General features: G+C 54.0%; 46 protein-coding genes, 1 tRNA gene and 2 pseudogenes. 20 read left to right on the forward strand and 29 right to left on the reverse strand.

The genetic code is table 11. The features are described from left to right. Positions 1–447 precede the first annotated feature (447 nt). Positions 448–2,001 (forward strand): tannase/feruloyl esterase family alpha/beta hydrolase, encoded by a 1,554-nt coding sequence (locus tag GS632_RS20050; RefSeq protein ID WP_171722374.1) that lies wholly within the window; start codon positions 448–450, stop codon positions 1,999–2,001. Here GS632_RS20050 and GS632_RS20055 read toward each other — a convergent pair. The 7 genes and pseudogenes from GS632_RS20055 to GS632_RS20080 all read right to left on the reverse strand — a co-directional run bounded on the left by GS632_RS20055 (position 1,941) and on the right by GS632_RS20080 (position 8,073). Beyond that, positions 1,941–2,624 (reverse strand): hemerythrin domain-containing protein, encoded by a 684-nt coding sequence (locus GS632_RS20055; protein ID WP_256368736.1) that lies wholly within the window; start codon positions 2,622–2,624, stop codon positions 1,941–1,943. The genes GS632_RS20050 and GS632_RS20055 overlap by 61 nt on opposite strands. Positions 2,625–2,764: 140 nt before the next feature. Further along, positions 2,765–2,911 (reverse strand): annotated as a pseudogene (locus GS632_RS22225) (IS6 family transposase); the annotation flags it as partial. Between the two features lie 3 nt (positions 2,912–2,914). Further along, positions 2,915–4,243 carry a type III glutamate--ammonia ligase gene (glnT, locus tag GS632_RS20060; RefSeq protein ID WP_171238762.1) on the reverse strand — a complete coding sequence of 443 codons (1,329 nt, stop codon included), beginning with the start codon at positions 4,241–4,243 and terminating at the stop codon, positions 2,915–2,917. A gap of 78 nt (positions 4,244–4,321) precedes the next feature. Then, entirely contained in the window at positions 4,322–5,650 is a 1,329-nt protein-coding gene (locus GS632_RS20065; RefSeq protein WP_171722387.1) for an FMN-binding glutamate synthase family protein, read from the reverse strand. Between the two features lie 20 nt (positions 5,651–5,670). Then, a complete protein-coding gene (locus GS632_RS20070) occupies positions 5,671–6,354 on the reverse strand; it encodes a protein GlxC (protein ID WP_171238763.1) in 684 nt (227 codons plus the stop codon). Position 6,355: 1 nt separating this feature from the next. Beyond that, entirely contained in the window at positions 6,356–7,252 is an 897-nt protein-coding gene (locus GS632_RS20075) for a glutamine amidotransferase family protein (RefSeq protein WP_171238764.1), read from the reverse strand. A 170-nt stretch (positions 7,253–7,422) separates the two neighbouring features. Next, positions 7,423–8,073 (reverse strand): helix-turn-helix domain-containing protein, encoded by a 651-nt coding sequence (locus tag GS632_RS20080; RefSeq protein WP_171238765.1) that lies wholly within the window; start codon positions 8,071–8,073, stop codon positions 7,423–7,425. Between the two features lie 345 nt (positions 8,074–8,418). On the opposite strand from GS632_RS20080, the gene GS632_RS20085 reads away from it, so the two are divergent. Together GS632_RS20085 and GS632_RS20090 are read left to right on the forward strand one after the other, a co-directional pair. Continuing rightward, positions 8,419–9,120 carry a DUF1194 domain-containing protein gene (locus GS632_RS20085; RefSeq protein ID WP_171238766.1) on the forward strand — a complete coding sequence of 234 codons (702 nt, stop codon included), beginning with the start codon at positions 8,419–8,421 and terminating at the stop codon, positions 9,118–9,120. A 431-nt stretch (positions 9,121–9,551) separates the two neighbouring features. Then, positions 9,552–11,225 carry an alkaline phosphatase family protein gene (locus GS632_RS20090; protein WP_171237171.1) on the forward strand — a complete coding sequence of 558 codons (1,674 nt, stop codon included), beginning with the start codon at positions 9,552–9,554 and terminating at the stop codon, positions 11,223–11,225. 261 nt (positions 11,226–11,486) lie between these two features. Here the strand turns inward: GS632_RS20090 and GS632_RS20095 are convergent, their stop codons facing one another. Then, the gene (locus tag GS632_RS20095) at positions 11,487–11,984 is read right to left on the reverse strand and encodes a lactoylglutathione lyase family protein (RefSeq protein ID WP_170412909.1); all 498 of its coding nucleotides are present in this window, start codon (positions 11,982–11,984) and stop codon (positions 11,487–11,489) included. A 576-nt stretch (positions 11,985–12,560) separates the two neighbouring features. Between GS632_RS20095 and GS632_RS20100 the strand changes: the two genes are divergently transcribed. Then, the gene (locus GS632_RS20100) at positions 12,561–13,082 is read left to right on the forward strand and encodes a glutathione peroxidase (protein ID WP_171181866.1); all 522 of its coding nucleotides are present in this window, start codon (positions 12,561–12,563) and stop codon (positions 13,080–13,082) included. A gap of 138 nt (positions 13,083–13,220) precedes the next feature. After that, positions 13,221–14,120 (forward strand): hypothetical protein, encoded by a 900-nt coding sequence (locus tag GS632_RS20105; RefSeq protein ID WP_253282851.1) that lies wholly within the window; start codon positions 13,221–13,223, stop codon positions 14,118–14,120. A gap of 160 nt (positions 14,121–14,280) precedes the next feature. On the opposite strand, the gene GS632_RS20110 is transcribed toward GS632_RS20105, so the two are convergent. Beyond that, positions 14,281–15,180, reverse strand: coding sequence for a LysR family transcriptional regulator (locus GS632_RS20110; RefSeq protein ID WP_170412903.1), 900 nt, complete (start codon positions 15,178–15,180; stop codon positions 14,281–14,283). 96 nt (positions 15,181–15,276) lie between these two features. Here GS632_RS20110 and GS632_RS20115 point away from each other — a divergent pair, with 96 nt between their 5' ends. Beyond that, positions 15,277–15,924: a class I SAM-dependent methyltransferase gene (locus GS632_RS20115; RefSeq protein WP_253282732.1), complete on the forward strand. Its 648-nt coding sequence runs from the start codon at positions 15,277–15,279 to the stop codon at positions 15,922–15,924. Positions 15,925–15,978: 54 nt separating this feature from the next. Further along, on the forward strand, positions 15,979–16,464 hold the full coding sequence (locus GS632_RS20120; RefSeq protein WP_216598975.1) for a GNAT family N-acetyltransferase: 486 nt from the start codon (positions 15,979–15,981) through the stop codon (positions 16,462–16,464). Here the strand turns inward: GS632_RS20120 and GS632_RS20125 are convergent. Beyond that, positions 16,431–17,438, reverse strand: coding sequence for an AraC family transcriptional regulator (locus GS632_RS20125; protein ID WP_170620607.1), 1,008 nt, complete (start codon positions 17,436–17,438; stop codon positions 16,431–16,433). The two genes, GS632_RS20120 and GS632_RS20125, sit on opposite strands and share 34 nt — an antisense overlap. Positions 17,439–17,575: 137 nt before the next feature. Between GS632_RS20125 and GS632_RS20130 the strand changes: the two genes are divergently transcribed. The 3 genes from GS632_RS20130 (at position 17,576) to GS632_RS22050 (ending at position 21,053) form a co-directional block, all read left to right on the forward strand. Continuing rightward, positions 17,576–18,403, forward strand: a complete 828-nt coding sequence (locus GS632_RS20130; protein WP_171127093.1) for an NmrA family NAD(P)-binding protein — start codon at positions 17,576–17,578, stop codon at positions 18,401–18,403. A gap of 28 nt (positions 18,404–18,431) precedes the next feature. Continuing rightward, the gene (locus GS632_RS20135; protein ID WP_170412893.1) at positions 18,432–18,836 is read left to right on the forward strand and encodes a DUF4345 domain-containing protein; all 405 of its coding nucleotides are present in this window, start codon (positions 18,432–18,434) and stop codon (positions 18,834–18,836) included. Positions 18,837–19,097: 261 nt separating this feature from the next. Then, positions 19,098–21,053: a hypothetical protein gene (locus GS632_RS22050; RefSeq protein ID WP_216601877.1), complete on the forward strand. Its 1,956-nt coding sequence runs from the start codon at positions 19,098–19,100 to the stop codon at positions 21,051–21,053. A gap of 197 nt (positions 21,054–21,250) precedes the next feature. Here the strand turns inward: GS632_RS22050 and GS632_RS20145 are convergent, their stop codons facing one another. Genes GS632_RS20145 through GS632_RS20165 form a run of 5 tightly spaced genes read right to left on the reverse strand, consistent with a single transcriptional unit; the run spans position 21,251 to position 26,044 of the window. Beyond that, a complete protein-coding gene (locus GS632_RS20145) occupies positions 21,251–22,009 on the reverse strand; it encodes an SDR family NAD(P)-dependent oxidoreductase (protein WP_171236888.1) in 759 nt (252 codons plus the stop codon). Between the two features lie 18 nt (positions 22,010–22,027). Next, positions 22,028–22,849 (reverse strand): ABC transporter permease, encoded by an 822-nt coding sequence (locus tag GS632_RS20150; RefSeq protein WP_171236887.1) that lies wholly within the window; start codon positions 22,847–22,849, stop codon positions 22,028–22,030. Between the two features lie 7 nt (positions 22,850–22,856). Then, complete coding sequence (locus GS632_RS20155) at positions 22,857–23,708, reverse strand: ABC transporter permease (RefSeq protein WP_171236886.1); 852 nt, start codon at positions 23,706–23,708, stop codon at positions 22,857–22,859. A gap of 37 nt (positions 23,709–23,745) precedes the next feature. Next, positions 23,746–24,909 carry a PotD/PotF family extracellular solute-binding protein gene (locus GS632_RS20160; RefSeq protein ID WP_171722376.1) on the reverse strand — a complete coding sequence of 388 codons (1,164 nt, stop codon included), beginning with the start codon at positions 24,907–24,909 and terminating at the stop codon, positions 23,746–23,748. Positions 24,910–24,943: 34 nt separating this feature from the next. Further along, positions 24,944–26,044 (reverse strand): ABC transporter ATP-binding protein, encoded by a 1,101-nt coding sequence (locus GS632_RS20165; protein ID WP_253284522.1) that lies wholly within the window; start codon positions 26,042–26,044, stop codon positions 24,944–24,946. A 153-nt stretch (positions 26,045–26,197) separates the two neighbouring features. Between GS632_RS20165 and GS632_RS20170 the strand changes: the two genes are divergently transcribed. Further along, positions 26,198–26,965, forward strand: a complete 768-nt coding sequence (locus tag GS632_RS20170; protein ID WP_348540160.1) for a helix-turn-helix transcriptional regulator — start codon at positions 26,198–26,200, stop codon at positions 26,963–26,965. Between the two features lie 593 nt (positions 26,966–27,558). On the opposite strand, the gene GS632_RS20175 is transcribed toward GS632_RS20170, so the two are convergent. Further along, the gene (locus GS632_RS20175) at positions 27,559–29,358 is read right to left on the reverse strand and encodes an NAD(P)/FAD-dependent oxidoreductase (protein WP_171722377.1); all 1,800 of its coding nucleotides are present in this window, start codon (positions 29,356–29,358) and stop codon (positions 27,559–27,561) included. Positions 29,359–29,614: 256 nt separating this feature from the next. Here GS632_RS20175 and GS632_RS20180 point away from each other — a divergent pair, with 256 nt between their 5' ends. Beyond that, a complete protein-coding gene (locus GS632_RS20180) occupies positions 29,615–29,782 on the forward strand; it encodes a hypothetical protein (protein ID WP_171239150.1) in 168 nt (55 codons plus the stop codon). 110 nt (positions 29,783–29,892) lie between these two features. Here GS632_RS20180 and GS632_RS20185 read toward each other — a convergent pair whose 3' ends face one another. From GS632_RS20185 to GS632_RS20210, 6 genes are all read right to left on the reverse strand, one after another. Continuing rightward, the gene (locus tag GS632_RS20185) at positions 29,893–31,422 is read right to left on the reverse strand and encodes a tyrosine-type recombinase/integrase (RefSeq protein WP_171722378.1); all 1,530 of its coding nucleotides are present in this window, start codon (positions 31,420–31,422) and stop codon (positions 29,893–29,895) included. Beyond that, positions 31,419–31,835: an AlpA family transcriptional regulator gene (locus GS632_RS20190; RefSeq protein ID WP_171722379.1), complete on the reverse strand. Its 417-nt coding sequence runs from the start codon at positions 31,833–31,835 to the stop codon at positions 31,419–31,421. The genes GS632_RS20185 and GS632_RS20190 overlap by 4 nt, the downstream gene beginning before the upstream one ends. A gap of 60 nt (positions 31,836–31,895) precedes the next feature. After that, positions 31,896–32,096 carry an AlpA family transcriptional regulator gene (locus GS632_RS22305; RefSeq protein WP_171722380.1) on the reverse strand — a complete coding sequence of 67 codons (201 nt, stop codon included), beginning with the start codon at positions 32,094–32,096 and terminating at the stop codon, positions 31,896–31,898. A 117-nt stretch (positions 32,097–32,213) separates the two neighbouring features. Continuing rightward, positions 32,214–33,137, reverse strand: coding sequence for a hypothetical protein (locus GS632_RS20200; RefSeq protein WP_171235722.1), 924 nt, complete (start codon positions 33,135–33,137; stop codon positions 32,214–32,216). An 88-nt stretch (positions 33,138–33,225) separates the two neighbouring features. After that, positions 33,226–34,431 (reverse strand): integrase arm-type DNA-binding domain-containing protein, encoded by a 1,206-nt coding sequence (locus tag GS632_RS20205; RefSeq protein ID WP_171722381.1) that lies wholly within the window; start codon positions 34,429–34,431, stop codon positions 33,226–33,228. 164 nt (positions 34,432–34,595) lie between these two features. Further along, a tRNA-Thr gene (locus GS632_RS20210) sits at positions 34,596–34,671 on the reverse strand. Positions 34,672–34,852: 181 nt separating this feature from the next. Between GS632_RS20210 and GS632_RS20215 the strand changes: the two genes are divergently transcribed. From GS632_RS20215 to GS632_RS20225, 3 genes are all read left to right on the forward strand, one after another. Then, the gene (locus GS632_RS20215; protein ID WP_171175767.1) at positions 34,853–35,722 is read left to right on the forward strand and encodes a hypothetical protein; all 870 of its coding nucleotides are present in this window, start codon (positions 34,853–34,855) and stop codon (positions 35,720–35,722) included. A gap of 174 nt (positions 35,723–35,896) precedes the next feature. Next, on the forward strand, positions 35,897–37,003 hold the full coding sequence (locus tag GS632_RS20220) for a saccharopine dehydrogenase family protein (protein WP_171238650.1): 1,107 nt from the start codon (positions 35,897–35,899) through the stop codon (positions 37,001–37,003). An 18-nt stretch (positions 37,004–37,021) separates the two neighbouring features. Beyond that, positions 37,022–38,518, forward strand: a complete 1,497-nt coding sequence (locus GS632_RS20225) for an aldehyde dehydrogenase family protein (RefSeq protein WP_371732354.1) — start codon at positions 37,022–37,024, stop codon at positions 38,516–38,518. 96 nt (positions 38,519–38,614) lie between these two features. Here GS632_RS20225 and GS632_RS20230 read toward each other — a convergent pair whose 3' ends face one another. Then, on the reverse strand, positions 38,615–39,520 hold the full coding sequence (locus GS632_RS20230) for a LysR substrate-binding domain-containing protein (protein ID WP_216601879.1): 906 nt from the start codon (positions 39,518–39,520) through the stop codon (positions 38,615–38,617). Between the two features lie 98 nt (positions 39,521–39,618). Between GS632_RS20230 and GS632_RS20235 the strand changes: the two genes are divergently transcribed. The 4 genes from GS632_RS20235 to GS632_RS20250 are packed head-to-tail and all read left to right on the forward strand — an operon-like array spanning position 39,619 to position 45,228. Beyond that, complete coding sequence (locus tag GS632_RS20235) at positions 39,619–40,791, forward strand: pyridoxal phosphate-dependent aminotransferase (RefSeq protein WP_253284523.1); 1,173 nt, start codon at positions 39,619–39,621, stop codon at positions 40,789–40,791. Beyond that, positions 40,791–41,993 carry an acyl-CoA dehydrogenase gene (locus tag GS632_RS20240; RefSeq protein ID WP_171238648.1) on the forward strand — a complete coding sequence of 401 codons (1,203 nt, stop codon included), beginning with the start codon at positions 40,791–40,793 and terminating at the stop codon, positions 41,991–41,993. The genes GS632_RS20235 and GS632_RS20240 overlap by 1 nt, the downstream gene beginning before the upstream one ends. A gap of 11 nt (positions 41,994–42,004) precedes the next feature. Then, entirely contained in the window at positions 42,005–44,194 is a 2,190-nt protein-coding gene (locus GS632_RS20245; protein ID WP_171722384.1) for an alpha-ketoacid dehydrogenase subunit alpha/beta, read from the forward strand. Next, entirely contained in the window at positions 44,191–45,228 is a 1,038-nt protein-coding gene (locus tag GS632_RS20250; protein ID WP_171238646.1) for an ACP S-malonyltransferase, read from the forward strand. Before GS632_RS20245 ends, GS632_RS20250 begins: the two co-directional genes overlap by 4 nt. A 47-nt stretch (positions 45,229–45,275) precedes the next feature. On the opposite strand, the gene GS632_RS20255 is transcribed toward GS632_RS20250, so the two are convergent. Both GS632_RS20255 and GS632_RS20260 read right to left on the reverse strand, forming a co-directional pair. Continuing rightward, positions 45,276–46,019, reverse strand: a complete 744-nt coding sequence (locus GS632_RS20255) for a nucleoside 2-deoxyribosyltransferase (RefSeq protein ID WP_171238645.1) — start codon at positions 46,017–46,019, stop codon at positions 45,276–45,278. A 24-nt stretch (positions 46,020–46,043) separates the two neighbouring features. Then, the gene (locus GS632_RS20260) at positions 46,044–49,133 is read right to left on the reverse strand and encodes an AAA family ATPase (protein WP_171722385.1); all 3,090 of its coding nucleotides are present in this window, start codon (positions 49,131–49,133) and stop codon (positions 46,044–46,046) included. A gap of 181 nt (positions 49,134–49,314) precedes the next feature. Here GS632_RS20260 and GS632_RS20265 point away from each other — a divergent pair, with 181 nt between their 5' ends. After that, positions 49,315–50,742, forward strand: a complete 1,428-nt coding sequence (locus GS632_RS20265) for a metallophosphoesterase (protein WP_171238643.1) — start codon at positions 49,315–49,317, stop codon at positions 50,740–50,742. Positions 50,743–51,455: 713 nt separating this feature from the next. Here GS632_RS20265 and GS632_RS20270 read toward each other — a convergent pair. The 4 genes and pseudogenes from GS632_RS20270 to GS632_RS20285 all read right to left on the reverse strand — a co-directional run bounded on the left by GS632_RS20270 (position 51,456) and on the right by GS632_RS20285 (position 57,387). Further along, entirely contained in the window at positions 51,456–52,391 is a 936-nt protein-coding gene (locus tag GS632_RS20270; protein WP_171175790.1) for a hypothetical protein, read from the reverse strand. Between the two features lie 108 nt (positions 52,392–52,499). Further along, a complete protein-coding gene (locus tag GS632_RS20275) occupies positions 52,500–55,646 on the reverse strand; it encodes an adenylate/guanylate cyclase domain-containing protein (protein WP_171722386.1) in 3,147 nt (1,048 codons plus the stop codon). 273 nt (positions 55,647–55,919) lie between these two features. After that, a pseudogene (locus GS632_RS22230) lies at positions 55,920–56,263 on the reverse strand (transposase); the annotation flags it as partial. 299 nt (positions 56,264–56,562) lie between these two features. Beyond that, positions 56,563–57,387: an endonuclease/exonuclease/phosphatase family protein gene (locus GS632_RS20285; RefSeq protein WP_171238640.1), complete on the reverse strand. Its 825-nt coding sequence runs from the start codon at positions 57,385–57,387 to the stop codon at positions 56,563–56,565. Positions 57,388–57,671: the final 284 nt, after the last annotated feature.

Raw genomic sequence — 57,671 nt, forward strand, 5'->3', positions numbered from 1 at the left:
GACCCAAGTGCCTGTCGTTGTTCCATGTTCTGATGAGCTGGCTGGGGTGGTAGGAAACCTTGCCGCCCGATGAAACCTAAGAGCTTTTCCGACCGGTGACCGGAACTGGGGCGGTTTCGGGGGCGGAACGAGGACGAAGGACGAGTGAGCACGGGGCATTTTACCGCTAGATCGACCGTCCACTGCCGCTGAGACGACCGCTGACGATCGGTTCCGGGGGGGCTGACGGGGGGGCTGGTGCTGGCGGTTGGCTTGGCTTTGATGGCGGGGCAAAGCAGATGTTCATGTCTAGTGCTGCGACGGACTGGGTAGAGCCCGTTGTAAACTTTCAGACTACGCACCGCAGACGGCGACACGAGCCCAGTAAAGCTTATGTCAGAGCCCCATTTTTACGATTGCCGTTTGAGGTTAGTATCCCAATGGCAAATCCAAGAGGAAGGGGAAGGCATGTTAAAAGTTTTGGCAAAAATCGTCGTGGCAGGTTTTGCGTTGCATGCCCCTGTAGCCGCTTGGAGCCAACCGGCGTGTAACTTGGACGCGCTTCTCCCGCTTCCGGATGTCGACTATCTTGTCGTGCAGGCCTCGGAGGACCCGGCCGCGCATTGCTCGGTCAACGGTGTGATCGGCGGCAGGATACATTTTGAGCTTCTTCTACCAGACGGCTGGAATGGCAAATTCGTCATGGGTGGCGGGGGCGGTTTTGTCGGATCAGTGATGAATACTGCGCTTCTGTACGGTGCGCTCCAATCTGGGTACGCGACGGTCGGCACCGATACGGGGCATCAAGGCCACCCAGCGGACTCCAGTTGGGCCCTCAATGATTTGGAAGCGCTGGTTAATTTCGGGCATCTGGCAGTACACCGAACAGCGGTTACCGCCAAAACCCTAATAAACTCCTACTACGAGACGCCAATCTCCCGCAGCTACTTTACGGGCTGCTCGCGGGGTGGAGGTCAGGCAATCATGTCCGCTCTACGTTATCCCGAAGATTTTGACGCGGTCGCTGCAGGGGCCTATGCCATTGATTGGACGGGGATAGCTATGCAGGCGACCAGTATCAATCGAGTCATGTACCCGGACCCCAGGGACTTGGAACAAGCGGTTGTCGGTCCAGAAGCTCAGGAACTGGTCGAGAGTTCTTATCTGGCTGCTTGCGACGCGCTAGAAGGGCTCGAGGACGGTATTCTCAGTGACCCGCGTCAGTGCCAATTCAACGTGACCAGCCTGCAATGCGCGGCTGAAAAAAACGGAGACTGTTTGAGCGCGGAGGAAGTAGCAGCATTTAGAGTTGTCTACGAAGGACTAAAGGACGCTGACGGAAATCAACTTTATTACGGATTTCCGTTTGGCGGTGAGACTGCCGAAGGCGGCTGGAGTCGTTGGCTGACCGGTGGGCTAAAATATCTGGAAGCTGAAGGAGAATTTCAGGAAGGTGTCGGTTCTGGCGGTTTCGAGGCTCCGGTCTCGCCGAACGCATTCTTCAGCTTCGGCAATGGGATCATGCAGAATTTCGTTTATCACGACCCGAACTGGACATACGAGAATTTCGATTTCAGAACCTTCGCGAAGGATTCGTCAGCAGCGGCGGAAACCTTAAATGCGACGAACCCCGATCTGTCTGAGTTTCGTAGGCGCGGTGGCAAGATGCTGTTGTATTCCGGCTGGTCCGACAACGCACAATCCGGGCTGGCTATGGTTGGCTACTATGACGCCGTTCTTGCACATGATCCCAGTGCCGCCGAGGATATCCGACTGTTCATGATGCCCGGAGTGGAGCACTGTTTTGGTGGCCCTGGTCCTTCTTGGGTGAATTTCCTATCCGAGATCGATAATTGGGCGGAGACGGGTGAGGCACCGGACGATATCATAGCCTATTGGCTAGACGATAAGGGTCAGCCTGCCGGTGCCAGACCTGTTTGCGCCTATCCACAAGTCGCAGTTTATGTCGGCAAAGGTGACCCCCGGGACCCTTCAAGCTTTTCGTGTCGTACCAGAGATTGACGCTGCGTGGGCGAATTTTGAATGACGGCATTGTCCGCGTAGGGGTCACTCGAACAGAGCCCAGCAAACGGCTGCTCTGAGCCCTTTGCGGGCGTTAATCCTAGCTGACCAAAAGCAGCGTTGTTTGCGGCCATAAGTTTCCAATATACAGTTGCTGGATGCTCAATCAGAAGTTGGTGGTGAGCGTTGGCATAACCGCCCGCGCCATGCTTAAGGATCACCGGAACTACAAGTTCTTCCTCGTCAATCAAATGGAGAGACAACATACTCTCAAGTCTATTCGTCTCTTCGAGAAACTTGCGGATCTCTCGAGAAGATTGGAGTTTTGCATTTATCGCGGCGTTCGCCGCTTTAACGTACCGATGCAAGACATCATCCAAAGCGTGGTTATCACGGTCAAGGATTTCGAAGCCGCGCTTAATCCGGAAGTCTTTCTTCGCCAATATAGGGAAGTAGTGTGCGTCCTCTATATTGTGATGACCGTTCAGTTCTCCAACCAACATCGAGCCAAGCTTTGCTACGTGCGCCTTGAAGACCATCCGGTCCGTTTTTTGGTCCAAATGTTTCTTGGTTTCAGTCGTCAGCATTTCCAAAAGCCGACGGAACATCATGTGGCGGTCCAGCCAAAAGCGGACGAGTCCTTCAAAGCCTGGATGTTCTTCCCAGCCTTTGCGGGGATACTCTCTCTATTCTACAGTCAGTCAGTTTAGAGGGTATTGCCAAGTTGTTGGCGGCAGATTGTGCTTCTTTGGCGGAGGCTGGTTCACGCCACCATTTCATCGGTGTAGCCGGCCAATAGGCTGAATGCATCGGAACAGGCGTGGCGGTATGAAGTTGCTGTGAGTTGACAATGGCGGGGGCGGAAGATCTTGTTGATCTAGTCATGCGTAGACAAAATCCTCTGAGCCTGCCCCTAGACATCCAACGTGTGCTCTTTTTCCCAGCGTGAGAAATGACTGACGAAAGAGTTCCACTCCTGATGTTTCATTTTCAGGTAGGCTGCGGAGAATTCCAGGCCCATCGCCTCTTTCAATGCGCCATCCTTGTCATATTCACGCAGCGCATCCAGCATGTTCAGCGGCAGTTTCGGTGCATCGTCCACGGTGTGGCCTTCGGCATACATGTCGATGTCATAGCGACGGCCCGGATCGGCCTTTGACCGAATGCCCGACAGACCTGCCGCAATGACCACCGCCTGCAGCAGATACGGGTTAGTCGCGCCATCGGCCAGGCGCAGCTCGAACCGGCCCGGCCCGGGAACGCGAACCATATGGGTGCGGTTGTTGCCCGTCCATGTTACGGTATTCGGAGCCCACGTGGCACCTGACATCGTGCGCGGCGCGTTGATGCGTTTGTAGGAGTTCACGGTCGGGTTGGTGATCGCCGCCAGCGCACTGGCGTGCTTCATGATCCCGCCGAGGAAATGCTTGCCCTTCTCGCTCAGGCCAACCTCGCCCGTTGGACCGTCACCTTTACCGGCAAACACATTGGTTGTGGCATCCGCACCGGGCGCATCCCAAACCGAGATATGGGCATGGCAGCCATTGCCCGTCAGACCTTCGACCGGCTTAGGCATAAAAGTAGCGCGGAAGCCGTGCTTCTCGGCCACCGATTTGGTCATGAACTTGAAGAAGGAGTGTTTGTCGGCGGTCTTCAGAACATCATCAAACTCCCAGTTCATCTCGAACTGACCGTTGGCGTCCTCGTGGTCGTTCTGATACGGACCCCAGCCCAGTTCCAACATATAGTCGCAAATCTCGCGCACCACGTCATAGCGGCGCATCACCGCCTGCTGGTCGTAACAGGGCTTTTCGGCGGTATCGAACGGGTCGCTGATCTGTTCACCATCCGGGGTCAGTAGGAAGAATTCGGCCTCGATACCGGTTTTCACATGCATACCCTCGGCGGCGGCCTCGTAGATCAGGCGGCGCAAGACGTTGCGGGGTGCTTGGGCGACATCCTCGCCCTCCATAACGCAATTTCCCGCAACCCAGGCGACCTCGGGTTTCCACGGCAGTTGGATGACCGAAGACGGGTCAGGCACAGCCAGCATGTCGGGATGCGCCGGGGTCATGTCGAGATAGGTGGCGAAGCCCGCGAAACCCGCCCCTTCCTGTTGCATGTCGGCAATCGCTTGCGCAGGAACCAATTTGGCCCGCTGCCCACCGAACAGATCGGTGAACGAAATCATGAAATACTTGACGCCTTTTTCCTTAGCGAAAGCTGCCAGATCTGTTGTCATGGTCACCTTCCCTTTCCCAGTTGGTTCAAAGAAGAAAGGCGCCGCCCTTTTGGGCCGCGCCTTCGTATTGTTTGCAGTTCAGAACACAGCTTTGCCCGGATACCAGTCGGTGCCCGCCAACGGCACTTTGGCCATCGCAGCCGCCTCCATCGTCAAGGCGCAGAGGTCCTCGGGCTCCAGATTGTGCAGGTGATTGTGACCGCAGGCGCGTGCGATGGTCTGCGCCTCCAAGGTCATCACCTTCAGATAGTTGCGCAGGCGACGACCGGCCTCGACCGGATCCAGACGCGCAGCCAGTTCCGGATCCTGCGTGGTGATGCCCGCAGGGTCCTTCCCTTCGTGCCAATCGTCATAGGCCCCGGTTGTGGTGCCCAGCTTCTGATACTCGGCCTCCCATTTCGGGTCATTGTCGCCCAAAGCGATCAGGGCTGCAGTACCGATGGCCACCGCGTCCGCGCCCAATGCCATCGCCTTGGCCACATCGGCCCCGGTGCGGATACCGCCCGAGATCACCAGTTGCACCTCACGGTGCACACCCAGGTCCTGCAACGCCTGAACAGCAGGGCGGATACAGGCCAGCGTCGGAATGCCGACATGTTCGATGAACACGTCCTGCGTGGCTGCGGTGCCGCCCTGCATCCCGTCCATCACCACGACATCGGCCCCGGCTTTCACCGCCAGCGCAGTGTCATAATAGGGCCGCGTCGCGCCGACCTTCACATAGATCGGCACCTGCCAGCCGGTGATCTCACGCAGTTCGAGGATCTTGATCTCCAGATCATCCGGCCCGGTCCAGTCCGGGTGACGACAGGCCGAACGCTGGTCAATCCCTTTGGGCAAGGTACGCATTTCAGCCACGCGGTCGCTGATCTTCTGACCCAGCAGCACGCCGCCGCCGCCGGGTTTGGCCCCCTGCCCTACGACGATCTCAATCGCATCCGCCTTGCGCAGATCATTGGGGTTCATGCCATAGCGCGACGGCAAATACTGATAGACCAGCTTCGAAGAATGCCCGCGCTCTTCGGGTGTCATGCCACCGTCACCGGTGGTCGTTGACGTCCCAGCCATCGAAGCGCCCCGGCCCAGAGCCTCTTTTGCCGGACCGGACAATGCACCAAAGCTCATACCCGCGATCGTGATAGGGATATCCAGCTCAATCGGCTTTTTGGCAAAACGTGTACCGAGCGTCACCGAGGTATCGCACCGCTCACGGTACCCTTCCAGCGGATAACGCGAGACGGACGCCCCCAGAAACAGCAGATCGTCGAAATGCGGCACCTTGCGTTTCGCACCGCCACCACGAATGTCGTAGATACCTGTGGCCGCCGCCCGTCGGATTTCCGCGTTGATCGGATTTGTAAAGGTCGCCGACTGAATCGGCATGGTGCGGGGGATGGTCTGATCCATGTCTTTCATACCCTTCATCCTCAGTAAGCGGCAGCGTTGTCGACGTCGAAGTTATAGAGCTGACGCGCCGAGCCATAGCGCTTGAACTCTTCGGGCTTGGCGTCCGATCCGGCACGCATCAGTAGGTCAGTCAAAATTTCGATATGCTCAGGCCGCATCTCTTTCTCGATGCAATCCGCGCCCAGGCTCTTGACCGAGCCACGCACAAACAGCCGTGCTTCGTACAGCGAGTCTCCAAGCGCATCGCCTGCATCGCCGCACACAACCAAATTGCCTGCTTGTGCCATGAACGCGGACATATGGCCGATATTGCCATGCACAACGATGTCGATGCCTTTCATCGAAATCCCGCAGCGCGAGCTGGCATTGCCTTTGATCACCAGAAGCCCACCATGCCCGGTCGCGCCCGCACATTGGCTGGCGTCGCCTTCCACGACAACGGTGCCAGACATCATGTTTTCGGCCACTCCCGGCCCGACCGAGCCCTCAACCCGGATGGTCGCCTGTTGGTTCATCCCTGCGCAATAGTACCCGGTCGAGCCTTTGACGGTCACTTCGATCGGTGCGTCCAAACCCACGGCAATCGCGTGGCTGCCTTTTGGATTCTGCACTTCCCAACTGGTTTGGTTCGTTTCGTCGCTTTGCGCCTGAAGGGCCGCATTCAAACCCCGCAGGCCGTTTTCTGCAACATCATAGGTCTGCATCTCAGTGGCTCCAGAAATAGACAGTGGCGGGCTCGGGCTCCCAGACGCGGGCGTCTTCGATACCGGGCAGATTGACCAACGCGCGGTATTCGCTACCAAAAGCCACGTATTTATCGGTTTCGGCCATCACTGCGGGCTTGCAGGCAATGGGATCACGCACCACCCCGAACCCATCTTTGGTGCCCACAACAAAAGTGAAGAAGCCATCGAGGTCCTTAAGACTGCTCTCCAGCGCCTCACCCAGCGTTGAACCGTTCTGCATTTTCCACGTCAGATAAGCTGCACCAACCTCGGTGTCATTCATGGATTCAACCCGAACACCCTCGCGTTTCAGCTTCCGGCGCAGCGCATTATGGTTAGACAAAGAGCCATTGTGGACCAAGCACTGATCCGACCCGGTGTTAAACGGGTGTGCGCCTTCGGTGGTCACGGCGGATTCGGTGGCCATGCGGGTGTGACCTATTCCGTGGCTGCCGCTCATGGCGGACAGGCTGAACCGGTCGGCCACATCGCGGGGCAAGCCAACCTCTTTGTAAATCTCGATGGCCGCGCCATCCGACATCACCCGCAAACCCGGACGTAACTCTCGCACCGTTTGGCGGGCTTGGTCAGCCTTGTCACCGGCCAACTCCAGAACCGCATGCGTGGAATTTGCGCGCAGGGTCACTTCGGCACCAATGGCGGCCCCAAGATCCACGGCAAGGGTCGCAAAATCCGCCTCTGGCGTGTCGGATTGCACGGTCAGCTTGACTGCGCCGTCCGCCTCGGCCCCATATATCGCGATACCTGCACTGTCCGGGCCACGGTCCGTCATCGTGACCAGCATGTCCGTCAGCATTGAACCCAACTCAGGCTCTAATGCCCTGTCTTTCAAAAAAAGGCCAACAATTCCGCACATGGCTTTTGCCCTCTGAAATTTCGCCGTGAGGAACGCTAGCAGGCCAAAAATCAAAAAACAACTTCAAGAAATATTTTTTCCTGGAGGGAAATATTTGTGCCTAAACCACAAGCACGACACAGCGGGTCCGAAAGACGCACCTCGGGCTTGTCGGGACGATGCAAGACGCATCAACTCGTTTGCGGATAAGAGATGATGGAAAGGTATTTGGCAGGAAGTTTCACCAAAACCTCGGGCCCGTGCGCCGCGTCTGCGTCGAAAAACAGCGTGTCTCCCGGTTTCAGCGAATAGATATCGTCACCATGACGGTAATCCACCTCACCTTCGAGCATGTACAACATTTCGATTCCGTCGTGCTGAAAGGTTGGGAACCTGTCCGATTCTTCTGTCAGCGTGATCAGGTAAGGTTCGACAACCACGCCACTGGCATTGGCCCCCAAATGGCCTAGCAGATTGTATTGATGCCCGGCTCGTGTACCGGCCCTGTCGGTTTCGACCCCTTTACCAGCCTTGGTATGCACGGCATTGCGCGTTTCCTCATACCGACGAAAGAATGAAGTGATCGGAGTGCTAAGCGCGTTTGCCAGCAACTGCAGCGTCGTCAGCGACGCGGATGTCGCGCCGTTTTCAATCTTGGACAACATGCTGATGGACAGACCGGTCAGTGCCGCCAATTCAGCAATCGTTGTGCCCTGTTGCACACGCAGGGCCTTGATCTCGCGCCCAATCGCAGTTTCCAGGTTCTTTTCGCCGCTGTCCCGAAGCTTGTGCGGGTCCTGCGACAGGGCAACGGGCTGCTCGGGATCGTGTGACTGCGCCATCTGGCCTCCTGATCTCTCATGCGGGTTCATTAAGATGGATCGGCATTTCTCAAGTGATCTGCAAACGACCACAAACCTACTCGCAGATTGTTCAGATATTTAAAACATGCAAGCGCACTCCTCAAATCTCAGTGAAATTGGGCTAATCAGAACACCTCGTAAATACAGTTTCCAAGTGGTTCCGTTGCAAAGTTTTCGGTTGTTCGGAAAACTGCCTTTCATGCAAAAACAGGGCGTTTCGCTCATTACTTCAGATGAGTCCAAAAACCTCTATCACACTCGATAAGTATCCCTTATCAAGCGTTAAGTGGTTTCAAAGCTGTAGAGATACGCTACCCTTTCTGTATGCGCATCCTGTCCGTACTATTCATCCTGTTTGGTTTGCCTGTTCTCTCCGAAGAGGTGGAACTGGAACTCGTTTTGTTGGCAGATGCGTCTGGTTCAATAACCGAGGCGGAAATCGAGTTTCAGCGCCAAGGATACGCTAACGCAATCACCGATCCTCGCGTGCTTGCTGCAATACAGGAGACAGCTTATGGCGCCATAGCGGTGACCTATGTTGAGTGGGCTGCGAATACCGCAATTGTTGTCGATTGGACCAAAATCGATGGAGCAAAAAGCGCACAGGTATTTGCAGAAGCATTGATAGGCCCGCCTCGGCAAGCCTATGGGCGAAATGCAATCGGGGCAGCCTTGCTCGACGCCAAGAGGCTCATAGAGCAGAACGAATTTGAAGGTTGGCGAAAAGTTATAGATTTCTCGGGTGACAGCCCGAACAGTTTTTCAGGACCCGCGATATCAACCGCACGAGAAGAAGTGGTTGCGTCTGGCATAACGATCAACGGGCTTCCAATCCTTTGCCGGTTCTGCGACACGCCGGGCCGTTATCCGGATCTCGCCGAAATCTACCAACAGCAGATAATCGGTGGTATCGGCGCCTTTGTCGTAACTGCGGCGAATGAAGACGATCTTGCAGAAGCAATCCGTCGAAAATTGATCCTCGAAATCTCAGGTTTGGAATCGCCGGCAAACGTAGCGTCCAATTGAGTTCTGCCATCGGAGCAGACCTTTAAGCGCGTAAAAACGTCGACTGATAATCTCCCGAGCATCTTTTGCCAAATTGACCGGAACAATAGGGATCTGTTGGACGTTATTGATGCCGTTACTGTTTAAATATCGGCCTCCAAAGCACCCATCGCCGGCATTTCGTTGAGCCGGTGAATTTATGCTCCTATGGTATTTGGCGTGAGTGAAAGCGCGCGATTTTTCATCTTGTCTGGCCGCGTGGGATCCCCATACCCGCGCGGTCAATTCGTTAAACGTCAGTTTAGTCCGCACAGCGGTCATTCATGCATTACGCGGCGAAAGACTGCTTTGAGCCCAAAGCGGAAGTTCAAAAGAGCTTCTTAATGACCCTCAGTAGTCGGTGGACGCAGATGCTGGTATTTAGAGAATTGGATAGTTCTATGAGGTCATAGATGCAGCGATCATTTGCCTTAGTCTCAACACTTCTTTTTTCAATTTCCACGACGGCAGCTAGTGCAACGGAAGACATCCGCCTCGTTGTGCAAATCACAATTGATGGACTGCGCGGAGACTTGATTTCTCGTTATGAGGCCGCCTTCGGCGAAGCCGGCTTCAAAAGGCTTATGGAAAGCGGCGTCTGGTACACTGACGCTCATCATCGTCACGCCAACACCGAAACCATCGTTGGTCACGCGACCCTCGCTACTGGCGCCCATCCTTCCGAACATGGAATGATTGGTAATGCCTGGTTCAACAGGGCTGAAGAGCGATTGGGTTACAATATTGAAGATCCGGACTACCCGATGTTGCCAGTCCCTGGCTTCGGTGGAAACGTTGAACAAGTCGACCCGACGCAAGCCGCCGCTGCGACGTCGGGACGTTCTCCCGTTAACTTGTTGGCGACGACTTTCGGAGATGAACTGGTAAAAGCCAATGTTGGGCGATCAAAAGTTTTTTCCGTATCTGGTAAAGACCGTTCAGCGGTTGCAATGGCGGGACACTCTGGAAAGGCTTTTTGGTTGTCGACGGCCACAGGAGCGTTTGAAACAAGTGAATTTTACTACGACGCGTATCCTGATTGGGTTCTCGATTGGAACTCTAAGCGCCCCGCAGATGCGAAGATCGAAAGTGAGTGGTGGCCGGAGTGTTCAGACGCACCTTACATAATGGAAAGAATTGAACGCTCCTTCGTAACGAACCTTGGCACGTTCGGTCGCACTTTCCCGCATTTCTATGGGAAGCCGGACGACGGTCTCTACTACACACAGGTCTTGTTGTCGCCACATGGGGACCGGATCACGGCCAATTTCGCGAAAACTGTGGTCAAAGAGGAAGGGCTCGGTAATGACGAATGGCCCGACTACCTAAGCGTCAGTTTTTCAGGTGTAGACGCAACCAACCATTTCTTCGGACCATCCAGCCTAGAAAATGAAGAAATGGTGCGTTGTTTGGATGAGACACTGGCAGATTTCTTTGAGTTCATGGATCAAGAGGTTGGGCGTGCGAATGTGCTGTACGTGCTTTCCGCCGACCATGGCATGCCGGAAGCGCCAGAGGAGATGGCCGAGGCCGGGCTTTCGACATTCCGAAACTCCACCGAAGCATTGATGATAGATTTGAATTCGGTCATCGCCGATGAGTTCGGAGTGGAATCCGCAATACAGTTCTTTTTTCGTCCTTACGTATATCTGGACAATGCCGCGATTGAAGCGTCAGGCGCCGACAGGCGTGTTATCGAGCGACGCATCGTCGAAAACTTGATGGCTGCACCGGGCATTGAGCTTGCGATGCCAACTGAACCGTTTGCTGAACAACGAGGGCATACCCTTGAGGAGCACATTCGGCGAAACTATCACCCAACACGTTCTGGCGACATTTATGTTGTTCAGACACCTTATTCATTTCTCTTCGAGGAAGGTCCAATTGCCGTAATGCACGGTTCGCCTTGGCGCTACGACACGCATGTTCCAATCATTTTCGCGGGTCCAGGTATCAAACCAACTCGCGTCAGCCGTCCCGTTTCCACGGTGGACGTGGCCGTCACTCTGAGCACTATTTTAGGTATCAGCCAGCCAAGCAGTGCTGCGGGTGAAGCATTGAGCGAGATTGGCGTTACAGATCCATAAGCGGTCTTGTCTATTAGTCGAGCGACCAACGTTGATGCATCTTCGTGGAGAAAACAGTGATCTTTGGCCCAATCTCCCGAGTTTGGCTAAATCTTGAGAGTGACCTCAACGAACGGCAGGTTTGTCCGCAAAGCGGTCGTTGAAGCGAATTGAAACTAGCGATCGCTCAGACCTCAAAGCAGTCGCTCAAAAACTTGAGAGGCGCTGCAACGCAGAGAACGGTTATTTGGAGCCAAAGCAGCCTTCAAATTGAATTGTTTCTCAATTGTAAGCGCCGGACGAATACGTCAATTCATAGGAATGGCTGTATAGTTCGAACACAATACCGAATGGATCTTCAACATAGACCATCCGGTAAGGTTTATCGCCCGGATAATAGTAACGAATGGGCATCCGCTGCTTTCCCCCTGCCGCTACGATTTTTTCCACCAGACCTTCCACGTCGGGATCTTGGATGCAAAAGTGAAATGTCCCATTGCGCCGGTAGTCCATGTTGTTTTCAGGCGCATAATTCCCGTCGAACTCGAAAATCTCAATCCCAACACGATCCGCAGTCGCCATGTGAGCTATGCGCAGTTTTTTCCATTCTGGTCCAAAGACATCCGTGCACATTACACCAATATCGCTATCATCCTCGAGAACGTCTGTCGGCGGCATGATGACGTAGAAGCCAAATACCTCAGAATAAAATTTTACGGCTTCATCAACGTCTGGCACAGAAAGCCCTATGTGAGAAAAGGATCGAGGTGTGTGCGACATTGTAGTTTCTTTCAACTGTTTTGGACCAAGGTTCAGTTTCAATAAAATGATCTGCAAGTAGAAGTCTGCCTAACAAAGGAAAAGTCAAATTGTGATTGCCGAATTCACAGCTGCTGCCAGCAAATTGATTGACCCTTCAGCGTTGATCCACGGGTAGATATCTGCCCGGTATTGAAAGCGACCACGTCAGCAATGCAGGCGTTGTTTAGCCTGCAGAAAACGTCTTCTTCTTTATTGCGTCTAAAGCCCGTCGTAGCGCGGAAGTTCAAAGTACAGAGGTTCAAATTACAGTATTGCGCTTCTCAAAGTGCTGAGTGCATTACTAGTTCTGGTATGATTTTCTGCGTCCCAGCGACGATCGATTTCAAATATATTCGGGTAAAGCCATTTTGACGTTGCCACTGAGGAACAAGATAATTTTTGAAAATGGGCCTGAATTGAGCTTTCGAACTTCCCCAATTTTCTATCTCTGAGTTGCGACCGCCGGCAGTTGCACGCGGCCCGCGCGCTATGTCCACAAAATGAAATCCGTCCGCATTGTTCTTCCGTATCCAACTATGAAAATGGAGGTGTGGAATGTTACGGATAATTGTGCTTTGCGGCTTGCTATTGCTAGGCGAACAAGTGCGCGCCCTTGAACTTGACGCGAAGTTTGACTCGATTGACGGGGGAACCTTGTCTTTGTCAGATTGGAACGGTCAACCGGTTCTAGTTGTCAATACGGCATCCCAATGCGCGTTCACCCGTCAATACCGGGGGCTTCAAGACCTTTATGATCGGTATCGCAACCGCGGATTGGTTGTTGTCGCGGTCCCTTCGGATGACTTCAAGCAAGAACTGGCCACCAACGACGAAGTGCGCGATTTCTGCGAACTGCAATACGGAATCGATTTGCCGATGGGCGTGATAACACACGTGACCGGCCCTGACGCTCACCCTTTCTTCCGGTCCTTGAAAGAGGAGGAAGGATTCGTGCCAAGGTGGAATTTCAACAAGGTCTTGATCGGTCCCGATGGCACAGTCGCAGAAACCTACAGGTCGACCGTTGATCCGCTTTCGGCGTCCATTACGAACAAGATCGAGGAACTCCTGCCATGAAAAACCGCTCCAGCCGGATCACTCTACCCATTCATCACAAAACGCAAGCACTCAGATGATTGTGCGGGTATAGGACTTGAACCGCTCGTCCAGCAATGGCATCCCAAAAGGAAACCAATCTCACGTGGAAAATGTCAGATGAAAAATCTTCTTCTAACGTGCTGCTTTGGATTTGTTTTTCTTGGGTTCACTGCGTTTCCGTCGGCTGCCCAGCCTCGGTTAGGATGGGCGTATCAGGTTGATGGGCTTGCCGCGTTTCAAGGGGATGCGGATTTGAGTGGCGGTGGGAAGTTCTCTGCAAGTCGAGCGTTTCTACGTGCTACCGCACTTTACAATCTAGAAGGCGGAAGCAGCGTTGGGCTTTCCACCAGCTTTGGCAAGCTGGATTATAATTTCAGCCAATCTAACAACCAGCCTTGGGAAAACATCCGGGACCTTCGCGTAGCTGTTCCTGTCCGGTTTCGTGTGGGGGATACAACAACGGTTTTTGTTTCGCCACAGATTAGGTGGGACTACCAAAGCGGGGCCTCCTCATCTGACGGTAGAACCTACGGTGTTTTTGCAGGTATTGCATGGCAACTGAACGAGCGCCTAACGATAGGTCCGGCCTTTGGCGCGTTTTCTGAATTTGACGAAAGCGGTACTGATTTTTTTCCGGCTCTGCTTATCGACTGGGACATAAATGACCGCTGGAATTTGAACACTGGCTCTGGTGTCGGAGCAACGCAAGGCCCCGGGTTGTCGCTGAGCTACGCTCTAAATGAGGCTATCGACCTTTCGTTGACCGCACGCTCAGAGAGAATTCGTTTCAGGTTAGATGGGGATGGCCTCGCCCCGGATGGGGTGGGTGAAGATAAGAGTATCCCTGTAGTTCTTTCTCTTGGGTACAATCCGAATCCTGGGGTTTCAATGAGCGTGTTTGCGGGCGCAGAATTTGATGGCCGCCTGACTTTAGATGATGCGAACGGAGTAGAAATCAGTCGGCAAAGGTATGACACTGCACCATTGGTTGGGCTGGCGTTTAGGGTCAGGTTCTGATCACGGCATCGAGCCAGTTTGCCATATGTGTGGGGAGGTTTTCTCGCGTCTGAGTTGAACCACTGCTTTGTCCGCAAAGAGGTCAGTTAGACGGAACATAGCGAATGGCTGCTCTGAGCCCGAAGCAGACTCCGGTTCACGACACCAGACCAACGCACGTTCAATAATTTGTCCGCGAGCCGAGATGGTCTGCAAGCTGATCAAAAACCAACCTGATCCTTCGCGCTGTTTGTAACTCAGAGTGTGTGGCCAACCAGATAGGAAATTTGAATGGTTCGCGTTCGGGCAGAACACGCTCCACACCGGGTGTAAGGGCCGCCACATCGTCTGACATAACACTAATGCCGAAGCCTTGGCGCACAAGCTCCCATGACACTATCCCGCTCTGCGATCCAATCCGAAAATTCTTGCGGGTTACTTCGATGTCAGCCGGATTGAGAAATCCAATCATCGTGTCAACATCGCCAAAGCCGACGAAATCCAACTTAGCAAGTTCGTCTTCATTTCGTGGTCGCCCAACCTGTTCGAGGTATGAAGGGGCAGCGTAAAAATGTGCCGTCGCTTCTGCCACGAGCTTTGCAATCAGATCCGGCTGTGTCGGGCGCACATGCCGAATTGCGATATCTGCCTCGCGCCGCTGTATGTCTCGTATGTCATTTGCTGCGACAACGTCGATCTCAAGCCGCGGTGCCGCGAGCCTGATCTGTTTGAGAATAGGCGGTAGCTGATAGGCTGACATCACGTCGGACGCAGTGATCCTGACTTGCCCTTCAACTGCTTGTGACTGGCTTGTTGCGGTCAGAGAAATTCTGTTAGCGACATTTGCCATTTCACTGACATGCACCAAAAGCTCAGCACCGGCTGTTGTCAGATTAAGCGACTTGCCAACCCTTTCAAACAAGGTGACGCCAAGCGCCTGTTCCAGCGCGGCGACCTGACGACCGACGGTTGGCTGGGTCTGCTCAAGCACGCGCGCCGCGGCGGAAAACGAGCCTTCTTCTGCCGTTGCAAGAAAGGACCGAGCCTGGTTCCAATCGAAATTGATAGCCTTCCAATTCATGCATTAATGCATAACAGTTCTGCAATATCTGGCAATTTAATAAATCGGCGTTTTAAGATATTGGCTGCGGTGACAACAAAGGAAAAGAGAAACGATATGGCTGCATTGTCCAAAGATACCGCATTTTGGAGCAAGATTTCGCGCAAATATGCGGCTGATCCTATCCGAAATATGGAAGGGTATCTGAACACGCTCGAACGTACAAAGTCCTACCTGAAAGCCGAAGACAGCGTGCTGGAAATCGGGTGTGGGACGGGGTCAACCGCGTTGCTACTGGCACCACATGTGGCTCAAGTCACTGCCACCGATCTCGCACCGGGGATGATCGAAATCGCCAACGAAAAACTCGCTGAAGAAGAGCTGGAGAATGTAACGTTCAAAGTGGCCGAGGTTCTGCAGCACGATCCTAACGACGGTTCTTACGACGCTGTCCTCGCACATAATCTACTGCACCTTGTGCCCGATATGGGCCATGCACTCGAACACATTGCGACCCTTACAAAACCCGGTGGGGTATTCATTTCCAAGACCGTTTGCGCTCCAGAGAGTGGAGGGTTCAAATATGGCATAATCAGCCGAATAGCGATCCCGATTATGCAGGTGCTCGGGAAAGCTCCGTTCGTAAATTTTGTATCCGTAGCTGAACTCCAGCTCGCCATTGAACTTGCGGGCTTCGATATCGTCGAGACAGCGGATCAAGCCGGGTTATTGCCGAGCCGGTACATTGTCGCGAGAAAGCTGTGAAACAGTATTCGCGCCATAATTACTTTGCATGCAAGGGACAGCTCGGGCCATCAAATGAGTATAATGATAAAAGATGGGATTTCATTTGCACGCCTTTCGGAAATCGATCCGAATGACATTGCGGTTCATATGTCCGACCCCCGGGTAGCAGAGCATATGCCGCTTTTGACGTTCAAATGGAATGTTGACGTCGCAAGAGAGTTTATCGCCAAGAAGGAAGGCTACTGGGCACGGGACGGTCTTGGACATTGGGCATTTTTGTCAGGCGGTCGGTATGTTGGTTGGGGGGGCTTTCAAAAAGAAGATGACGAATGGGATTTTGGGTTGGTTTTGCGGCCCGACGCCTTTGGCCTTGGGAAACGGATTTCCAAAATGGCAATCGACTTTGCGATTGCTGACAAACGTATCCCCTTTGTCACGTTTCTGCTGCCACCAAGTAGAAAAAATCTGGGTGCGCTCCGGAAACTCGGTGCCAAACACATCGGCGAGATCGAATACGAAGATGCTCAGTTTCTCAAGTTTCGCCTGGATACGGAATGAACTCCGTTCTTTCTGATTTTTCCCGGTGGTGCGCCAAATACCCGTTTAAAGGCTTTGTTGAACGCAGGCTCTGACAAGTATCCGATGTCAGCGGCAATCTGCGAGATTGGTTGATCGGTGGACACCAACCTTTCGCTGGCAAGGTGCATACGCCACGTTGCAAGATACTGGATTGCTGGAACGCCTACCAACTCAGTAAACCGTGCCGCGAAAGCGGATCTGGACATACCAGCAACCTCCGCGAGAGACTCGACTGTCCAACCCGCAGCAGGCGCACGGTGAATCGCGACTATCGTGCGCCCGATCTGCGGGTCTCGCGCAGCTTTTAACCAGCCTCGATCTGCATCGGGTGCGCTGTTCAGCCAACGACGAATGGCCTCAATGACAACCACATCGGCCAGTCGCGTGATCACGGTTTCGCCGCCCGGTCTCAATTCCCGCGCCTCTTTTGCGATGAATTGCAAAGTTGCCTGTAACCAGCTTCCGGCGTCCTCCTCCCACGGGTCGATTTTGAGTACATCCGGAAGCAAACGCATCAACATATCACTGGCGGCGTGATCTATTCGGACCAAGCCGTACATGATGCCCGTCTCCGCGCCGCCGCCGCCGTATTCCAGTGTTTCATAAAGCTCGGTTACCTTGCGAATGGGCAACTCCTCCAGCGTCAAAAGCGGCGTGTCATCTGAGCTAAAGAAACCGACCGGAGCTCCGTTGGTCATCAAGACCAGATCGCCTTTTTCGACCTCGAACGGGTCATCGTCACCGACCTTCATCAAGCACCGCCCGTGTGTGATGACCGCAAAACTCAGTACGCCGGGAAATCCCGGTATCGATACGCCCCATGGTGCAGTCATGCGGGACTGGCAATAGAATGTACCTGTCAATTTCAGCAAATGGAGGATTTCCCCCAGCGGATCGCCGATCGGCTGTGCCAGTGCATCTGGGTCAGGGACATGCGGTTCAACCTTGTTCATGTGGGGACCTTGGCTGAAATTTAGCTCTTCGTCTATCGAATTTGGACGATCGAATAAGAATATCGGATTCTGAAGAATAGAACATCTCTATTGATTGCCTAATTTCGGGCCATCAAGTGAACTCATGGAGATGACCAATGATACAGCAAACCATTCTTGTACTTGGCGCAACAGGCAAAACCGGATCGCGGATCGCGACACGTCTGGAAGAAAAAGGGCAGACAGTCCGGCGCGCATCGCGGAACAGTGAAACGCCATTTGACTGGGAACAACCGCAGACCTGGCCCGCAATCCTGGAAGGCGTCTCGTCTGCCTATATTTCTTACTTTCCTGACATCGCTTTTCCAGGCGCGGTTGAGCAAGTCGAAGCCTTCACAGCATTGGCTCGTGAAAAGGGATTACGGCGTTTTGTGCTGCTAACCGGGCGTGGCGAGTTTCATGCGGAACGAGCGGAAGCAGTCGTACGCAATTCCGGAGTTCCGTTCACTATCGTTCGTGCAGCATGGTTTGCACAAAACTTCTCTGAAGGGGCATTGCTTGGTCCGGTCATGGCAGGTGTCTTGCCGATGCCCGCCGGTGATGTACGCGAACCAATCATCGACGTGGACGACATCGCCGATGTTGCCGTAGCTGCTTTGACAGAAGAAGGACACGACGGCGAACTGTACGAGGTCACGGGACCACGCCTCATGACGTTTGCTGACATTGCCGCAGAGCTTTCGCGTGCCATGGGACGGACTGTGCAATACCTGCCAATTTCATTCGAAGACTTCCACGCGGAAATTGCCCATGCGAATGGCGAGATGATTGCTGATGTGATTACGGACATCGCGCGTGAAACGCTGGACGGGCGCAATGCGAACCTCGCGGACGGGGTCCAGCGTGCGCTTGGACGCGCGCCACGCGACTTCGCCGACTTCGCAAACAAAGCTGAAATGTCTGGCGCGTGGACCAAAGCCGCTTAAGCCAGGCCAAAGGACATTGGAGACAAACATGAAACCTGAACTTAGAGGCAGACTTATCTTGGGCATGTCCGGATTAACTGCATTCGCTATAGGTCTGGCCATCACTCTGGACCCACAGTCTTTCTACGCCAACTACGGCATCGTACTCTCGCCGCAGCCAAACCTGATGAGTGAGTTGCGTGCACCTGCTGCCAATCTCGCGGTACTTGGCCTGATCATTTTGTGCGGAGCATTTTACAAAAAGTTGGTCCAGGCCTCAGCCTTGCTTGGGGCTACGGTTTTCTCAGCTTTCGCCGTGGGCAGGACGATCAGTTTCGTCCTCGATGGTTGGCCATCCGAAAACATTCTTGCCGCATTTGCGATAGAGGTTTTGCTTGCGGTGTTGTGTTTGTGGGTTGTCGGTGGAAATGCGAAATCTGCAGCGCCGGCCTGAGACGGCTTTGTCCGCGTAGCAGACTTTCACTGAATTCTGCCGAACGTCTGCTCTGAGCCCAAAGCGGCCACTCATTTAGCGTTAATACTTGGTCAAAATCTGGCTTAAAAACTCTATAATTGTTGACAAAAACACGACAAATTGCTTCTCTTGAGCCCATTGCGCCCCCCTAGCAAACAGACGATGCGCCAAATTCGGTTAACGCTCCGCTTCTCTAGGACACAATTTAGCTGCTTGGCCCAAAAGTTAGTGAGCTAAGTTGTGACTGAACATGAAAATATCGCGGAACAACACCACGCTGAGCACGGTAATCTTCCCTATGACCCTGAAGAATGGGCAAAACGATTAGCCGAAGCGCGAAAACAGCGAGAAAAAGTACTGCTGAACCGGTCTCCTGACCAAAATCAGAAAAAGGGCGTTTCCGACAAAAAAAATCGTCAGAACAATATGCTCACGCGAATGGCGATTACCCGCGCACAGCGTGAAGAAGTACTGCAAAAAATAACCAAGCAAAAAGTTCCAAATAGCCAAAAGGGCACCGAAACTCTAAAAGTTCTGGGTGTCCGGAAAAAGCTTGATACGACTTATAATGAAGCCAAGCTTGTTATTGGCACGGACGGTCAAACAAAGCTGAATGTCATGTCCTGGGCTTCGGATATTGATGAAGTCGAGGTCAAAAAGCCTATCCAAGAACCACCTGCCGAAGAGTTGACCCAATTTACACTGACCAATGCCGAAAAACCAAGGAAACACGCCTCTTCTCGTCCTACTTCCAAGAGAAAAATAGATGTCGAACAGTCAGGTAAAGCAAAATCTCTCAGGTCACGCGAAGCAATAATTGTTCCCGTTAAAACGCCCACTGAAACTTCTAGCTTTTCCAAGAAATCAGGAACGTGGATGAACCCACAACTTGGAGTTCTTTTGGCCTTTCTCATTGCCCCCGTTGGATTGCTGTACGCGAACTCCAGCCATTTCCAAGCGCAAATTGTAAGTTTTAGCAAAAACATTTCAAACTATCGATCTTCATTCCAAAGCAACGGATACAACATTCGTATCTCACCTGCTCCTTCACAACCAAAGCTTTCCGTTCCCAAAATGACGAATACCACGCTGAGAAGCATGACTTTGCCGCACATCGAAGAGCGACCGGAAGCCTTCTCTAAATTCTCAAAACCAATTGAAATGGTGTCGGGTGAAGAAACCATACATGTTATCCAGACAGGCCATGCAGGAAAACGACCCGCAATTGCACAATATAGCCCAGTCTTGGAACTCCCCGACTACATAACAGTGTCCAATACTGAAAACTGGCCCAGCCCTCCGGCGCCAATCTCAATTAAGTCAGCGTCACTTCTCAAGGAGGTGGACCCGGCATCCTTTGCCTTATCAGATTTTTGGGCCTCACCACTTTCTTTGGAAAGCGAAACTTTCATTGTCGTGCATTTACCGAAGAACCTTCCACAGGAGCGTCGCCGAAGTGTCCTAGAACGATTTGAGGCAGAGGGAATTTCGGTGGAATCCGTTGCGTCATCACCCTTCACAATAAAAAATACGCAAGTACGCTTCTACCATCTAGAAGACCAGCGTATGGGGGAGGACTTGGCGAACTTTTTCGACGGCGTCGCACGAGATTTTACCAGTTTCGTACCGTCACCAAAACGGGGGCTTTTAGAGCTCTGGGTGTCCGGAGATGGAGCTAAATCGGCGCCCTCTTTTCAGAAGCCGCCAACAGTGGCCAAGCCCCAGGTTGTTGCGCGAGCTGTATTGGCAAAGCCTCCCATGCAACACGGCAATCTGTTCGGTAAGTTGTCGGGTATCTTCAATTCGGGAATAGAACGTGGTGAGAGTACCAAAGCTGGCTCTGACAGAAACAGTGTGGGCAGCGGCGTCACTACTGAAGTTGCAAGCAATTCGACAAGCGCTGGCGGCGGCAAAAACAATGCCAGTAGTGGTGGCAGCAAAAGCAGTACAGGCGGAAACGTTGGCGGTAGCAAAGGCGTAGACAATGAAGGTAGCCAGCCCGGTAAAGGTGGAAACCGTGGAGGTGGAAAGGCCGGAAGCAAGCCTGGCGGCAAAGGCGGAAACAGTGGCGGCGGCAAAGGCGGCAAGGGCGGAAACAGTGGCGGTGGCAAAGGCGGCAAGGGCGGAAACAGTGGCGGCGGCAAAGGCGGCAAGGGCGGAAACAGTGGCGGCGGCAAAGGCGTTCACAGGAACTGAAATTCTGAATGTAACCGCTTTATCATAGTTTTGTGCAGAAGCTGACTGCTGCAAAGCAGCGAACAACAGCTTCGTCCGCATTGCAGACATTGGGCGCTATTAACTGAATGTCCGCATCGAGCCCAAAGCGGACTGAAATGTGCTCGCCAAAAATGAAGTGCGGCGATAGACATTCTCTTGAGCGGTCTAACCCATCACTAAATGCATTCACCGCCATCGATAACCAAGGCTTGCCCCGTCATAAAAGCGGATTCATCTGAAGCTAAATAGACGATCCCATGGCCAATCTCTTCAACTGTCGCCCACCGACTCATAGGGATCGCCTGCTCGATGTAGCTTTCCAGTTTGGCACGGCCACCCATCTGCTTTTCGAAGCCTGCATTGAAGGGGGTGTCTACAAATCCTGGACAAAGGGCATTGAAACGGATTGCATGGACAGCGTAGTCGGCTGCCATCTGCCGAACCATCGCAACAGCTGCGTGCTTTGTAGTCGCATAGGCGATCATCCCCCGGTCGTATTGAACCCCAGAATTGGAGGCCGTGACGATCACGCTGCCTCCACCTTGTGATTTCATATGGGGGACGGCTGCGCGCGCGGCAATGAAGTGAGCGCGGACATTCAATGCCCAAGATGCATCCATTCCATCTGGTTCCACTTCTTCCAGCGTTCCTTCGATCTGCAACCCAGCATGAGAGTGCAACACGTCAAGCCGACCGAAGTTTTTTACTGCTTCGTCTATGGCTTTGGTAAGGGCATCGTCATCAGTCACGTCAAGCTGTAGGGCAGATGCTTGATTCCCCTGCGCAACGATCGCGGCCACAGTGTCTTCAGCAAGAGTTGCATCGCGATCCGTTACCACAACATGCGCACCCTCTTGTGCCATTGCCATTGAACCCGCCCGACCAATTCCTGATCCCGCGCCCGTCACGAGCGCGACTTTACCTGCAAGCCGCATTTCACTTGGCTCCTTTATTTAACTATTCGATTTTGAGGCGCCTCGGCGCAAAAGCAGTTGCGCTGCAACGAGCAACAAGAGCGACGCGCCCATAACCATAGTGCCGATGGCATTGATCTCGGGCGTTACGCCGCGTCGGATGGATGAGAATATGTAGATAGGCAGGGTTGTTTCTGAGCCAGCTACGAAGAACGCTATGATGAAATCATCAAATGAGAAAGTGAAGCTGAGCAGGAAGCCCGCCAAAATTGCCGGTGCTATCAACGGCAGGGTCACCTGCCGAAAGGTGCCCCAGGGCGTCGCAAAGAGGTCAGCTGAGGCTTCCATGAGGGCACGGTCCATACCCGAAAGCCTTGCACGTACGATGATTATGACCAGCGCCATTGTGAACATGGTGTGTGCGGCGACAAGAGTGGGCATCCCCATGGAAAGTTGTGGGGGATTTGCTCCATCGGGCCATAGGCTCACAAGAAGCGGGTTTAGCCAGCCGAATACGGTGACCAGGGCAATGAGTGTCGCGATACCGATGACGATACCTGGTATCATTATCGCAATATAAATCATCGCATCGAACAAAGTTCGGAGCCATCCCTTAACCCCTTGTAAAGCGATGGCGGCCATGGTTCCGAGTGTGGATGCGAGGCAAGCAGTTATGAATGCCGCAAGCAGACTGGTCTCGAGCGCGTCCATAACAAATGGGTTGTTGAGCGCTTTGCCATACCATTGGGTCGAGAACCCCATGAACTGGCTTGCGTGTCGTCCGGCATTGAAGCTGAAAAGCGCGATGATGCCGATTGGAATATAGAGAAAAAGGTAGACGCAAGTCGCGTAAAAACGCATCGGACCCTCACATCAGCGAGACATCTTCGCGCTGGCCACCCAGGCGCGAGATGAATTTCATGTAAATTGAGACAGTGACAAGCATTACGACAACCAGCGTCATTGCGACCGCCGAACCGTACGCCCAGTTTCGAGACTGCAAGAACAGGTCCACCAGCGCATTTCCGACGAAAAACACTTTTCCGCCACCTAAGATCGCTGGGATCAGAAATTCGCCCATGAGTAGGATGAAGACCAGCATGCAGCCAGTTGCGATACCTGGTACCGACAGAGGAAGTGTTACCTGACGGAACGTACGCCACGGAGTGGAGCCGAGATCCGCTGAGGCTTCCAGAAGGCGTTTATCCAGTTTGTCCAAGCTTACAAAAATTGGGAAAACCATCAAAGGTAGATACCCATAGACAATCCCCACAAGCACAGCGAACGGCGTATTTATCAGGCGGACATCATCGATGCCGATCGACTCCAGTAAAGCGGGCAAGCCACGCCCCCCAAGGATGAAAATCCATGCGTATGACCGGATCAGGATCGATGTCCAGAACGGCACGATCACCAGGATCAACAGCGAAGTTTTCCACTTTGGTGAACAACGCACCGCAAGAAAGTAGGCGAGCGGGTAGGCAATTACCAACGCAGCGATAGTCCCCAGAGGTGCAAGGATCAAGGTGTTCTTAAACGCCGTCCATCGCGCAGGAAGGTTGGCATATTGTTCCAAAGTGAACGCTGGAACATAGCCTCCGGCGGCACCCCGTTCGCCAAAGGAAAAGACGAAGACGACCAGTAGTGGAAGGGCAAGCATTACCAAAAGCCATATTCCTGCCGGTGCCAGCAACAGTGCTTTTCTGCCTCGTTTGGTCATATTGTCCTCGTCTTTTCCGATATTGCGGCCTTGCCGCTTAGGCCGACTTGAAGCGGGCGAGCAACTCGGCACGGTTTGGATCGGTTAGCGTAGCCGCCGCGCCAAACTCGAGCGCATTCAAAAGGTCAGCTGCCGGATAAAGGATCGGATCTTCCAGCAATTCCTTTGGCAGCAACGCATTGGTGCGAGCATCAGCCGATGGATAGCCATGAGCGAGGACTTCTTTCGCATTAACTTCCGGGTTCAGCAGGAAGTCGATCAAGGCATAAGCGGCATCCATATGGGGTGCGCCCTTAGGAATAGCGTAGTAGTCGGACCAGAGTTCACCGCCCTCGGCTCCCAGAACGTAGGCGATCTCAGGCATGTCCACATTCATCTGCTTGCCGTCACCTGTCCAGCACATCGTCATCCACGCGTCACCGTTACGCATCGGTGGCTGATAATCCGACGAGATTGCAAACAGATGCGGTTTAGCATCCAGCAACAATTTCTCGGCATCCGCCAGTTCCTTCTCATCGACCGAGTTGAAGGAGTAGCCGAAGTATTTCAGGGCATTACCGATGGTGGTGAGTTGGTAATCATGCACCATTGTCCGACCTGAGTAACCTTCCATAGTAAGGTCCCAGAACTCTTTCCATGTGGTTGGAGTCGGAGCGCCGTCAAGCTTACTAGTATTCACTGCAAAGCCGGTCGTGCCCCAGTTTTTCGGCACCGCGTAAAGCTGGCCATCGACAGAGCCGGCATCTGAAAAGCGCTGTTCGAATGAACCTGCGTCGTAGTTTGGCAGTTTGGACGTATCGAGCGGGATGATCAGATCTTCGCCCACATACGTAGTGATCGTGTAATTGGTTGGAACGAACACGTCCCAGCCAGACCCTCCGGCTTGCAGTTTTGCCAACATCTCTTCGTTCGAGCCAAAAACATTGACCTGAACGTGAGCGCCAGTGGCTTCCGTGAAGGCTTCGAAGTTCATCTCGTCATGGTAGTTCGGCCACGTGGCGAGGATCACTCGGTCGCCAATGTCTCCGGCAGCAAATGCCGGGCGTGGACGCAACCCAGGCATAACCGTGCCCAGAACGGCCGTTGCCATCCCAAGACCTGTCACGCCCAAAAAATGTCGCCGTGTGACCGAACCCTTTTGGTACCGGCGAAGCTCTTCCATGAACTTTTGCTTGGAAATAGTCCCATTATCCTTGGTCATTGTGAACCTCTCTGTTGTTGGACTGCGGGATTTGTTAATTTTCCAGGATCAGCAGTGCGCCTTCGCCCCATGAAACAAAGGCCTGTTCTCCTGCATTGAACGTCCCCTCGTTCAATTCCGCTTGCCTTGGCACAAGTACGTGGAAATCACCCAGTGCTTCGTTGCGCGCAAGGTATTCTGTGTGCTCCCCAAGGAAGATCCGATTTTGAATGGTAACTGGCAGAGCAATTTCAGCTGCGGGCAGCGCGCGGGTCAGCGCTATCTGTTCAGGACGGATGCTGACGCACACTTCCTGCCCTGCATCTATTGGAATCTCCGGAGTTCCGTGCACCTTTTGGCCACTCGCTAAACGCACAGTGATTTGGTCGGCTACTGCGTCAGTCACAGTTGCATCAAAGAAATTCGAGGTGCCAACAAATCCAGCCACGTAACGGCTGCGGGGCATGTCATAGAGTTCGCGTGGGCTGCCTACTTGCACAATACTGCCGCCTTCCATCACACAAATTCGGTCGGACATTGAAAGCGCTTCTTCTTGGTCGTGCGTGACGAGGACAAAAGTTATTCCCAGTTGTCGTTGCAGGTTCTGCAGTTCAAACTGCATTTCTTTTCGAAGCTTTCGATCCAGAGCAGCCATTGGTTCATCGAGCAGCAAAAGCTTGGGCTCGTTTACGATCGCACGCGCCAAAGCGACGCGTTGCTGCTGACCACCAGACATCTCCCAGATTCGACGTGGGCCAAACCCACCCAGACGGACAGTTTCCAGCGCCTGCTTAACCTTTGTCGCGATTGTTTGTTTGTCTACGCGTGGTCGTTGTTGGCGCAGGCCGTACGCGATGTTGTCGAACACGCTCAGGTGAGGAAAAAGAGCGTAGTGCTGAAACACCATGTTGACTGGGCGATGGTGCGCATCCAAGTCGTTGACGACTTCGCCATCGAGCAACACCTGACCTTCGGTTGGTTTCTCGAAACCCGCCAGCATCCTAAGTGCAGTGGTTTTGCCGCAACCAGATGGGCCTAAGAACGACAGGAACTCTCCTTTCCCAATGGAAAGATTCAGGTCTTTGGCAGCGACCACATTCCCGAAGGTCTTAGTCACTCCGCGGAGTTCCGCAATCGTCTGCATGGTGACGCTCATGTCAAAGCTCATATACTGCCTTTTTCCTTTTGCTTGATTTTTTGGCATTTATTGGCATACCACTCAAACAGGGAAAAAGTAACAATAACTCCGATTAGCTGTATATACCACAATTGGGGTATAGAGCTGCTTTTCGAAAATCTGGAGCAGCGTGTGTACGATTGGATGGAAGAGGCCGGCAGGGTCGTGGAGAAGATCGGAACCCCAGAATTTCCATGTGCTTTGGCAGATGGCTTGCGGCAGGTCGCACCATTCGATTTTACAGTGGTGTTTGGCCATGTCGGAACCGAAGCACCTATAGACCTTCACGACGATTTTCCCAAAAGCAAACGGCGTATTTTTGTTGAGGATTACCAAGCAGGGCCCTACGTACTCGATCCATTTTTTTTGGCCGCGACAAAACCGATAACACCGGGTCTGTACCGCATGCGCGATATCGCACCGGACAGGTTCTATCAGGGCGAATACTATCGCAGCTATTACAAAAGGACTGGGTTAGCAGAGGAGATTGGCTACTTTATCGATATCCCAAGCACTGGGATGGTTGTGGTCTCGCTCATGCGATCAGTGAAGCCTTTTTCAGCCAAGGAAATTCGTCATTTGCACGCTCTATGGCCGCTCGTTCGGGCAGCCTGTTGCAAACATTGGAGTGACTTTCCAACGATGACCCGCGGCGCCGCAGCGAATGGCGTTAGTCGTCGCGTCGATCTTGCTTTCCAGGCATTTGGCGATGGCGTTCTGACGCCACGAGAAAGAGAAGTCGTTGAGTTCACGTTGAAGGGCCATTCGGCAGAAGCTGTCGGCACAATTCTCGGCATCTCTCCAGGCACAGTCCGCATCCACAGACGCAACATTTACGCGAAACTTAGGATCAATTCGCAGGGTGAGCTTTTTTCAAAGTTCATTGAAAAGGCACTTTAAAAGGTTCCTTGAACACCCACTTTGTCCGTATTGCCGACCTTGCTACCGTGTGATCCGGAACGCCCCAACCATTGGGACGACACCGTCTGATAGCCAAGGAAGCCAACGGGAGAGGGTCGGGACGCCCGGGACCCATGTCGGGACTCTATTAATACCCGAAAACGCTTTCGGAAGTGAAGACAAGTATCCTTCCCACTCTACACAACTGTGTACTGTAAACCCAAGGATGGCCGATTTGTTTGGAGAACCATAGACCGCTTTGTCCGCAAAGTAGAAGTTCAAGCAAGTTGCAGCGAAAGACCGCTGCCGTTCAATGCAGACCTTCGGGCGAAATTTCTCGGAATGACCACCATCAATGACCGCTTTCCGTTCCTAAGCCGTCATCTGACTGAAAGACTCATATGACTGCCTTGAGCCCAAAGCCGTCACTCATCTGGTGGAACATTAGAAATAAATATAGTCCTGAGTTTCGACTACAAGCCGCGCAGTCTATCTTGCGAACGCTTCTGATTTTGATTTGCTGAAGGGATAGTTCTTTTTAGGGTGTAATCTTTTGGGAAAGTGGGGCCGGAAAAGCTCCGGCCCGACGACGTTTAAGACAAATGGTGTACGTCTTGAAGACCATAAACAGGCGTTTCGATACCTTCCATTCGAGCTTTTATCTGCAGCGATAGAAACTGCGAATAGTGGCGCGACTGATGCAGATTCCCGCCGTGAAACCATAGAGCTTCTTGCTGTGTAGGTTTCCACATGTTGCGCTGTTCCCCCTCCCAAGGGCCAGGGTCCTTCGTCGTATCCGATCCCAAACCCCATACTTTCCCGACTCTGTCAGCCATTTCTTGACCAGCCAGATCTGCAATCCAACCATTCATCGAATTGTAGCCAGTTGCATAGACAATGACATCTGCGTCGAGATGTGTTCCATCATCCAAGATTACGCCGGTTTCGTCGACCTCAACAACCTGACCACGCTTTATCTTGATCTCTCCATCAATGATGAGCTGGCTGGCGCCGATGTCGATATAGTAGCCTGATCCACGGCGCAGATATTTCATGAACAAACCGGAATCGTCGTCGCCCCAATCAAGCCAAAACCCTGCTTTCTCAAGCCCGTCATAGAACTCCTTGTCTTGTTCCTTCATCGCGGCGTAGGCTGGAATCTGGAACTCATGTAGGATCGCATAAGGCAGCGAAGCGAAGATAAGGTCTGCCTTTTCGGTCGTCATGCCGGCTTCGACGGCCCGTTCGGAATATAGATCCCCGAGCCCGATTTCCATCAAAGTATCGGACCGCACAATATGCGTCGAGGAGCGCTGAACCATGGTGACGTCGACGTCATTCTCCCAAAGGGCTGCGGCGATATCATGCGCGGAATTGTTTGATCCAACGACAACTGCCTTTTTACCTTTGTACTTGTCTGGGCCTGGATGCTGCGATGAGTGGTGCTGATCGCCTTTGAACTTATTCATTCCGGGAAAGCTCGGCATGTTGGCCTTGCCTGACATACCCGTTGCCATGACAAGCTGTTTGGGTTTCAGCGTTACTTCCTCGCCGTCGCGGTCTACAACGACCGTCCATTCCTTGGTTGTCTCGTCATAGCTGGCGGACTTGGCGGTCGTGTGTGTCCAGTAGTTGAGCTCCATCACCTTGGTGTACATTTCGAGCCAATCACCGATTTTATCCTTGGGTGAGAAGACCGGCCAATTCTCTGGGAATTTGATGTAAGGCAGATGGTCGTACCAGACCGGGTCATGTAGGCAGAGGGATTTGTAGCGTTTGCGCCAGCTGTCTCCGGGGCGTTCGTTGCGCTCCACAATGATAGTAGGCACGCCGAGCTGGCGAAGACGTGCACCCAAAGCAATACCGCCCTGTCCGCCGCCAATGATCAGGCAGTAAGGTTGCGTCTTGTATCCGAGTTCCGCCTCTTCTTGTTCCCGCTCTTCTTTCCAGGTCGTGCGGTGTTTCCCGGCTCCATGTTTAGCTCCTAGAGGACGCTGAAAGCCCTTAGGTTCTTCGTATCCTTTGAGTTCGACCATCGTGGTCAGCAGCGTCCAGATCAACCCATCCTTCAGACGGATTAAACCGTAACCGCGCGCAACCTCAGTTTCAAATTCGATCCATGCTGTCGTGATGCCACCGTCTTCAGTCGGAACCTCGCCGTCCGCGACCTTCCATCCTTTTGGCTTGATCGTCGCCAATTGGTGCCGCAACATATCGGCTACCTGACCTTTTCCTTCGACTGTTTTGATGTTCCAAGTGAAGGTCACTAGATCGCGCCAGTAGCAGTCATCCTGAAACATCTCGGTGGCAGCTTCAACATCTCCTTTATCGAGTGCCTCGCCGAACGCGTCGAGAAACGCCTGTGTCTGATCCGTCAGTGTCGTATCGAGCATTTCATCCTCCCATCGCTCATCCATTTTGGTTAGCAGCCTATGGGAAGGGCGCTTTCAAAATCCAGACATTTAACGAGTCCCGAACACTGGCACCAAACCGACCGCAAGGACGACGCTGTTGTTTAAAAAGACTTCAAGCCAATGACCGCTACGTCCGCAAACCCGCCATCCGCGCAGCAACCCTGAACGTCCGTCCCCCCAGAAACCGAGAGAACCCCTGCATCTAAATAAAGAAGCAACTGCAGGAGTTTGATCCATGAAGTACCTGTCTGCCCTCGGCGTTCTCGTCGGGGGTTTTCTTTTGCGCCCACCGCCCAAGGCCGTCCTGACGACGATGCTCTGGGTGGTCGCGCGGTCTCATCCCGCTGTCTCGGCGCTGGTTCTGCTGTCGGTTCTCTGGACGTGGAGGCCCGACGATGACTGAGCTGGAGCTGACCCCCGGTGACGTCGTGGTCGTCCGCGCCTTCGATGACGTTCCTGAACATCTGTTCCGCGTGGAAGAGGTGTTTGAAGACTGCGTGACCGGCCATGCCGTCACCGGTCCTTTGGCTGGTTCCTACGGCGAACCGGCCCTCGAGATGATCGTTCGACTCGTCTCAGACACCTGATCCCATCCCACATTCCAAATCTGAAAGGAGGAGGCCATGTCTGCTCACATTCGCTATGCCTATCTGAAGGGCCATACGTGGCTCTATCGGCGCAACTATCCAGTTGACGTTGCTCTCGCGCTGGGCGCTCAAGCGCCTTGAGCGTATCACGAACAGAGTGCGGTGTGCATTTGCGTCCGATCTGGGAGGTGGCGAGATTAAAGGCACAGCACACGGCTGAGGGCGATTTCATAGGGGGTACGGGGCTGATCTCTGAACCGTGTTGTTTCAGATGTGCAAGCTCAGGGAAGACAGCGTCGTCTTGGGTAAAACCCAGTACAACCAACTCCGAAAGCCAGTTTACAAGGACCTCTTGGAAGGCTTCAGTGCGCGGGAAGAAAACAATGCGAAAGCTCTTCCCATTTTTCGCGCGCATTTCTAAGGCGTTCTGAACTAGTTCCCTTTTATAGAGGTCAATGTGTTTCAGTCTAAGTGTAGTGAGCGCTGCGGCACGTAACCCACTGGTGTAAGCACAAGCCACCATGGCACGATCACGACGCTCTGCAATTGTGCGATCTGGCATCTTCTCCAACATCTTTTCCGCCTGCTCGATTGTCAAATAGTCGCGATCATCACGCGGCAGGGTTTTGGCGTGTACCGCCTTTGGAAGCTCCAGATAGAGCGGGATGTTTTGACTCAAACGCTTGTAGCCGTCCTGAAGCCGGAGCCATTCGAAGAACTGGCGGACCTGCGACGCGTGGTGCCGGATTGTAGAATTACCCAAACCGCCATGCTCTTTGAGCGTTTGGCCAAGATTGACCAAATGATCACGAAAGTCTGCGGCGTCCTTTGGCGTGACCTTATCGAAGGCTTTGCCTCCTAGGAAAACCTCCAGCATGCGGATGCTTCGCAGATGGGCGCGTTTGGTCGAAGTCTCAAAGCGCCCAGCATAGATTTGCCACTCATGCACGATCCGATCGTTTGTAGGGTACCAAACCGTCTCGCGAAGGTCGGGTTTATTCCCGGTATCAGCTGGGATCTCACAAATACTTTCGTCTATCAGAGTCAGGCTGGTACCCAACATTAGGCATTTTTCTATGCTGTCGTATTCTGACGCTTTCAGTAACTTTGTTACCTGGGCATCGCAGGTAGCGCAGACACCCACCGCCATGAACCTATAACTGGAGGTTGTCATCAGCGAGATCGACTGAGGAGCGGGATAACCTGCGCTGCCGCAGCTCAAACAATTGAACTCACCCTGTTTTAGTTTAGCGAGCGGTTTGCGCTTCTGGCCATTGTGGTAGCGTTGCAGCTCAGCCCCACGAAAAACAAAAGGGCGCAGTTCGTCTGATTTCCGCAGGCCGGATTTCATCCAGTCGGTGATGGCATTACGGCGAACATTGTAGGTTTTGCATAGTTCATCTACCGAATAGACTTGGTCCTGGCAGACCTTCACCTTGTAGTGGGCCCGTGTCATGCTTCGTGCCCTGCCTTGCGACTTTTCTTTTTGGTTTGGCGTGATGCTCCAGCCAGTTTTTTCTCAAACGCGAGCAGGCTGGATAGGCGCCAGCGACTGCTGTTTGGGGGCAGTTTGATCGGTGCAGGTAGAACACCAAGCTCCACGCGTTTCCAGACTGTTTGGCGAGCGATGCCAAAGCGTTTGGCCACTTCAACGTCTTTGAGATATCGTTCGTCTTTGCCGAGGTTTTCAGCTTCAATTGCCTCCAACGCAGCGACTTGCGCCGAAGTCAGAGAAGGCGGAGTGGACTGAAGCTGAACTTTAGCCTGAACCCCACCTTGATTGGTGTCAGACACAGGCGGTTGCGAAACGGGAGTAGAGGGATCTGCGAACAGATCCCCCACTGCGGCGGTGTGGTTGAATTTAGCCATCGGCACCCCCATTCAGAGATGCCCGGTTATGGGAAAGAGAAAAGCTCTGGGGCTGGTACATCAAGCGCCCTCCCGCAGGAGTTCGCGGATGTCACCAACACGCCAAGCTGTTGTGCGAGGTCCGAGGCGCACAGGCTGAGGGAAGCGCCCTGCGCGGACGCCTGCCCACCACGTCGAACGGGATACAGGTACGGGACCGTGAGGGTGCAGGATCTGCTTTTCGCGCAGCAGCGCATCGTCGGGAAGATCGTCAAATAGCATCGTAGTCCATCTATGTTTGTTACAGATGGTCCAAGGCTGACGAGGTCCGGTCTTGTGCAGCGAGTATCCACGAAGTCCTATCGTGGATCCACGATATGAATTATACTTTTAAGGGGTTCAGTCGCTCCAATAGTTGCTGTTGACGTGCAACTCACTGGCCTCCTTTAGAAGCCTACGAACCGTTTGCTGGTCCACCCCGCAGCCAAGTTCAGCAGCTTTGTCCGCAATCTGCTTCGGCACTTCAGAGCGTTTTTGAATGGGCGTATAACTGTGGCCGTCCACTGCGCAAGCAATGAGGGCTTTTTGAAGCGTTGCGATCCGTGTAGTGCTAGCAGACTTTTGAGCCCGGCTGTTTTCGGCAGAGGAAGAGGCCTCTAGTTTTGCGTCCAATTCAGACAGGCGCTCATCTTTCGCTCGCAGCATATCTCGAAGTTTCTCGTTCTCTGCGACGGTTTCTGTATTCTCGACCACCTTATCCGGGTGCCGGTTGTTGTGACCCGGCATCCCCACAGCACGCCGCCATGCAGGGGACACATAATACCCCCGTTTCGCCAGCCAGTGCAGATAGTCCTTGGCAGGCGCCTTCTCACTGATCTCCCCTATCTCCAACGCCCTTTCCAAAATCAGGAACCTGTCGTCACGCTCACGAATCGTCTCCCCGGTTTCCGGGCCGCTCCCACGCCAACCATCTGTAGTGAATGGTTTGAAATTCAGGGACAAATCGATTGCCTCGCGGGCTGTCCAATAGGGTTTTCGAGCCCACTCCCCGATCAGACGTCGTTCCTGTCTGGCGTACTTGGGGGAGAGCACTTCCTGTCTGCGATGAGCAAAATGCTGGCCATCAAAAGCGATCGGGCCTTCCGGCGTGACGGCAAGCCACCAATCCGTATGGAACGGCAGGTTGTTACGTTCCGCCCACCAAAGCCAGAACTCGGGTGCGCCAAATCGTTCACCTGACCGCTTCGCTCTGGTCAATAGCGCGCTATGGTCTTCCAGCACCTGTGCGGTTCCGGCATCTTCTGGCGAGATGCCCAGCGCCAACAGGACGGCTTCTTCAAGAGACCAACTGTTCTGATAGATCCAAGCCTGCATCAAGTGTTCAGCAGGTTTTACCGGGGCCTGTTCACATTCAATCATGTCCCAGTTTTTCCTTCTTCATCGTATCAAGCTGATCTGCCCACCACTGTGCCAACTCAACTCGCTCATTCCAGTGTGCGCTGCGTGCGTATGCCCGGCGGATTTCATTCTTTTCCACATGGGCGAGTGCTCGCTCAATGGCGTCCGGATGCCAACAGCCTGATTCATTGGCCAATGTGGAAAACATTGCCCGAAAGCCATGCGCCGTCATCTCGTCCTTCTCATACCCCATGCGGCGCAGCGCGGCATTCAAAGTATTGTCGCTCATGCAGCGCTTGGATGAACGTACCGATGGAAAGAGTAACTTGCCCCAGCCCGTCAGGTCGCGCAGTTCCTTCAAGTGATCGAAGGTTTGGCGGGACAGCGGTATTGTGTGAGGCCGCCGCATCTTGGCGCGATGTGCCGGAACGGTCCACGCCATTCTGGCTTCATCGATCTCATCCCACTCCGCCATTCGCAACTCTCCGGGGCGCAGGGCAGTCAACGCCAGCAGTTGCAATGCGAGGCGCGTCGTTCTTTGACCGGAAAACCCGTCGATAGCCCGTAGCAATGCACCGGCCTGCGCCGGATCAGTGATTGCCGCGCGGTGCTGTACCTGGGGCCTGATCAGGGCATCCTTCAAACCATAGGTCGGATCGTTATCGGCGAGTCCCAGGGCGATGGCATAGCGAAAGACGGCCCCGGCAGCAGACCGCATCCGTACGGCGCTTTCGTGATTGCCCTTTTTTTCCATCTTCTGCAGCGGAACCAGAATATCCCGTGCTGTTATTTGTGTGATCGGCATTTTCCCGATGTCTGCGGAAAGTAGCCGGTGAAACCAGGCGGTCTTAGTCAGCGTTGCTTCGGCACGGCCTTCGCTGCGCTTCTTTTCCAGCAGTTCTATCGCCAACTTGGAGAAAGTGGCTTTGTTCTCTGCCTCTTCTCTGGCTTTTTTGTCTTTGCGCACGCTGGAAGGATCTTCGCCATTTGCGATCAGGCTGCGGGCTTCGTCCCGTTTCCGTCGCGCATCGGCCAGTGTCACTCCAGGATACTTGCCCAGCGCCAGCAGCTTTTCCTTTTGGAGCCAACGATACTTAAAGCGCCAGAGTTTCGAACCGTTCGGCTTCACCAGCAAATAAAGCCCGTCAAAATCGGCCTGCTTGTAGGGCTTCTCCTTAGGTTTCAGAGCCCGAATCCGTGCGTCGCTCAAGACAGGCATTGGGGGTACCTTCCAGTCACCAGGTGGCATGTACCCCAATTTGGTACCCCATTTGGGGGTAGATTACAGCGCACGTGGCAGGACAACATCGGACAATCCGACGGTAGAAACCCTGCAACTACAAGCTACTATCAGTCAAAATCGGACGCAACTGGATGTTAAAGTGGTGCCCCCACACGGACTCGAACCGCGGACCTACTGATTACAAATCAGTTGCTCTACCAGCTGAGCTATAGGGGCACTGGCAGTCGATTACTTCCTCTGGCGGGGGACTGCAAGCCTCATTTTCAGCTTGAACTAAGGTATTGTCGGTTTTCCTGAGAAAGTGCAAAAACCACTCAGGCAGAAACCCCACATACGTCTGGTACAGCGAAGGACATGTGCGAGGTTGGGTATTGTATGTGAGGGTACGGAAGTCGACATGCAGGTAATCATTCATGCCGGTGCAGCCTTTACCGATGAAGGCCACATTTTGTCGTCGCTTGTTGCAAACAGACAGATGCTGGCAGAGATGAAGACTGCTCCGATGGGCCCGCGGATGTCCCGACAATTCGTCAAGATCATGTCGGACGCGCTGACCCAGGGCACATCGATCGACGAAACGCGGGACAGTCTGGCCCCTCTTTTTCCACAAGACGTCAACCTGGAGCGTGTAGTTCTGTCGAGCGACAAGTTCTTTGGGCCTCGACGGACTGCGCTGCAACATGGTCAGATTTATCCTTTTGCGGGAAGGCGGACGGCATTTACTGAAACCCTCTTGGAAGGTGCGCAGCTAGAGCTGTTTGTCGGGCTGGTGAACCCTGGAATTTTCATTCCCAAAACACTGATGTCCATTCACGAAGACCATCGGCGGGATATTCTGGCCAGCACTGACCTCAGTTGTCTCAGTTGGCTCAGCATGATTGAAGACCTGCGCGAACTTGCGCCTCAGTTTAAACTGACCGTATGGGAAAACGAAAATCTACCTCTGATCTGGGGTGATATTGTCCGGGCTATGACAGGGCTGCCCAGCGAGACACCCCTTCCCGATGAGTACTCCTTTTTGACGTCGCTCTTGACCGACGCAGGACAAGGACAAGTGCAGGAGATCCTTGGGCGGCGCACACCCTTGGATATACAAGGCCAACGCGAAGAATTGGCGCAAGTCCTCGAGGATCAAGCGCGCCCCGAGCTGGTTGAAGAAGAGTTGGATTTGCCTGGGTGGAACACGGACATATTTGACGCGTTTACAGAGCTTTACGCGCAGGACATGGCCGCCATCCGCACCATGTCAGATATTCGCGTGTTTTAGCCTTCGATCTCCGTTTCAGGCAGCACCCCAGATGCCCGTCTCTGATCCGTCATAACTCCGAATTATCCGTCATAACGACAGAATACCTGTACGTTTCGTCACATTTCACCCTGCCACCCGAACAGCCTTCGAACCATCGTTAAGTGAGGCATAAATTGGGAGGCTAAGACAGTAATGTCCTGGAATGTGTGTATCGTAGGCGCAGGCAAAATCGGGCAGATGATCGCGACCCTACTGAAAGCATCGCCAAATTACACCGTGTCTGTTGCGGATCACGACCTCAAATCACTGGCAGAAGTTGCAAAGCTTGGTGTGCCCACCAAGCAAGTCGACGCCAGCGACACACATAGTCTGGCCGCAAGTCTTAAGGGCTTTGATGCCGTAATCTCGGCGGCTCCCTTCTTTTTGACACCAAAGATTGCTGAGGCGGCTCAAAAGGCAGGCGCGCATTACTTTGATCTGACCGAGGATGTGGCCGCCACGAACGCTGTGCGCGCCTTGGCCGAGGGCAGCCAGACAGCATTCATGCCGCAATGCGGGTTGGCGCCGGGCTTTGTTGGTATCGCGGGCGCTTCTCTGGCCGCCGAATTTGACGAAATCGACAGCCTGCATATGCGGGTCGGTGCGCTGCCGCTCTATCCAACCAACGCGTTAAAATACAATCTGACCTGGTCAACTGACGGGCTGATCAACGAGTATTGCAACCCCTGCGATGCCATCGTGAACGGCCAACGGGTCAAAACCGCGCCGCTGGAAGACTACGAGGTTCTGGGGCATGACGGCGTGGAATACGAATGTTTCAACACTTCGGGCGGGCTGGGTACATTGCCCGAAACGCTTGAAGGCAAGGCGCGGTCAGTCTCGTATCGGTCGATCCGTTACCCGGGCCATTGTGACATTCTGAAACTGCTGCTGCATGATCTGGGCCTGGAACGTCGCCGCGATTTGCTGAAAGAGATTTTCGAATCCGCCCTGCCCCGTACAGATCAGGACGTTGTTCTGGTCTACTGCACAGCCAAGGGCATGATCGACGGCGCGCTGCGTGAAAAATCACTGATCAACAAAAGCTTTGCCCGTGACATCAGCGGCCAGACCTGGAGCGCTATTCAGGTCACGACAGCCGCAGGCGTTCTGGGCGTTGTCGACCTGATGCGCACGGGTGCGCTGCCTTCGAAAGGCTTTGTCCGGCAAGAGCAGGTGAAGCTGCCCGACTTCCTGAAGACTGAATTTGGCGCGCTCTATCGCGCTGGTGATGCAACCCCTCAAAACAAAGCGGCCTGAGACATGAAAGACGTTGTAATGACTGCAGAAACCACACTTTCGAAACTGGACCTGACTGTGGCTGAATTGACCGGCGGCACCTTGCAGGTGACGTCTCCGATAGATGGTCGTGTATTGGCCGACGTGCATGAAACGCCCGCCGCTGAGATGAAATCGATCATCGCCCGGTCGCAAGCTGCGTTCAAAGCCTGGCGCGTGGTGCCCGCACCGCAGCGGGGCGAGTTGATCCGGCTGCTGGGTGAAGAACTGCGCGCTGCCAAAGACGATCTTGGCGCGCTTGTGAGCTGGGAGGCTGGTAAGATCACCTCCGAAGGTTTGGGCGAAGTGCAAGAGATGATCGACATCTGCGATTTTGCCGTTGGCCTGTCGCGGCAGCTTTACGGACTGACCATCGCATCCGAGCGTCCGGGGCACAGGATGATGGAAACCTGGCATCCTGCCGGGCCGGTAGGTGTGATCTCGGCCTTCAACTTTCCGGTTGCGGTCTGGTCGTGGAACGCGGCGCTGGCGATTGTCTGTGGCGATCCGGTGATCTGGAAACCGTCCGAGAAGACACCGCTGACTGCAATGGCGTGCCAGAAGATCTTTGAACGTGCTCTGGCCCGTTTTGGCGATGCCCCTGACGGTCTGTTGCAGACCGTGATCGGTGGCGCGGCTTTGGGCGAGGCTCTGGTTTCAAGCGAAGATGTACCCGTAATCTCGGCAACCGGTTCGACGCGTATGGGTCGTGCGGTGGCGCCCATCGTCGCGGCGCGCTTTGGCAAGTGCATTCTGGAACTGGGTGGTAACAACGCGATGATCGTTGGCCCCTCGGCAGATCTGGAAATGGCCGTGCGCGCCATTGTGTTTTCGGCAGTTGGCACCGCAGGTCAGCGCTGCACAACCTTACGCCGCCTGATCGTTCACAACTCGATCAAGGACGAATTGGTGGCCCGCCTAAAGAAAGCTTATTCTGGTTTGCCCATCGGCGACCCGATGGCCGAAGGCACGCTGGTTGGGCCTTTGGTGGATGAAGCCTCGGGCGCAGCCATGACAGCTGCGCTGAAGGCGGCAGAGGCCGAAGGTGGTAAGGTGTTCGGCGGCAACTGTGTGACCGAAGGTGTCCCCGGCGGTGTCTATATGGAACCTGCGATCGTCGAGATGCCCGGGCAGTCCGATACTGTGAAGACCGAAACATTTGCGCCTATTCTTTATGTCTTGGGCTATGAGGATTTCAACGAGGCCATCGAACTGCAAAACGATGTGCCGCAGGGGCTGTCTTCTTGCGTGTTCACCCTGAATATGCGCGAGGCCGAGCAGTTCCTGACCGCGGCCGGATCCGATTGCGGCATCGCCAACGTCAATATCGGGCCATCAGGGGCCGAAATCGGCGGGGCATTTGGCGGTGAAAAGGAAACCGGGGGCGGACGTGAAAGCGGTTCGGACGCGTGGAAAGCGTATATGCGCCGTCAAACGAATACCGTGAACTACTCAGCGGAACTGCCGCTTGCGCAGGGTGTAAAGTTCGACATCTAAGGCCCGCGCTGTTCGTAAAAGAGTAGCCTCTCAAGCAAACAAGAACTGGCCGCATCGGGTAGGAAGACCCCGGCGCGGCCATTTTGATCCATTCAGCTAGCCAGCTGATCGCCGGTGCTTTGACTGCTTTATCAACCAATCCGAAAAGACCTGAACAGCTTCGTTTTTTTGCCCGGTTGGGAAAGCCACGTAATACGCGCTGCCTGACACATTCGCGACCTGACCAATCTCGACTAGGGCTCCCGAGGCCAACTCGGCCTCGATCAGATAAGACGGCAGGATCGCAGCCCCCAACCCGGCAACGGCCCCCTCGATCAGCATCGAAAACTGATCAAAGCGCATCCCCGGAAACACAGCGCTCGCACCCAATCCCAGGCTGTCATGATAGTCTGACCATTGCTCGGACCGTGAGGTGAGATGCAATAGCGGCAGATCGAACACATCTTGTTTTTCGTCAAGCCCAGCGCTGCCCACCAGTGCAGGCGCAGCCGTGACCACCAGATGCTCCGGGAACAGCTTGCGCAGCGCGGCACCCGGCCAGTCATCATGGCCAAAGTGGATGGCAACGTCCACGCGCCGCTCTTCCAAACTAAACGGCGTCGTATAGGAGTGAAGGTCCAGTACGATCTCTGGATGTGACGCTTTGAAATCGGCCAGGCGGGGCACCAGCCATCGCGTCGCGAAGGTGGGCAACACTGCCATGGTTAAAAGGGTGGCGCCGTCCCCAGCGGCAATGGCACGGTTGATTGTACCGCTCAGTCGTTCAAGATCGCCGGCCAGTTCCTCGCGCAAAGCGCGCCCTGCTTTTGACAGCCGAACGGCCCGCCCAACGCGGCGAAACAGCGTAACACCTATTGCCGCCTCCAACTCGCGCACCTGACGACTGACCGCGCCCTGCGTAACGCCCAGTTCCTCTGCCGCCATGGTATAGCTTTCGTGACGCGCTGCGGCTTCAAAACTGCGCATCAGGGCAAGAGACGGAAGAGCGTTGATCCTGGGCATGACATCCATGAGCTTTAGTCACAGAAAAGATACCTATTGAGGTGTTTTTCTCAAGTAATTTAGGCATTAGTTTCATGCTGAATTTCAAAGGAAATGACATGTTGTTCCAACGTGCAGAGCGGCTAAACGGGATCGAACTCTCTGAGATCGTGCAGATTTCCGAGGCTGCTGCCCGTTTGCGCGCGGATGGCCGCGATATTGTGGCGCTGTCAACGGGTGAGCCGGATTTGCCCACGCCGCCACATGTGGTCGAGGCGGCCCACGCCGCAGCGCAAGACGGTAAGACAAAATACCCGCCGACAGCGGGTATTCCCGACCTGCGCACCGAGATCGCTCGTCAGGCAAGGGTCGAGATGGCGCAAGTCATCGTATCGACCGGGGCAAAACAAGTGATTGCCAACGCTATGTTGGCAAGTCTGAACCCCGGCGACGAGGTGATCATGCCCGCGCCCTATTGGACCAGCTATTCCGATATTGTTCGCATGGCGGGAGGAACGCCGATTGTCCTGCCTTGCCCGATGGAACAGGGCTTCAAGCTGCTGCCCGAACAGCTTGAGGCCACGATCACGCCCCGTACCCGCTGGCTGATGCTCAACACACCGTCGAACCCGTCCGGGGCCATCTACACGAAGGATGAGATCGCCAGCTTGGCTACCGTTTTGGCGCAGCACCCGCATGTCTGGGTTCTGGCGGATGAGATTTATCAACGCCTCAGCTTTGTTCCGTTCACCTCGGTAGCCGAAGCCGCACCAGAACTTGTCGGGCGCATGTTGGTCGTCAATGGCGTGGCCAAGGCCTGGTCCATGACCGGTTGGCGCATCGGTTGGGGGATTGGACCCGCCGAACTGATCAAGGCGATGGCGGCGGTGCAAGGTCAGGTGACCTCGGGCGCGTGTTCGATTTCGCAGTGGGCCTCTTTGGCGGCTATCACTTGTGATCCGAAGTTGCTGGAAGAACGCCGCGACCTGTTCGCCCAACGCCGTGATCTTGTGGTTGCCGGGCTGAACGCGGTTCCTGGGCTGCGTTGTGACGCGCCTGATGGGGCCTTTTATGCCTTCCCCTCTTGCGCGGAATTGCTTGCAGATCACGGCGGACCCTTCAAGAATGATGCGGACTTTTGCGGCTGGGTGCTGGAAGAAGCCGGTGTCGCCCTTGTCCCCGGTCGTTCATTTGGCTTGCCCGGACATTTCCGCCTGAGCTTCGCTTACGCCCAAGATACAATAGCAGCTGGCCTTGAACGCCTTAAATCGGCTGTAGAAAGGAAACTCTGATGAAACCACAATCCCGTCCGCAGCTTGGCCCCTTCACCTGGGAAGACCCGTTCCTGCTGGAAGACCAACTGGCCGAAGACGAACGCATGGTGCGTGATGCCGCGCGTGCCTATGCGCAGGACAAACTGCTGCCACGCGTGACCGAAGCCTTTGCCAAAGAAGAAACCGACCCTGGCATATTCCGGGAAATGGGTGAGATGGGCCTACTGGGGACCACCATCCCCGAGGAGTTCGGCGGCATCGGGTCCAGCTATGTGACTTATGGCCTTGTGGCGCGTGAAGTTGAGCGTGTCGACAGCGGTTACCGCTCGATGATGTCGGTCCAGTCCAGCCTGGTGATGTATCCGATCTATGCCTACGGCACCGACGAGCAGCGTCAGAAATACCTACCGAAACTGGCCAGTGGTGAGTTCATTGGCTGTTTTGGCCTGACCGAACCCGACGCAGGTTCAGACCCTGGCGGGATGAAGACCGTCGCCAAAAAAACCGAAGGCGGGTATGTGTTGAATGGTTCGAAAATGTGGATCTCGAACGCGCCGATTGCGGATGTGTTTGTGGTCTGGGCCAAGTCCGAGGCACATGACGGCAAGATCAAAGGCTTTGTTCTGGACAAGGGCATGGCCGGGCTGTCCGCGCCCAAGATCGAAGGCAAACTGTCGCTGCGCGCCTCGATCACTGGTGAGATCGTGATGAACAATGTTGAGGTCGCAGAAGACGCACTGTTGCCCAATGTCGAGGGCCTCAAAGGTCCGTTCGGCTGTCTGAACCGCGCGCGGTATGGGATTGCTTGGGGCACCATGGGTGCGGCCGAAGCTTGCTGGCACGCCGCCCATCAATACGGGATGGATCGCAAGCAATTCGGGCGACCTTTGGCGCAAACCCAGTTGTTTCAATTGAAACTTGCCAACATGCAGACCGAGATTGCCCTTGGCCTGCAGGCCGCCCTTCGCGTGGGTCGCCTGATGGACGAAGCCCGCGCCGCGCCCGAAATGATCAGCCTGATCAAGCGCAACAATTGCGGTAAAGCACTTGAGATCGCGCGCCACGCCCGTGACATGCATGGCGGCAACGGTATCAGTCAGGATTTTCACGTTATCCGGCACATGGTGAATCTGGAAACGGTGAACACCTATGAAGGCACACACGACGTACACGCGCTGATTTTGGGGCGCGCGCAAACGGGCCTGCAAGCCTTCGCCTAAGGACAGTCAACATGGATCGCGCAGCCATTGTGCACGAAAACTTCCTGCGTCGCGTGGCGGCGCGGGATTTCCCTTCAGGTGACGCCCCTGCTGGCCCTTTGACCCAGGCCGAAGCCGTGCGGCTGTATCGTGCACAATGCCTCAGCCGGGCGCTGGATCGGCAAAGCCGCGCGATGCAGAAAGCCGGTCAGGGGTTTTATACCATTGGGTCGTCCGGCCACGAAGGCATGGCAGCTGTCGCCGCCGCCCTGCGCCCGACCGATCCCGCCTTTCTGCATTATCGCGATGCCGCCTTTCAGATAGCCCGCTCTGATCAGGTGCCGGGGCAAAGCCCAACCTGGGATATTCTACTGTCTTTTGCTTCGTCTTCTGAAGACCCGATCAGCGGTGGGCGGCATAAAGTATTGGGGTCCAAGGCACTGTGCATTCCGCCGCAGACCTCAACCATTGCCAGCCACCTACCCAAAGCGGTGGGCGCGGCATATGCCATTGGCGCGGCTCGCCGCCACCGCCCGGAACATGCTGACATGCCGGATGATGCGATTGTCTATTGTTCCTTTGGCGATGCCTCGGCCAACCATTCAACCTCGCAAGGGGCGTTCAACACCGCGCAATGGACGTCTTACCAATCTGTGCCTCTGCCATTGCTGTTTTGTTGTGAAGACAATGGTATTGGTATTTCGACCAAAACACCGCAGGGTTGGATCGCAGCGACCTTCCAAAATCGGCCGGGGCTGAAATACTTCAGCTGCAACGGGCTTGATCTGTTCGACACATTCCGAGTCGCGCAAGAGGCGGCCGACTACGTGCGCCGCCGCCGCAAACCCGCCTTCCTGCATGTACGCACGGTGCGCCTTTACGGTCATGCCGGGGCGGACATGCCGACAACCTATCTGCCGAAGTCGGAAGTCGAGGCAGAAGAGGCCAACGATCCCCTGCTGCATTCTGCCCGACTGCTGGAACAATCCGGGGCTATGCAGCCCGAGGACGCCTTGGGCATCTATACCGATACCTGCGCACGTGTCGCCCGTGTCGCAGACAAAGCCGTAACCCGCCCGCGCTTGAAAACAGCAAGTGACGTGATGGCCAGCCTGATCCCACCTGCGCGCCCCTGTGCATCGACCAATGGCCCAAGCCCAGAGCACAGAGCCGAAATCTTCGGCAGCGATCTAAAGGCGCAATCCGAGCCTCAGATCATGTCGCGCCTGATCAATTGGACCCTAACCGACCTGATGCTCGAACACGATGAGATCGTGATGATGGGCGAAGACGTCGGACGCAAAGGCGGCGTCTATGGTGTGACGCAAAAATTGCAGGCGCGCTTTGGCCCTGATCGGATGATCGACACTTTGCTGGACGAACAATCGATCCTGGGTCTGGCCATCGGCATGGCACAAAATGGCTTTGTTCCGATGCCGGAAATCCAATTCCTAGCCTATCTGCACAATGCCGAAGACCAACTGCGTGGCGAGGCGGCCACCCTTTCCTTCTTCTCGAACGGGCAATACACCAACCCGATGGTCGTGCGCATCGCCGGGCTGGGATACCAGAAAGGCTTTGGCGGGCATTTCCATAACGATAACTCGGTCGCCGTTTTGCGCGACATTCCGGGCCTGATCCTGGCCTGCCCGTCAAATGGTGCAGATGCCGCGCGGATGCTGCGGGAATGTGTCCGACTGGCGCGCGAAGAACAACGGCTCGTTGTCTTCCTTGAGCCCATCGCGCTCTATCCGATGCGCGATCTGCATGAAGCGGGCGATGGTGGGTGGATGCAAACCTATCCCGCCCCTTCCGAGCGCATAGAGTTAGGGGAGGTCGGCGTAGAAGGTGACGGGGACGATCTGGCCATCGTGACTTTTGGCAATGGCGTCTATCTCAGCCACCAAGCGCAAAAGGCGTTGCAGGCGGATGGAATCAAAACCCGGATCATCGACCTGAGGTGGCTGTCGCCACTGCCGAAGGATGCGCTGACCCAAGCCGTAGCCGGGGCCAAACGTATCCTGATCGTTGACGAAACCCGACACCACGGCGGTGTGGCCGAGGGCCTGATGGCGCATTTTCATGAAACCGCAAATGTGCCATTGGCCCGCATCACGGCCGAAGACAGCTTCATCGCAACCGGCCCGGCCTATGCCGCCACAATGCCGTCAAAAGACAGCATCGAGGCTGCAGCGCGGCGCCTGATGGAGACCGAGGTATGAGCCAAGAAAAACAGACCGCCGTTGTCATATGCCCCGGTCGGGGCACGTATAACAAACCCGAACTGGGGGTGTTGGGGCGGCAATTCTCGGACAAGGCTTTGTTGGCGCGGTTCGACCAGATGCGCAGCGCACAGGGACAGGAAACTCTGACTGAGTTGGACGGTGCAGCGCGGTATTCAGTTGCGAAACATACGCGCGGCGATAACGCCTCGGCCCTGATCTATGCTGCGACGCTGGGCGATTTCCGTGCCATTGACCGCAACAAGATCGACGTGGTGGCGGTGACGGGTAACTCGATGGGTTGGTATTCGGCCCTGGCCTGCGCGGATGCGCTAACCGCCGAAGGTGGGTTCGAGGTTGTCAACACAATGGGCACGCTGATGCAGGACAACATGATTGGCGGGCAACTGGTTTATCCATTTCTGAACGCGGATTGGCACCCGGATCCAGCCCGCAAGGCCGAGCTGATGGCTCTGATCGACCGGATCGACGGCACGAGCGCAACGCTGACTCTGTCGATTGATCTGGGAGGAATGTTGGTTCTGGCCGGGGATGAAGCCGGGCTTGCTGCGTTCGAACAAGCCGTACCGGTGGTGCAGGAGCGCTTCCCTTTGCGCCTCGCCAACCATGCGGGCTTTCATTCACACCTTCAAGCCCCCGTCGCCGCACAGGGGCGCGCGCGACTGGGTGTAGATCTTTTCCACCAACCCGGTCTTCCGATGATCGACGGGCGCGGCCATATCTGGTGGCCCGGAGCTTGTGACACGCACGCGCTGTGGGACTACACATTGGGTCATCAGGTCACGGAAACCTACGACTTTACCCATGCGATTGCGCAGGCCGCTCGAGAGTTCGCGCCGGATCTGTTCATCGTCACCGGCCCCGGCACCACGTTGGGCGGGGCTGTGGCGCAATCCCTAATCCTCAGCAATTGGGACGGGCTGGGTGACAAGGCCGCCTTCCAAAGCGTACAACGCACCGCACCATTTCTGGTTTCAATGGGGATGGATGATCAAAGAGCACAAGTCACCTAGCCTTGCCCTCTTTTTTGGTTTCTGCCTTTGGCTGGCGGGAAATACCGCTACAGGTTGACGAGTTTGTGCTGACCGTCAGACCCCAGAAAGCTTGTTTGGCCGGACCCAAACGCCGCCTGAAAGGCTTTGTCCGTCTTGGCCCATTCCAGCAGCGCCTTGGCCTCTTTCAGCGCGTCAGGTCCTGTTGGCGCAGCAGAGATGGCCGCCAGGATTTGTCGCAGTTTTGAGTTTTTGTCCGCGACGCTTGCCCCGACCTCAAGCACAAGGCCAACAACCGGTGGCGGGGTATACACATAGTCCGCATCGGATTGCGCCGCGATACGGGCCTGCAGGGCCGGAACGATGTCGACTGTGTCATGGACATAGGTCCAACTGGTGGACAGCCCCTCGATCATGGGATTGTCGGTCCCGGCCAGCATTGTGATCGGTGTGGTTTTGTAGATCACGATCGGTTTGCCGGCCGCATAGGCAATAGAGGATTCAACCAGACTGCCCCCGTCAGGCACACGCCCATCCATGTTGAAAACCAAACATGTACACCGACCGATCAACTGATAGATATCCAGCGAATAAGTGACTTTGCGCACGATCGAGAGCGCGATTTGCCCTTCTTGCGATGAAATCTGGGGATCAAGAAGCAAAGCCATCAGCTTGCCAACTTCAAGCCCGTCCCTCTGCGGCAGATAGGTTGTGAACCCACCGGCCTCAAGCACGGCGGCAATGTTCTGCTGCTCCCAAAGATCCCCGACGCTGAACATCGGCCCCGAGCAATAAACGATCTGTTCTGACATTTGAAAAAGCTCCACAAATAAACTTCAGGTATTAACGGCAGTAAGAACGCGGGATGCCCTTTGCGCATCCGGAGTGTCTGTGCCGGGCTCGAGTGCCTTGAGAACAGTCGCCAACCGATTTCGGGTGGTCCGATCCTCGGTTCCGAGTACGTCATCCAGCGTCAGCAAAGCCCGCAACTCCAACGAGCGGGCATTGTTGCCGCGTGCCAGGTCCACAGCTTCGGACAGGCTTTCGACCGCTGCGGTGCGGTCACCCATCGTTGCCTGCACCACACCCAACAGACGTTTCAGTTCAGCGTCCCAGAAATGCTGACCCAACATCGCCGACATCTGGCTGCCTGTTTGCAACACGCCCAGCGCTATTTCGGGGTTGCCCTGATCCGTATGCGCGCTGGCCATAATGGCAAAGCCCAGACCCACAGCAGACTGACTGCCGCTGCCGGACAGGATGCCAAGCCCCGCTTCGATGTCTTGCAGGCGTTGTGCAGGCGGATCAACCTTTTGACCCGCGCGCAGTAGCAGGCATAACCCTTGCCAAAACGGTATCCCAAGATTGGCGCAGAACATAACTGTTTCGTCCGCGACCTCATAAGCCAACGCCTCATCCCCTCGGTAATGATGAATGAGCGCCAGATAAGAGCGTGCGGCGGCAAGGCTGAGGGCGGATTCAAGCCCTTCGGCAAGGGCAACCCCCTGACATGCCCGTCTGAGACCGGTTTGCGCCGCCCCTAACCACCAATGCGAGGCCGCAGCAGCCCCATAGGCCACAACACCCTGATCGGTACCGACACCGTAGGTCACATTTGCAAAATCTTCGGGTTGATACAGCGCGACCGCCGTTTCCGCATGGTCCAGCGCGTCTTGTACATCACCGATCTGAAACTTCGCATTTGCCAGTGAAGAATGGGCCCGAAGCAACCCAATGCGATGATTGGCAGGTTCTGACCACGACAATATCTGAAGCGCAAAGTCACAGGCTTTGCCGCAGTCGCCCTTCCCAATCCAATAGGCGGCCAACCCATTCAGTGCCGAGGACCGCTCATCATAGTCCTTTAGCGTTTCTGCTATGCTCAGCGCACGTTCCCATACCGGAACGATTTCATCTGATCCAAACCCGCGCACTCCCATCAAAGCGTTACCCAGCAATATCTGTAGCGACAGCTCAGAGACGTGGCGCTCGGGCGATTCCGGTGCGCCTTCCAACGCTTCTAGCGCGCGCCTGTACAGGGTTGCGGCGTCCTCGACCGCAGCCTGTTTTGCTGCGCTTCGACCTGCTTTTTTGAACCACTCCGCAGCTGGGTTGAACTGCTCGGACTCAAGCAAATGGTAGGCCACCACAGACGGAGCCATGCCTCCTTGCCGGCTGAACTGGGTCGTCAACTGATCTGCCGTTACTGCATGAAGCGCCTTGCGACGCTGACGCAGCAAAGTGCTGTAAGCCCCATCGCGGGTCAGGGCGTGGCGGAAGAAATAGCTGTCTGGTTGACCTTCATGCCGCCGGATAAGATCAGCCTCCAGTAGCTGGTCAAGCGCCGCATCCAATCCATCGGCGTCGAGTTCCGAGACCGCTGCCAGAAGCGTCCGATCAAACACCTGCCCCAGAACAGAAGCCACCTGAGCGGTACCTTTCGCGTTGCCCGACAGACGGTCAAGCTGTTGCATGACAAGACCGTCAAGTGATGTCGGTATGAGGGAATGACGCCCGGCCTCATCACGCAGCGCTTGTCGCGTCAGTTCTTCCAGAAACAACGGCACACCCTGCGCCCGATCAATCAGTTGCTGTATGTCTTCGGCGCTGAGACGCTGAGCGTCATCGATCACGCGAATGAGCTCATGCGCCTCAGTGTCTTCCAGCGTCGCCAGTTCGATAACGCGGCCTAGCAGTTTCTTTGCCACCCCGTCTTTGGCATGTCGCGAAGTGACGACGCACAGGACCTTCGCAGGCGTATCCCTCTCCAACATCAAGTTCAGCAAGTCGATCGTCGTCGCATCGCTCCAATGCAAATCTTCGCAAACCAAAACGACAGGGCGCTGATTAGACAGAAACTCGATCCAGCGCACCAAGGTTTCCAACGTCAGCTTGCGCAGACTTTCTGGGCTCTTGTTCGCCAGCTCTGAGGATTCCGGCACATAGATACCCAGAAGGTTGGCAATGACGGGAAACGCATTGTCCGGCCTATCGTCCCAAGCTGCCAAACCGTCTTGCAACCGGGACGCGGCGTCCTCAGTTTCCTGTGGATCTGCAATCCCCAGACTTTTCAACGCCAATTCGATGAACGGATGCAGGGCCGCGCCGGTCTGCAATACATCACACCTGGCCTCAAGCCAGGTATGCGGCGTTTCATTAAGACCGGCCTGAAACCTGTCGATCAACGAACTTTTTCCCAATCCGGGCTCAGCAACGATGCTCACACTGGACCTAGAGCCATTAAGAACCGCCCCAAATTCTGAGGTCAGCGCGGACAGCTCCTCGCTTCGACCCACCAGAGCATTCATTTGCCGCACCGCAGATCGCTTTGCCGCCGCGGATCGGCGCAATTGATGAAGAACTACTTTGTCTGCAATCCCCTTCAGCTGAACCGGTGGCTGGGGTCTTGAAGCGAACTTTCCTTTCAGCAATTGCAGTGCGGATTCACTGGTGAAGATCGTGCCCGGCGATGCTGCTGATTGAATACGCGCAGCAACATTCACGGTCTCACCCAATAGAATGTCACCCAGACCTTCGCTACTTTGACCGACGACCACTGGCCCGGCATGGATACCGACACGCGCTTGCAGCGGCGCCTTAAGCCGGGACTGACCGACTTGGCCCAACCCCTCCAGCATCTCAAAAGCCGCGCGCACGGCCCGTTCTGCGTCATTTTCCTGCGCTTGTGGGTACCCGAAATAAACAAGAAGCCCATCACCCAGATAATGCGCGATTTTTCCACCGAATTTTTCGAATGCCGCACTTCCGAACTTTTGAAACGCCAACATAAGATCGGCGAAATCTTCGGAATCCATCTTGGTGCTTAGCTCGGTAGAGCCCACAACATCGACAAAAGCAAGAACAAGCCGCCGCCTCTCACCGCTGAGTCCAGAGTCTTTATGAGTACCAGCGGAGGTCTTTGCCATAAGGTCACCTGCGCGCAAAAATGAAAAAACAGTCTAGTTAAAAGCAAGCTATTGTTCAAACAAACACGCAAAGGTGTCACTAGGTCAAGTTTTGTGATACCTCTCAGAAATAGTCAGCCCTCGTGTTCAAGACGAGCACGAGGCAACAAAACGTTATTAAAACATATATATTGGGTGGATTATGGGCGACATCAGATATGTCTGTCTTTCGGATATGCATTTCGGGGCGGATAACAGTATTTTAACCCGTCTGGACGCAACCAACGGGCAAGTAGACCCGATGCACCCAAGCGATGTTCTGATCCACCTGGCGAACTGCCTGAGGCACCTGATCAACGAAAACTCACGCGACCGACTGCCAACGCTTATTCTGAATGGCGACATTCTTGATCTGGCCTTCAGCACCGAAAATGTCGCTGCAATGGCGTTTCGGCACTTTCTTGAACTGACCATGCCGGAAGACCCGGCCGCCCGGCTTTTCGACCCCGAGATTGTGTTCATTCCCGGCAATCACGACCATCACCTGTGGGAAACCTGTCGAGAACGCCAATATGCAGAGTCTTTGAGTTCCGCCGATTGGAGCAATCCCCTGCCCCGCCCACCGCACATCACTCCGATGCGCGACCCGCAAGGGGTGCCAAGCTATTTCGTGAATGCAATCACACACAGCCTTCCCTGGCTTTCAGAAACCCGGATCAAAACCGTTTATCCAAACTTCGCCATCACGTCCGGGAACAGGCTGATCGTGGTCAGCCATGGGCACTTCATCGAAGACGCCTATCTGATGGTCAGTGAGTTCGCAGATCTTCTGTACCCAAAGACTACTCCGCCCGAGACGATGGAGGCATGGGAGGCGCAGAACTTTGCCTGGATCGATTTCGTCTGGTCGGTTCTGGGCCGATCTGGGCACATCGGGGTCGACGAAGAAAACGTCTATAATACTGAAAACAGCCCCAAAGCGATTGGATCACTGCTGGGTAGTGCTGCCCGAAATCTGGTTCTTAAAAAGGGCGGCGCGAGCGGGAAGACACTTGCCAACGGCGTCGGCGAGATGGTCAGCGCGCTGGTCACAGATTATTTTGAACGTGGGCAGACTGATACATTGCTCAGCGACGACGGAGCCGGCGTCAAACGGTTCATGCAGCTCCCTGTTCAAGAGCAAATAAAATCAGAGTTCGGCCCGAGCGTTCCTTCACAAATTTCTCTTGTATTTGGCCACACACACAAACCTTTTGAATCGATCATGCCGTTGGAACATTTTTTTGTGCCAAGTTTCGCCGCCTACAACAGCGGCGGCTGGGTTGTCGACAGCCCCGAAGTCAAACCGCTTATCGGAGGCGCAATCGTGTTGATTGACGAGGACGCCAATCTCGCCTCGTTGCGCATGTATAACGAGGGCCACGACACATCGGACTATCGCGTCTCGGTCCAAATCGCCGAGAACCAGGACGAAGCGGATAACCCGCTATTTGCGCAACTGTCCAAATCCGTTGACTCCCAGAAATGGCCCTGGTCGGATTTCTCCAAGGCCGCAGCCGTAGCCGTAAAACAGCACAACGCGCGCTTAGCCGATTTCCTTAAAGGCAAAGACAGTACAGGACAGGGTTAATGGGCCTATGATCAATTGAGCATCACGAAGCCGTGCAGCCCAAGGCCGAAATGACCATCTAGAAAGCACTTAAAAGTTCAGCCAAAAAAGGTGCCGGGGCGGAAGCGAACCACCGCCTCGAGGATTTTCGATCAAGTTTCATACTTGATTTTAAGAAGTTACAAAAAACTGCGTCACGTTGTGTAGAGCTTATGGAAACTGGGTTTCAAGAGAAAGCGGTGCGCCGATCACACTTCTGCGGTGCAGCTCCAGGGCATGAGGCGGCTGATATTGACCCGTTTCAAGTCGGACAGTGATTGGTTGAGCTAGGAGTGCGGATTCTCGATAAGTGGCAGATAATTTGGTAACGAGCCCCGGTTGGCTTCGCGTGGGCTGGGTTGGCGCTTGATCAGGCAGACGTTTGCTTTGTCCTCGACATGGATCGCGATCTACGCCGTCTCGATACCTTCCGGCGCCAGTCCACACTTATTGAGGCAAATCTTTTCAGACCTGCACCCGAACTGCTTGTAGTCTGCGACCCGCTTCTCTGGCTGAACGATGCGCGCCGCTGTCCGGATGATGATGATCCCATCATCCTACTGGTCAGTCCGAGACCGAGCCAGCAGAACAACAGAAATAGCCTCGCCCGCTCAAGAATTGATCCTGACGAAGCAAGCACTATTTGCGGCGGGAGCCTGCAAAGGGATGCTCGTCCGCCGCAGAATGTTGCCGACTTATTTTGTGTTCACGATTGGTGGATTTTTGCAGCGTCCTAAACAGTAATGAACGCCAGCAGCGGCTCCGGGTTGTAGTGTCGGTGGTGGGGTTGTGGGAAACAGCATGTCAACACACGCGTCAGGGTCCACCTTAAAGTACGCAGCGATGCGCGGTGGCATTCCCGCAGTAGCGCTGGTGTACATCTTCCATGCTGGGTTGCTATTTTTGCTTTTAGCATTCGCCTCCCAGTAGTTTACAACGCGAATGTTTCGCCCATTTGCATACAACTTATAATTCAAGTTTTGATTGTCCGGCGAAGCTTTGATTTTCAAACCCGTTGCATTAGCCGCGGCCGGAAAAATGTTGTTGGGATCGTTGTTGTTTCTTTTTTCGACGCGAGCGCTTGATGCTTCAACGTGGAAATACTGATAACGGAACTTATTGTTTTTGTTCTTAGCTTTGGGGATTTCGGTTACCATTAGAACGCAAAGTCGTAAGTTGCCATTCTCGTAATGGTAGCCCTGCAAAGCCGGGTCATGAGCGCATTTTTCTAGGATTTGGCCTTTAACAAAGACCTCCGTTTTCCCGTTTGCTTTCCTGCCCGCTTCTGCAACTCGAACCAAAGATTGACCTGTAATTCCCGACAAACTTCCAAACTTCTTGGTGTCATTCTTTAGTCTTTGAATACAAGCGTTCAATGAACCATTTCTTTCGCACTGATCCGGCGCAAGTACATGCAATACATTTACGAACTCTTGCTCATCCAGATCTGCTATTTTTTTTGGAGGATCGTTACGGTTACCGTTAGATCCTCCAGCTACAAATTTTAGATCTGGGATGCTTTGTACATTAAAGATTTCTCCTGTTTCCGAGTTAATTGGCCCTTGTGTACAGCCAGTCAGAACAAAACCCATGGATGTCGCCAATACTGTCCCCAACAAGTACTTTCGCATAATCGCCTCCAGACAAAACAGTAAGTTATATACATACCACAAAGTGCTTCAAAAACTCAGTGATTTTGCAAAAATGAATCTTGGTACTATCATAAGCCGTAATTTGGGTCAGCTATTCGATCCTGGCGAACCGAATTGAATTTCGACTTCTCTAACGATTTTGTCCGTCAGAAGATCGTGAAATCTTATCGGGGAATCCTCTAAGAGTTTCTTTGCTTTAGCGATCTGACTGGCAGCCTCTTCTACTTCGCCTTTGCAAAGGCATGCTGAGGCAAGCAATGTGTGAGAAAATGCTACGATCTGACCCGACCCGGTAGCTTTGTATCTCTCTAGACCCGACCGTATCCTTTCGATGCCGCCATCTGCGCTTCCGCATTTGGCTTCTGCCCAACCAAGAATGATGCTTGACCACGCTTCCCAATACTGGAACTCGATCTTTTCGCTCGTTCGATGTGCTTCGGAGGCAAATTCACGGGATCGCTCGGGGTCGTTTACAGTACAATAGATCGTTGCGATGATGCTAAGTGCATAACATCTGGTAAACTCGCTTGTTTGCGCGTTAGTGAGTGCAATCGCGGCCTCAAGCTCATCTTGAATTGCTTCGAGCTTCAATTCCTTCAGCGCGATGGCCCAACACCGCATCACGGTGTCAACGACGGCTGAGTTTGCCGGATAGTAACGGTGCAGATCCTCGGGGTCTGATTGTTTGTGAAATTTCAAGGCGAGATCAAAATGAGAAATCGCTCGGTCAAATTCACCCAACAGAACAAGCGCCATCCCCTTATAATGGTGACAAAGGGTATGCATAGCCGATGACGTTTCGGTTTCTATGACAAGCGCCATGCGTTCACAATGCTCGAACGCGACGTCTGGCCGTCCGGCAATGAGATTGTCCCCTGCGAGTTGATTGAGGTTAGTGAAAACGGCCTCTTTATCTCCGACCTTCTCTTTGAGTTGGATCAAACGGTCGAGGTTCACGCCAATATCAGGAGATCCCCAACCACGCATTTCGAGCGCCAAATATAGGTTCTGTCGCAGTTCGATTTCAATCTCATCCGACCCAGCCTCCCAGTCCAGACTATTATGCGCTTCAAGAGCAGCTGAAAGGTGCGCGACTGCTTCTTGGCTAGCGAATTTCTGCAAACTTACTTGAGCTGCCAGCTTCCACTGATCCCGAGCTGCCGCATGGTTTTCGGCTTCTTTAAAATGAAGGGCAAGGATCTCCGGGTTGCGATCGCAGTAATTGGGGAAATCCCGCGTCATTACGTTTGCAATACGATGGTGTAGTTGCTTGGCCTTCTGAGGTAGTATGGCATCGTAAGCAGTGTCGCGTATTAGCGCGTGTCGAAACGAGAAACTATCTTCTCCCCTGCCTGATTTCATGACCAGTATCTGCGCACGAACAAGCGTGTTAAGTTCGTGTTCTATTTCAGAAACATCTCGACCAGCCATTGCCGCCACTAGTTGCAACGAGAAACTTCGCCCCAATGCAGCGCAAACTGAAATTGTGTCAGGTGCCACCTTGAGGTGATCAAGCCGGGCACGAAACAAATCTTTCAAAGTCGTTGGAAATTCTGAATCGTCGTTTAGCGGAGCGTCTTTTACACCGTCCAAACCAACACGCTGAAACATGTTAACCAGTTCTTCGACGAACAGGGGAACACCTTCTGATCGCTTTGCGATGGTCGCTTCAACGGTACGACGTATATCGCTTGAATTTAGTAGCACCTCCACAAGATGGCGCGTCTCATTGTTACTCAATCGTGACAATGAAAGAGTAGTGACCTTGGAATTGCCATGCCAACGCGGAACATACTCAGGTCGATAAGTGCCGAGTACCATCACGCGTAATTCGTCCAATCGGTCGATCAAATTGCTCAGCAGTTCTTCTGATGATGGGTCCACCCAATGCAGATCCTCAAAAAGGATAAGGACAGGGCTTTGCTCGGCCATCTTCTCAACATATCGCAGCAAAGCGTTCGTTATTCTAGATTTGGTTCCTTCGGGCGACGAAAAATCAATTTTTCCAACGCCTTCGATCGACAGAAGCTCTGAAAGCGGTGCAAGAAACTCCTTCGTGTATTGCTCGCCTGAAGCCACAAATGATTGTAGTTTCCTCAGTTTCGTTTCCTGAGTGTCCCCATCTTCAAGGCCGATAACATAATCAAGGTGTGACTTGACCGGATAAAACGGGCTGTTTTGATGGTAAGGCGAACATTGAAACACTAGGCGTCGCCCATTCGCTAAAGCCAAGTGTTTAAGAGTTTCTTCCGCAAGTCGCGATTTTCCTATTCCGGCTTCTCCGGAAAGAAAGACCGCCTGTCCTTCGCGCTGGCAGGACATCACCCAACGACCGCGTATTAGGTCTAGTTCCGACTTGCGCCCAATCAGAGGTGTCAGATCGCCACGTTTGCGCTTGTCAAAGCGGAGTTCGGTGTTTTTGGCTCCTTCAACCAGCCAAACTTTAACGGGATCAACGAACCCCTTCAATTGGTGATTACCAATCGCCTTGCATTTGAAATTGCTTCCCAACAGTTGCTGCGTGCGTTCAGAAATCGCAATTTGTCCAGGTGTCGCGACTGTCTGAAGTCGAGCAGCCAAGTTGGGAATATCTCCTAATGCGATGTTGTCCATGGATTGACTGGTATGATCCAGGTCTGCGACAACTACATCACCCGTAGCGATACCGATACGTGCAGATAACTTCTGCGGTACCTTCATATCCCAAAGTCGAATTTTCTCCATTATCTGCAAGGCACTTAACGCGGCTCGCTCAGCATCATCTTCCTTTGCGTTTGGAAAACCAAAATATGAAACTATCCCGTCACCAACAAGTTGGGCAAAAAACCCAAAGTTGTCATGAATGGCCTCGGTGCTACACTGCTGGAACTCCTTTAAAATATCTCGGTAAGCCTCAACACCAAGCTCCTGCACTAGACCGGTCGAATTCACTAGGTCGACAAACATTATTGTCATCTGACGCAGTTCACCAATCAGCCTTTCAGAGGTGGTCGATCCCTCGTGGATGCTTTTGACAGCTGGTTCTTGGGCATGAATTGACGCAACGGTCGAGTTTTCCCCCAACAATTGTGCGGCTCGTATTAGGCGTTTTCTGTCGCCTAAGGGGATATTGAGACGGGCTAGGTCTTCGTCAGTCAATAAGGCAACAACATCGAGGTCAACAGAGTTTTCCTCAAAAGTTGCGAGGTATCTTTCCATTTTTACGGAGGCCAACCAGGCTTTTAGATCACTCACAGCCTATCCCCCAACCAACAGCACATCGAAAAGAAGGTATTGAATGTGTAGATATTAACGCGTCGCAAAATTCTGCATCAAGCCGACGGACTTGTCAAAACGATCAATATTAACTCTTTGAGGATTGACCTTCCATTTGATCGTCAAACGGCCGAATGGAAACGAACTGAGCTACGAGGTATTTGTTCACTTCGGCAATAGCATTTAGAGACCAGATGTTGTTTTACACGACCCCTTGAGCAACCCGGTCTGACTGCTCCAATTTGATTATTCTTATATGATTGGCCTCAGCTCCACCCAGATGAAGGTTTCGGGCGCTGGCGGGCGATAGCCCAGTGCACTTCGCGGTCTCATCGTATTGTAGTGTTTCCTCCGCTGTTCGATCAGAATTTGAGCCTCGCGCAAGCTGTAGACTTCTCACCGTTGAGAAGTTCGTCCCTCATTCTACCGTTGAAGTTTTCGCAATATCCGCTTTTCCAGTGTTAACTTGGCGCGATTTAGGCGATTTTCGCGGTATCAGAGGCGATAGGGTTCCGAACGGCTTGTACAAAGAATTCAGACCCTTTATCCGACCGGGTAAAGGCAGGGGTACCACGCAAGATGAATAGATCGGTAAGCCGACGTTGAGCGAGACGTTTAGGTGTTGCGGCCACAACCCGATTTGCCGACATTCACCTCCAGAGAAAAATCTGGCGCGCGTGAATTCTCTAATCAAGACACACAGCCGCTATCTGAGCAAAATGGTCGAATGACTATTTCAAGCTCAGTGCATCAAGATCAAACGGCTCCGTTAGGTCGTTTTATTGGGGCGCTCAAGGCACAAAAAGCTAAGCTTAGACGAACAGAATAGACCCAGACCAGACTGTAGTAATGGATTAGCCCGATCTGGTAGCGTGGCAAGCTGTGCCAATTTGAGTTAAACCTTCTGAACTTCCAGATATAGCATTGCGTGATCCGAGAATTTCTTCACCCAAGCCTTCCTCTGCGCCTTGTTAGATTTGTCATTCCAGCCGCTTACCTTTACATCTGCGCCGCCGAATGATTTGAATTTTAGATGATCCATCGCCACGACATGGTCCAGATCACTTGGACCATAACGCTCGCTCCAATAGGTTGCGCCTTCGCTTTTTGTCAGCAATTGCATGTTCCTGCGCTTGGCAGCGGCGGCAAGCTCCTTTATCTCCCTCTCTCCGCTGATGTCCTTGTCTGAACCAAAATACTCCATGCCCATTGTATTCAGATCCCCCAAAAAAATGTAGTTCGGGGTCTTTCCACCCGCCGCCTTCTTCAGGACGTTTCGGAAATCAAATGCCTTGTCGATCATGTAATTCCGAATGCCAAACCCACGCGGATCGGGCATTGACTTCACATGGAGGAAGAGAATTGGATAGGCCTCGCCATCTATCGTCGGTGTAACCAGCAATCCGGGGCGTAGGCTTGTTTGTCCGGCCTGAAACTCGTTCTTCTGTGTAACGAACGCAGGAAGAGTTTTCCGGATTCCGACCAAAATCTCCTGCATCTGCTCACCTTCGGTTATGAAGAAGAAATGGTTGGGCATCGAGTTCATCAAGTATTGGGCCACGATGCTGCTGCGCACCTCGATGATCGCCACAATGTCTGGATTGACTGCCGCAATCTCATCAATGATTGGTTGAATTGGTTTCTTTGGTGTTTTCTTCTTTTTGTCGGTTGCCCCGAAATGCTCGACGTTCCAGGTCAAAACAGAAAAAGCCTTTGCCATGAAAGTGCTCCTTATACCAATGGTGAAACTATAATACCAATAGTGAAACCATAGCCTGGACGAGGTAGCAAAGATAGAGAGACCCCAACACAGAGCACGCACTGCATTGCATTGGCAATTTAATTCATTCGGCTATTCTCGCCTCCAAGAGCCAACGGCCCGTAAGGGCCGTTGCACAGTTGGTATTGACGCTAAGGCGCGACCCATCAAAAGCCGCAGTTCGCTGAAATCGCTCGATACTGGCTGTGAAGAAGGGCCGCCGTGCGGACAAAGCCGCCTAGTGC

Source organism: Ruegeria sp. HKCCD7296 (assembly GCF_013110775.1).
Lineage (GTDB): Bacteria > Pseudomonadota > Alphaproteobacteria > Rhodobacterales > Rhodobacteraceae > Ruegeria.

Bases quoted from the DNA above. Each gene is read 5' to 3' on its own strand.
- GS632_RS20050 (WP_171722374.1), top strand. From the start codon at position 448: ATGTTAAAAGTTTTGGCAAAAATCGTCGTGGCAGGTTTTGCGTTGCAT.
- glnT (WP_171238762.1), bottom strand. From the start codon at position 4,243: ATGACAACAGATCTGGCAGCTTTCGCTAAGGAAAAAGGCGTCAAGTAT.
- GS632_RS20065 (WP_171722387.1), bottom strand. From the start codon at position 5,650: ATGGATCAGACCATCCCCCGCACCATGCCGATTCAGTCGGCGACCTTT.
- GS632_RS20070 (WP_171238763.1), bottom strand. From the start codon at position 6,354: ATGCAGACCTATGATGTTGCAGAAAACGGCCTGCGGGGTTTGAATGCG.
- GS632_RS20075 (WP_171238764.1), bottom strand. From the start codon at position 7,252: ATGTGCGGAATTGTTGGCCTTTTTTTGAAAGACAGGGCATTAGAGCCT.
- GS632_RS20080 (WP_171238765.1), bottom strand. From the start codon at position 8,073: ATGGCGCAGTCACACGATCCCGAGCAGCCCGTTGCCCTGTCGCAGGAC.
- GS632_RS20085 (WP_171238766.1), top strand. From the start codon at position 8,419: ATGCGCATCCTGTCCGTACTATTCATCCTGTTTGGTTTGCCTGTTCTC.
- GS632_RS20090 (WP_171237171.1), top strand. From the start codon at position 9,552: ATGCAGCGATCATTTGCCTTAGTCTCAACACTTCTTTTTTCAATTTCC.
- GS632_RS20095 (WP_170412909.1), bottom strand. From the start codon at position 11,984: ATGTCGCACACACCTCGATCCTTTTCTCACATAGGGCTTTCTGTGCCA.
- GS632_RS20100 (WP_171181866.1), top strand. From the start codon at position 12,561: ATGTTACGGATAATTGTGCTTTGCGGCTTGCTATTGCTAGGCGAACAA.
- GS632_RS20105 (WP_253282851.1), top strand. From the start codon at position 13,221: ATGAAAAATCTTCTTCTAACGTGCTGCTTTGGATTTGTTTTTCTTGGG.
- GS632_RS20110 (WP_170412903.1), bottom strand. From the start codon at position 15,180: ATGAATTGGAAGGCTATCAATTTCGATTGGAACCAGGCTCGGTCCTTT.
- GS632_RS20115 (WP_253282732.1), top strand. From the start codon at position 15,277: ATGGCTGCATTGTCCAAAGATACCGCATTTTGGAGCAAGATTTCGCGC.
- GS632_RS20120 (WP_216598975.1), top strand. From the start codon at position 15,979: ATGAGTATAATGATAAAAGATGGGATTTCATTTGCACGCCTTTCGGAA.
- GS632_RS20125 (WP_170620607.1), bottom strand. From the start codon at position 17,438: ATGAACAAGGTTGAACCGCATGTCCCTGACCCAGATGCACTGGCACAG.
- GS632_RS20130 (WP_171127093.1), top strand. From the start codon at position 17,576: ATGATACAGCAAACCATTCTTGTACTTGGCGCAACAGGCAAAACCGGA.
- GS632_RS20135 (WP_170412893.1), top strand. From the start codon at position 18,432: ATGAAACCTGAACTTAGAGGCAGACTTATCTTGGGCATGTCCGGATTA.
- GS632_RS20145 (WP_171236888.1), bottom strand. From the start codon at position 22,009: ATGCGGCTTGCAGGTAAAGTCGCGCTCGTGACGGGCGCGGGATCAGGA.
- GS632_RS20150 (WP_171236887.1), bottom strand. From the start codon at position 22,849: ATGCGTTTTTACGCGACTTGCGTCTACCTTTTTCTCTATATTCCAATC.
- GS632_RS20155 (WP_171236886.1), bottom strand. From the start codon at position 23,708: ATGACCAAACGAGGCAGAAAAGCACTGTTGCTGGCACCGGCAGGAATA.
- GS632_RS20160 (WP_171722376.1), bottom strand. From the start codon at position 24,909: ATGACCAAGGATAATGGGACTATTTCCAAGCAAAAGTTCATGGAAGAG.
- GS632_RS20165 (WP_253284522.1), bottom strand. From the start codon at position 26,044: ATGAGCGTCACCATGCAGACGATTGCGGAACTCCGCGGAGTGACTAAG.
- GS632_RS20175 (WP_171722377.1), bottom strand. From the start codon at position 29,358: ATGCTCGATACGACACTGACGGATCAGACACAGGCGTTTCTCGACGCG.
- GS632_RS20180 (WP_171239150.1), top strand. From the start codon at position 29,615: ATGAAGTACCTGTCTGCCCTCGGCGTTCTCGTCGGGGGTTTTCTTTTG.
- GS632_RS20185 (WP_171722378.1), bottom strand. From the start codon at position 31,422: ATGACACGGGCCCACTACAAGGTGAAGGTCTGCCAGGACCAAGTCTAT.
- GS632_RS20190 (WP_171722379.1), bottom strand. From the start codon at position 31,835: ATGGCTAAATTCAACCACACCGCCGCAGTGGGGGATCTGTTCGCAGAT.
- GS632_RS22305 (WP_171722380.1), bottom strand. From the start codon at position 32,096: ATGCTATTTGACGATCTTCCCGACGATGCGCTGCTGCGCGAAAAGCAG.
- GS632_RS20205 (WP_171722381.1), bottom strand. From the start codon at position 34,431: ATGCCTGTCTTGAGCGACGCACGGATTCGGGCTCTGAAACCTAAGGAG.
- GS632_RS20215 (WP_171175767.1), top strand. From the start codon at position 34,853: ATGCAGGTAATCATTCATGCCGGTGCAGCCTTTACCGATGAAGGCCAC.
- GS632_RS20220 (WP_171238650.1), top strand. From the start codon at position 35,897: ATGTCCTGGAATGTGTGTATCGTAGGCGCAGGCAAAATCGGGCAGATG.
- GS632_RS20225 (WP_371732354.1), top strand. From the start codon at position 37,022: ATGACTGCAGAAACCACACTTTCGAAACTGGACCTGACTGTGGCTGAA.
- GS632_RS20230 (WP_216601879.1), bottom strand. From the start codon at position 39,520: ATGCCCAGGATCAACGCTCTTCCGTCTCTTGCCCTGATGCGCAGTTTT.
- GS632_RS20235 (WP_253284523.1), top strand. From the start codon at position 39,619: ATGTTGTTCCAACGTGCAGAGCGGCTAAACGGGATCGAACTCTCTGAG.
- GS632_RS20240 (WP_171238648.1), top strand. From the start codon at position 40,791: ATGAAACCACAATCCCGTCCGCAGCTTGGCCCCTTCACCTGGGAAGAC.
- GS632_RS20245 (WP_171722384.1), top strand. From the start codon at position 42,005: ATGGATCGCGCAGCCATTGTGCACGAAAACTTCCTGCGTCGCGTGGCG.
- GS632_RS20250 (WP_171238646.1), top strand. From the start codon at position 44,191: ATGAGCCAAGAAAAACAGACCGCCGTTGTCATATGCCCCGGTCGGGGC.
- GS632_RS20255 (WP_171238645.1), bottom strand. From the start codon at position 46,019: ATGTCAGAACAGATCGTTTATTGCTCGGGGCCGATGTTCAGCGTCGGG.
- GS632_RS20260 (WP_171722385.1), bottom strand. From the start codon at position 49,133: ATGGCAAAGACCTCCGCTGGTACTCATAAAGACTCTGGACTCAGCGGT.
- GS632_RS20265 (WP_171238643.1), top strand. From the start codon at position 49,315: ATGGGCGACATCAGATATGTCTGTCTTTCGGATATGCATTTCGGGGCG.
- GS632_RS20270 (WP_171175790.1), bottom strand. From the start codon at position 52,391: ATGCGAAAGTACTTGTTGGGGACAGTATTGGCGACATCCATGGGTTTT.
- GS632_RS20285 (WP_171238640.1), bottom strand. From the start codon at position 57,387: ATGGCAAAGGCTTTTTCTGTTTTGACCTGGAACGTCGAGCATTTCGGG.